Origin of the sequence: Collinsella sp. TF10-11AT, from assembly GCF_003437565.1 — a bacterium.
GTDB lineage: Bacteria > Actinomycetota > Coriobacteriia > Coriobacteriales > Coriobacteriaceae > Collinsella.
Window position 1 is genome coordinate 1 of record NZ_QSQW01000007.1, and the last position, 57,671, is coordinate 57,671.

Sequence of the window (57,671 nt, forward strand, 5' to 3'; positions counted from 1 at the left end):
GGCGATATACGCCGTGATGCGCGACCGGGTGCCCTACCGGGAGTAGCGTCGAAGGTTGACAAAACTATAGGAACACCCAATGACTAGGTGGGGGAGGCGTGCGACAATGGTGGGCGTTGTGTTGTCCGCGCTAAGGAGTTGCCATGTTGTTGTGTCCCGTTTGCCATGATCCGTTGGTGGACGACGAGCGCGGTGCTGCGTGCGCGGGCGGACATCGATTTGACCGTGCGCGCGAGGGCTATCTGTATCTGCTGCGCTCGTCCAAGAGCGGCGACTCCATGGGCGATCCCAAGTCGCAGGCGCGCAGTCGTCGCGACTTTCTTAACCGCGGCTACTACGCGCCGTTGCGCGATGCGATGGTCGAGCTGGTGCGCGAGCAGGTGTCTGGACGTGCAGCGACTGCGAATGGCCCCATGACGCTGCTCGATATTTGCTGCGGCGAGGGCTACTACACCAGTGCCATGGGTGCGGTGCCGGGCGTGGATGCTTATGGGTTCGACCTGGGCAAAGAGATGGTGCGTCTGGCCGCCAAGCGCGGCGATGCGACCTACTTCGTGGCCAACATGAAGGACATCCCCGTGGCCGATGGCACCTTCGATATGGTGACCGAGCTCTTTGCTCCCTTTAACGAGCGTGAGTTTGCTCGCGTGCTGGCACCCGAGGGGTCGCTCTATACCGTTATACCGGGTGCCCGTCATCTCTTTGGGCTCAAGGAGGTGCTCTACGACACGCCATATCTCAACGATGAGAAGCTGCCGAAGACGACCGAGCTGGAGTTGGTGGGAACGCAACGGGTGTCTGCGAACATTACGCTCCAGACGCAGGCCGACATCGAGGCGGTGTTCCAGATGACACCGTACTACTACCGCACGCGCCCCGCCGACAAAGAGCGCCTGGCAAACCTGGACACCCTTCAAACCGACATCGACTTCATCATCGCCGAGTACCGCCACTAACCTACCAAAAAGGGACAGGTTTATTTTGGCAGGTTTTATCTGGGCAAATGCAAAGGGCCGACCGCGGAGATGTGCGATCGGCCCTTTTTAGTTGCTTGGCTGCAGAGGCTATGAGAAGCGAGCGCTTACAGGCGGTCCTTGTTCTCGGCCTTGACGGCGTGCGCCTGCTGAACAAAGAACAGGTCGTACACCACGATGACAAAGGCGCCAAAGTTGATGGCGTCGCCGCCAAACGCGGGAAGCGTGAGCACGGCCTGCGCAATCGTGGCGATTGCGGCGACGATGCCGAGCTTAAACGCGCCATCCACCTGCGAAGGCTTGTTGGCGCCCTTGATGCCCGCAACACCTGCGGCAAGATCGACAAGACCCTTGATGACAAGTACGGCCGCGGCGAGCATGGCGTTCGGCCCGTACGTGGAATCGAGACTGCCTCGGGCGATGCCGACGCCGGCGATGACGAGGCTGGCGATGCCCAAAACAAAGTAAATGAGGGCAAGGATTTTGAGTGTCTTGCGAGCGTAGCTCATGGCTGGATCCTTTCGATACGAGTACGGCCGATCTGGCGTACCCCCTGTGCTGCACATATGGTGAAGCACATTGTAGTTCAACGCGGCGGCGCATGCGTCTGAAAGCGCTTTAGGCCTGCGCACCTCAACCTTTCAAAAAGGAAAGCTGGACGTAAGTCAAATCGATGGCAGCTCATGTGCGGCGCTGCGATGATGAGGATGTAACAAGGAGTTGGTCTAAGGAGGAGCCATGATGTACGGAACAGGGCAGGCGCGCGAGCCGCAATCGTTGGGAAGGCGCATGAGCGATTCTGTGATCGCTGCCGTGTGCACGGGATTGATGGCGGTGCTTTGCATTGGGATGCTGTGGGCCATGTCGCATGTGGGACAATAGCGGACGATTGGGTGCCGACACATGCGGCGCTCACGTATCCGCTTTGCTTGCTAAGGAGTACCCATGGGCGTCGTCGATCCCTTTTCTGTTGCTCGGGCCGCGGGGCTTGAGCTGATCGGGAAGCCCGAGGGCCTCACGCTCACCGACGGTGCGATGGAGTTGCGTGCCGATTTTGGCCGCATGCTTCCACGGCTCAAGCAGGGCCGACTGCAGCAAGAGCTACTGGTGAAGGCTGCGCGCACAAAAGGCATCGAGCAACCATGGGCGATTGACGCCACGGCAGGCTTTGGCGAGGATTCGCTGCTGCTGGCGGCAGCGGGCTTTACCGTCGATCTGTATGAACAGGACTGCGTGATCGCGGCGCTGCTCCAGGATGCCCTGGATCGCGCGGCAGATGATTCGGCGCTTGCGGCCGCCGTGGCGCGCATGCACTTACATGCGGGCGAGGACAGCATTGCCGGCCTTCGCCATACAGCTGAGCTGATCGGGCAGGGCGAGCTTGCCGCTCCCGACGTGGTGTATCTGGACCCCATGTTTCCCGAGCGCACCAAGAGCGCGGCGGTGAAAAAGAAGTTCCAACTCTTGCACCATTTGGAACAGCCGTGTGCCGATGAGGAGACGCTGGTTAAAGCTGCGCTTGCGGCGCGCCCGCGCAAGGTCGTTATCAAGCGGCCGGTAAAGGGACCGCTGCTTGCCGGCGTTAAGCCGAGCTATCAACTTGCGGGCAAGGCCGTTCGTTACGATATTTTGGTGCCGCCGCGCCCGTAGCTTGCGCGCGATAGCTGGCGCTCCGTCAGTGCCGTGCCGAAGTGGCGCCTATTTCCAAGGGTGCGACGTCAGGTGCCATCCGCCGCAGTATTCGCATTTGTAGCAGGCCAAACCGCGCCGTCCGCGGTTTTCGCAGTCGGCCATAACTGCCTCGGCCTCGGCGCGCGTGTCGTAACGGTTTTTGCGCTCGCACGACTTGTAGCGCCAGGCTTCATCGCGCTCGGCGTCTAGTGCGTCGCGGCGCACGTCTTCGCGTGCAAACAGGTCGCTCATATCGCCGCCCGTGGCAGCGCCTAAAAACTCGCTTTTGGCTTTTGACCAGGCGGCTCGCTTTTTGCTACCCATCTGCTTCGCGCCCTTCTCAAAACGTTGGTATCATTGCTCAATCAAAGTGATACCAATAAACGTGAGGTCGCCGCGTGATGATCAGAAAAACCCTCGATACCGACATTCCCGCCGTCATGGCTATCTATGACGCGGCCCGCGCCTTTATGCGTGCGCATGGCAACGCCACGCAGTGGCCCGAGGGCACGCCTTCTGCCGAGCAGCTGGCTGCCGATATCGCCGCCGGTGGCAGCTATGTGTGCGAAGTCGACGGTCGCGTGGTGGCGACGTTTGCCTTTTTGCCGGGCCCGGACGAGTGCTACGACGTCATCGAGGACGGCCAGTGGCGTAGCGACACTCCGTACGCCGTACTGCACCGCGTGGCGTCCGACGGCACCGTGCACGGTATCGCGGCTGCGATGTTTGCCTTTGCCAAGGAGCGCGCCGACCATCTGCGTATCGATACGCACGCGGACAACCTGCCCATGCAGGGCGCGAGCATGAAGGCGGGGTTCGAGCGCGCCGGCGTCGTGTATGTGTCGGACGGCACGCCGCGCGTCGCGTTCGATTGGCTGCGCGAGGCATAAGAGCGGGGACGCGTATCAACAATCCATGTACATGAAAATGGCCCCGGGTGGGGCCATTTTTGGTCGCTGCGCTGTTAGGGGAGGTGCCGGCTTTCGCAAGGCGCGAACCTACGAAAATCGCCGCGCGGCAACGCAGGGCGATGAGCTCGGTCGGGGGATAGGGCCCGCTTCGCCCGCCGGCTCGTAAATTGTATCATCCAGTGTGGAACGAGAATGCCTGTCGCCGTGCGCGACGGGCTTGCAATAAGAGGAGAGCCATGTCGAAGCAAGCGGTCGTTGGAATCTTGGCGCATGTCGATGCCGGCAAGACTACGCTGGCCGAGGCCATGCTGTTCAACGCAGGTCGCATTCGCAAGCGCGGCCGTGTGGACGACGGCGACTCGCACCTGGATACCAACGCTATCGAACGCGAGCGCGGCATCACGATTTTCTCGTCGCAGGCCGTGCTCGACCACGGAGATGCCAACGTCATGCTCGTGGATGCACCGGGGCATGTCGATTTTTCTGCCGAGGCGGAGCGCACGTTGCGCGCGCTCGACTACGCGATTTTGGTTGTGGGCGCCAACGATGGCGTGCAGGGACACACCGAAACCCTGTGGCGCCTGCTTGCGCGCTATGACATCCCGACGTTCGTCTTTATCAACAAAATTGATTTGGAGCATCCCGGCCGCGATGTTTTACTGGCACAACTTGGGCAGCGCCTTTCCGAGGGCTGCCTAGATGCCAGCGAACTACTGGCGGGTGGTGCCGTTCAGGAGGACGCTGCCGCGTTGGACGAGGCAGCCCTCGAGGAGTTTCTTGAGACGGGTGAGCTTTCTGTCGCAACGCTGTCGCGCATGGTTGTCGAGCGCAAGCTCTTTCCCTGCTTTGCCGGCTCGGCGCTTAAGGATCAGGGCGTGGGCGAGCTGCTGGATGGCATGTGCACGCTGATGCGTGAACAGGCGTGGGCCCCGGAGTTCGCCGCGCGTGTCTATCGTGTCAGCCGAGGCGTTCGCGGCGAGCGCTTGGCCTGGGTTAAAGTGACCGGCGGCACGCTGCGCGCAAAACAGATGATCGAGGGGTGCTCCGGTGCCGAGGTATGGGAGCAGAAAGTCGATCAGGTGCGCATCTATAACGGCGAGAAGTACGAGCTTGCCCAGGAAGTTGCCGCTGGCGGTATTTGTGCCGTGACGGGTCTTGCGCACGTTCGCCCGGGGGACGCCTTGGGCGCGGAGCCCGCGGGCGATGCGCCCGTCATTGCGCCGATCCTCACCTATACGGTGCTGCCGAACGAGCACGATGTCCATACGGTGTTCCAAGCGCTGGCTGAGCTTGCCGACGAAGATCCCATGCTCGGCGTAAGCTGGAATACGCATCTTGAGCAGATCCATTTGCAGTTGATGGGCGCCGTGCAACTCGAGGTCGTGCAGCGGGTGTTGGCCGATCGCTTTGGCCTTTCGGTTGCGTTTGAGCCCGGCGGCATTCTCTATAAGGAGACTATTTCGCGGCCGGTCGAGGGCGTGGGCCACTTTGAGCCGCTGCGCCACTATGCCGAGGTGCATCTGCGCCTGGAGCCGTTGCCGGCGGGTTCGGGTGTGCAGTTTGGCACCGTGACCTCGACCGACGAGCTCGATCTTAACTGGCAGCGTTTGGCACTCACCAACGCTATGGAGCGCGACCACCTGGGCGTGCTGACGGGCTCGCCCATCACCGATGTGCGCATTACGCTCACGGGCGGCCGCGCGCATGCCAAACACACCGAGGGCGGCGATTTTCGCCAGGCCACGTACCGCGCGATTCGCCAGGGTTTGATGCGGGCGCGCGAGGCCGGCGCGGCGGTGTTGTTGGAGCCGTGGTATCGCTTTGAGCTCGAGGTGCCGGGGGAGTGCGTGGGCCGGGCGCTCTCGGATGCCACGCGCATGAGTGCCGAGTACGAGCCGCCGACGATGGCGGGAGACCGGGCGAAGCTTGTGGGTCGCGTTCCGGCATCCGAGGTGCAAGATTATGCGCTGGAGGTGGCTGCCTACACGAGCGGTCGCGGGCATCTGTACCTGGAGTTCGCCGGTTATGCGGCTTGCCATGATGGCGAGCGCGTAATCGAGGCTGCCGCCTACGAGCCCGAGGCCGATCTGCCCAACACGCCCGACTCGGTCTTTTGCGCCCACGGCGCCGGCTACACGGTCAAATGGTACGACGCACCCGCTGCGGCGCACGTAAAGGTCGATCCCGCCACCTTCCGCCCCTGGCGAGCAGCAGACGCCGAGTTTTTCGGCCACATGTGACAAAGGGGCAGTTCCTTTGTCACATGCTATTGGTATAACTCGGTATAAGTTGGTATAACTGTTACCAGGGTTTGCCAATCCGAGGAGGCCGATATGAATCCAAATCCCTTTAAGCCCACAGCTGGTAAGCGGCCTCCGATACTCATCGGTCGCGAGTCGGTCATCGAAGATTTTGAGGAAGGGCTCGACAACGGCGCCGGAGCGCCGGGCAGGCTCATGCTCATTACGGGAAACCGCGGCTATGGCAAAACGGTTCTCCTGCGGGAGCTGCAACGTCTAGCCAGCGAGCGCGGATGGGCGGTTGTCTCCGATTCCGCTTCGCTTGGTTTGTGCGACCGCTTGGCCGACGCGCTTCGCTCGAATAAACCCGTTGTGACGTCAATGGAGTTTGGGCCGTCGTTTGGCCGGATGTCGGTCGAGGCGGCGCGGGCAAAAGGCGAGACATTGCGAGGGCTGGTCAACGAGCGTCTCAAGAAGCTCGGTCCGGGCAAGGGCGTCTTGTTTGCGATTGACGAGGCACAATCGGTGTCTATCGAGGAACTGGCGGCTCTTGCCGTCCTCTATCAGCAGGTGCTCGGAGACCAGGATGCCACGGGCTTGCCCGATAGCGACCAGCGCGGTCTTGCGCTGGCGTTCGCCGGCTTGCCCAGTATGGTTGACGATCTGCTCGAAGAGCCGAGCGTGACGTTTTTGCGGCGTGCCCAGCAGCGTACGTTGGGGGCAATATCTTTGCCCAAAGTGCGCGATTCGTATATCCAGACGGTCAAAGACGCTGGTCTTTACGTTGACGCGGAGACGGCGGACCTTGCGGCGCGCAAGAGCATGGGGCATCCCTATATGGTTCAGCTGGTGGGCTATTACATGTGGCGGTCTGCTGTCCGGCGTGGCTCGCAGGTCATTGAAGGGTGCGATGTCGAGGTTGGTCATGCGGATGCCGTCTCTGAGTTCTACGAAGCGGTTGACGCACCTCTGTATTACGGTCTGCGCAGCCCTCAGCGCCTCTTTATCGAGGCTATGGCGGTTGACGAGGACAAGCCGACGCGCACGGCGGATATCATTGAGCGCTGCGACCGTACCCAGAGCTGGGCGAGTAAATATCGCGCAAGCCTGATTCGCGAGCGCGTCATCGAGGCCGCCGGATACGGCCTTGTGCGGTTTACCGTGCCCATGCTGGGCGAGTATATCCGCGACCGCGTTTTATGGCATGAGTAGGGTGATAAAGGTGACGGAACAGAAGATGAGCCCGCAGGCTATCGAGGTGCGCGGTGCACGTGTCCACAATCTCAAGGACATCGATATCGATATTCCGCTGGGGAGGCTCGTGGGCATTGCCGGCGTGTCGGGCTCGGGCAAGAGCTCGCTGGCGCTGGGAGTTCTTTATGCCGAGGGCTCGCGCCGTTACCTGGAGGCGCTCAGCACCTATACTCGACGTCGCCTGACGCAGGCCGAGCACGCCCAGGTGGACGAGGTATTGCACGTACCGGCGGCACTCGCGTTGCATCAGCGTCCCAGTGTGCCAGGCGTGCGCTCGACCTTTGGTACCATGACCGAGCTCAACAACAGTCTGCGTTTGCTCTTTAGCCGCTGTGCCCATCACGTGTGCCCACATTGCGGGGCGCGTGTGGAGCCGAGCCTTAACGTGGCTGCGGGCCTGTCGCTCACGTGCCCCGCATGCGGCCGCGAGTTCTACGCGCCGAGTGCCGAGGACCTTGCCTTTAACAGCGGCGGTGCGTGCCCTACCTGCGGCGGCACCGGTGTCATGCGCGAGGTGGACGAAGCGAGCCTGGTGCCCGACGAGTCAAAGACCATCAACGAGGGCGCGGTGCTTCCTTGGGGCACACTCATGTGGGATCTGATGAAGCAGGTGGCTGGCGAGATGGGCGTGCGCACCGACGTGCCGTTTAACCAGCTCACGCCTCAAGAGCGCGACATCGTGTTCCACGGTCCGGCGGTTAAAAAGCACATTCTCTACGTTCCCAAAAACGGCGAGGGCGCCACGCCGCTCGATTTTACCTATTACAACGCTGCCTATACCGTCGAGAATGCGCTCGCCAAGGTTAAGGACGACAAGGGCCTCAAGCGCGTGGCGCGCTTTTTGCGCGAGGGGCCATGCCGTGACTGTGGCGGCACGCGTCTCTCCGAGGCCGCACGCCATCCCCAGGTGCGCGGTATCAATCTGGCGCAGGCCGCGGCTATGACGCTGGGTGAGGCGATTGAGTGGGTGCGCGGGGTGCCCGCATCCTTGCCGGCCGAGATGCAGCCCATGGCGACGGATATCTGCGATTCGTTTTTGAGCACGGCCCGTCGACTGGTCGATCTGGGCCTCGATTACCTTTCGCTCGACCGCGCCGGTGCCACGCTCTCCACGGGCGAGCGTCAGCGCGTGCAGCTCGCCCGCGTGGTGCGTAACCGATCGACGGGCGTGCTCTATGTGCTGGACGAGCCCTCGATTGGCTTGCATCCTGCCAATGTCGACGGCCTGGTAGGCGTGATGCGCGATTTGGTGGATGACGGCAACACCGTGGTCGTTGTCGACCACGACACGCGCGTACTGGCGGAAGCCGACTATCTGGTCGAGATGGGCCCCGTTGCCGGAGCAGGCGGCGGCAATGTGATCGCCGCGGGCGCGGTAGGCGAGGTCGAAGAATCGCAGGGCAGCCGCATCGCCCCATTTTTGCGCTCGGAGCCTGAGCGCTTGCGTCCGCAGGTGCCTGACGACGAAATGTTTGACCGGGGCCATATCCGCATGGCGACCGATGCCATCCATACCGTCAAACCGCTCGAAGTCGATATCCCGCGCGGTCGCCTTGTCGCGGTGACGGGCGTTTCGGGTTCGGGTAAGACGACGTTGGTGCTCGAGACACTCATCCCGGCACTTAAGGCGCAGGCAGCCGGCGAGCGCCTGCCAAAACACGTGCGTTGGGTCGATGCCGAGGGCATTGCACGTGCCAACCTGATAGACGCCACGCCCATCGGTGCCAACGTGCGCTCGACGGTAGCGACTTATGCCGACATCCATGATGAACTGCGTCGCGCCTTCGCCCGCACGCCCGAGGCCAAGGCAGCCGGCTACAAGGCAGGCGCATTTAGCTACAACACTGGCGCTTTGCGCTGCCCTACGTGCGATGGCACGGGCTCGATATCGCTTGACGTGCAGTTTTTGCCCGATGTCGAGATCGTCTGTCCTGCATGTCGTGGCTCGCGTTATGCGGATGCCGCCTCGCATATCCATCGCGAGGGCAAGGACGGCAGCCTGCTTACGTTGCCGCAACTTATGGATATGAGCGTGGACGAGGCACTCGATGCCACGGTAGGACTCAAGAAAGTCCAGGCGCGCCTGCAGACCTTGCGCGACCTGGGGCTGGGATACCTGACACTTGGCGAGCCCACGCCGGCGCTCTCGGGCGGCGAGGCGCAGCGCCTTAAGCTTGCGAGCGAGATGGGCCGCGTGCAGGACGATGCCGTATTCGTATTCGACGAGCCCACGATTGGCCTGCATCCGCTCGATGTTCAGGTGTTGCTGAGTGTGTTTGATGGCCTTGTTGCCAAGGGCGCCACGGTTATCGTGATCGAGCACGACCTCGACCTTATCCGTAACGCCGATTACGTGATCGACATGGGTCCGGGCGGTGGCGACGCGGGCGGGCAAATCGTCTGCACCGGTACGCCGGGCGACATCACGGCCTGCTCCAAGAGCATTACCGGTCGCTACCTATAACCGAATGTGACAAAGGGGCGGTCCCTTTGTCACATTCCCGGAAAGCCTGTCTGACGGAGGGCTTCGTAGAGGACGATGGCGGCGCTGTTGGAGAGGTTGAGTGCACTAATGCGGTAGTCGGCCGGGTCGATAAAGTTGCCGCAGATATCCTGCCGAAGGATGGCTTCGTGGCTGTCCTCGGTATGCCCCAGCGATTCCTCGTGGGCTTCCCAGACCTCGGCGTTATCGAGTGAGTCGCAATCGCGCAGCATTGGGATGCGCTCGCAGCGCTCGGACGCCGCGGCAAGCAGTGGTTCGGGAATCCCCGAGCTCTCGCTGCCAAAGACCAAGTAGTCGCCATCGCGGTAGGTGCTTTGCGCATAGGTGCGGCGTGCCTTTTTGGTCAGCAGATGCAGGCGCTCGTCGGCGGGGGAGAGGCCGTTGCGCGCAAGAAAATCCTCCCAGCCGGCATAGGTCGTCACGTCCAAGTTTTGCCAATAGCCCAGGCCGGCGCGACGCACCGTCTTGTCGTCGAGCGAAAAGCCCAGCGGCTCCACCAGATGCAGGCGGGTACCGGTGACCACGCAGGTGCGGCCGATATTGCCCGTATTGGCCGGAATTTCGGGCGCATACAGCACAATGTTGAACATAAATCTCCTTGGCTCAGAACGAAAAACCACCACGAAGGGCACCTTCGTGGTGGTTTGGCGGTTACGTAGGCGAAAAAATGCCCGCTTGGATAAACCTAGGCGCGGTGCCAGTCGGTCAGGCAGGCATCGAGGGAGGCGATGAGCGCATCCTTGTCCATGTGACGGCCGATGATGCACAGGCTCGTCATGCGGTCGCCCGTCTCGTCGTCCCAAATCTGCATGATCTCGGGGTTCTCGTCGATAATCTTCTGCTTCTCGCCCTCGGGCGCAGAATCGACAAACAGACCGTTCTCCATCAGGCGCATCTGGTGGCCGGCCTGCTCAAACATGTAGCACATGTCCGGATTGCCGGTCTGCCACAGCGGGCCCTTGACGCGGATGACCTCGTCGGGCCACTCCTGCTCAACAAAATCGGTGAACTTCTGCAGGTCAAACGGCTTGCGGCGCGAGTACACAAAGGTCTCGATGTCGTACTCGAGCACCTCGGGGTCGTCGTGCTCCTCGGGATGCTCCATGGCCTCGATCCAGGCGGCGGAGTTGTAGGCGCGCATAAAGTCGAAGCGGTCGGTGTCGAGCAGCTCCTCCATGGGGACCTCGCCGTTTTGGGCCTCGACAATCACGGCGTCCTTCTGCAGGCTGCGCACGATAGCCTTGAGCTCGGCGATCTGCTCAGGGCTCACGGTATCGGTCTTGTTGAGGATCAGCGTGGAGCAGAACTCGATCTGCTGGATGAGCAGGCTCTCGATGTCGTCCTCGTCGATATCCTCGGCCAGCAGGTCGCGACCGCCGTTGAACTCGTCGTACATGCGGGCGCAGTCGACCACAGCCACGATGTTGTCGAGTGCAAGCTTGGGCTCGCCGCCCACCTTGGCCTCGTCGCAGAAGCTCGAGATGGTGTAGGCGATGGGGATAGGCTCGCAGATACCCGAGGCCTCGATGATGATGTAGTCGAACTTGCCCGAATCGGCGATGCCCTGCAGCTGGTTGGCAAGGTCGTCCGAAAGCGTGCAGCAGATGCAGCCGTTGGTGAGCGGGATGAGGTCGTCGGTCTCGGAAAGGCCGCCGTCGGCGATGAGGCTGGCGTCGACGTTGATCTCGCCGATATCGTTGACGATCACGGCGGCGCGGATGCCGCCGTCGTTAGCGAGGATGTGGTTGAGCAGTGTGGTCTTGCCGGCACCGAGGTATCCGGTAAGCATGATGATCTTCACGGGTTTGTTGGGCATGTGCCCTCCTTTGTTAGACATGGCTTACAGTTGAATCTTATGCCAAACGCCTGCTCTTATACCCACGCGCCGGCAAATAACACAGGCTACTCCCAGGCTCCCCATACATCGGGGCAATAACCGACGGTGGCCTTTTTGCCGTTGCGCACGATGGGCTCGGCTAGAACCTGCTGGTTCTCGAGCAACTTGTCGAAGCGCTGGCTAGGGGTGAGGTGCTGGATGAGCGCGAGCGTCTCCTCGTCCTTGGCCTTGGGGTTGAGCAGCTTGTCGATGCCGCCGACCGCCTGCATCACGCTCGTGAGCTCGCCTTTGCTCATCTCCTTTTCCTTAAGGTCGATAAACTGCACCTTGATGCGGCGCTCCTTAAAATAGCGCTGGGCCTTCTTGGTATCGAAGGACTTCTTGGTGCCAAAAATCTGGATATTCATGTTCCGCCGTTCTAACGAATGAAGTTGGTGCGCTCGCGATCGGCTTCGGGGGCTTCGATGCCGGCAGCCTGTCCTGCCTCGATACAATGCAGGAGCCAAGCCATGTTCTTGCCGATGTTGCGCATGGTGGCCAGGCCCTCGGCGTCCTGGGCGGCCTCGCCCGGCATGGCACCAAAGACGTTGTTCCAGTATGTGGAGGCCACCACGGGCATCTGGTTGATAGTGAAGTATTTGTTGAGTACATCGAAGGTGGTCGACGTGCCGCCGCGACGGGCGACGGCGACCGCGGCACCCGGCTTGTGCACAAAGGCCTTGCTGCCAGCATAGAATGCGCGGTCGAGAGCCGAGAGGATGCGTCCGCTGGGATGCGCATAGTAGACGGGGGAGCCAAAGACAAAACCGTCTGCCTGCTCGGCGGCAGCGATGAGCTCGTTCACCACGTCGTCGTCAAAGGTGCAGCGACCGCCAAGCTTGCCGCACTGACCGCAGCCGATGCAGTCGCGGATGGGCTTGGCGCCCAGTTGGAATACCTCGCTGTCGATGCCCTCGGCTTTAAGTTGCTCGGCGACTTCGGCGAGCGCGCGAGCGGTGTTGCCGTTTGCCTTGGGGCTGCCATTGACCAAAAGAACCTTCATCACAAACTCCCTCTGCTGTTGGTGACTTCTGCAGAGGATTATCGCACGATGGGGGAGGCGGTGCGGGCGTGGTGCTAATCCAGTTTGGTACCTGGCACCTGCACGGCTTTCCCGAGCAACACTTTGAGCTCGTTCAAAATGGAAACGGGCTGTCGGTCGACGGTATCCAGATGAAGCGTGGCCACGCGAAGGGGCGGCTGATATTCAAATGAGCCAAAGAGCACGGGAGAGCCCAGGAACCGCTCGATTTCCTTTGCGATCGCGTCGGTCTCTTCGGGATCGAATTCGTCGAAAAGCGCCACGAACATCGGTCCGGTCGAGCGGAACAGACGACCCTTACCGCGCGAACAATCCATGAGGCAGGCGGCGCTCTCCGCCAAAACGCGGTCGCCTGCATCAAAGCCAAAGCGGGCATTGACCTGAGCGATATCGTCGATTTTAATGGCGACCAAGCCCGCCTTGCGCGCGACGCGACGCATTTCGCCAATGGCGTTGACCAGGGCGTGGATGTCGCCCAGGCCGGTCACGGAATCGGTCGTATCTGCCAAGCTGCGGTTGATAATCATGCCCACGTACATGTTGGGCTCGGTATCGGTGCCGTCCAAGCGGTAGCCCGTGCAGTCGCAAAGCACGTATGCTTCGGTGGCATCCATCACGCGATACTGCATGTAGTGGAAGTGCCACGTACCGTTTATCACCATGTCGAGCTCGGCGCGTACGTTGTCGCGGTCCTCGGGGTGAACGCGGGCAAGCCACAAGTCGAGTGAGTTGTAGGGATGCTGGGAGGGCAGGTCAAAATCGCGTACGGCATTAACCGACCATTGTGATTCGCCCGTATCGAGATTGAGGATAAACGGATAGCGCGTCTCGGAGCTCATAGAGATCGCTTGGAATACGCGGTCGTTGCACGGAAGCTGCTCGGCAATTGGGTGTGGCGGCGCGTCATTGTCTTTCGGTTGCTGCACACGATGCATAAGCTTATAGCGATACATCTTGCGATCGGCATCCATCGTCATCTGGCGACGCGTGTCGCCGGCAAGTGGATTGACGCGCGAGCAGCCAAAGCTAAAGCTAGCGATCATGGGCGCCTTGCCACCTGAGCTCGCCTCGATCAGCCCGGCACGTACCTGCTCCAAGCGCTGCTCGAGTTCAGTCTCGTTTGCAGAGAGCGAGATAAGCACAAACTCGTCTCCACCGATACGGAACAGCATCTCATCGTGCTCCATGGTTTCGGAGAGCGTGCGACAGATGCTCAGAATATAGCGATTGCCTTCGGCGTGGCCAAACCTATCATTGCAATGCTTGAGATGGTCGATGTCAATATAGGCGCAGGTGAAGGGGTCGCCTTTGCGCCAGAGCTGCTCGACGTGACGGTCGAGTCCGCCACGGTTGTCCAAGTTGGTGAGCGGATCGATATAGGCGTTGCACTCAAGCAGCTGGCGCTCTTGTTGCAGGATGGCATGCGTCTTTTGCAGTTGCTCACCAACGGCGCGTAGCTCAGCAGGCAGCACGGAAACATCGAGTTCGGCGGTCGAGACACCATTCGCAAGTCGCTGAAGATAGGCAATAATCGATTGCTCGCCCAAGCGATATGACTCGTTCATGATGAATAACCTCCTTGGGCAGAACAACGGTTTGTATCATATCCCCAATTCGGTTTGAATTGGGGATATAAGTTAGCTAATGGAGACAAATGTCCCCTTCGGCGGTGGTGTTTTGCGCGCGAGCGTATTAGTTGTTTTTGCCACCATCGAGCAATGCCTCAAAATCATTCGCCGGCATGGGGCGGTAGTAGAGGAAGCCCTGAGCGTAGCGGGCGCCCATGTGGCGTAGTATGTTTGCCTGCTCATTTGTCTCGACGCCTTCGACCACGACGGGCAGATGGAGCGACTGCGCCATCTCGAGCATCGATGACACGATCTGCGCGCTGCGGCCTTGATCGCGGTCGGTGGGCACAAAGGTGCGGTCGAGCTTGATGACGTCGACGTTGACGTTCTTGAGCATCGCGAGCGTGGACTGGCCGGTGCCAAAATCGTCCATATAGGTCGAGAAGCCGCGGGTGTGCAGGTCGGCTGTCAGTTTGTCCACGGCCTCGGACTCCCCCGTATAAGCCGTCTCGGTGATCTCGATACGCATGAGCTCGGGCGGTAGGTTGTATTGGGCGGCGAGCGCCCCCATATGTTCGGCAACGTCGCAGGCAAGGATATCCACGCGCGACACATTAAGCGAGACCGGAACCACGCAAAGTCCTCGATCGATGCGCCCGCGCAGCCACGAGGCGACACCCTGCCAAATGTACTTGTCGAGCGTCACCACAAAGCCGCTTTCCTCGAGTGCGGGGATAAACGTTGCGGGCGAAATGAGAGAGCCGTCCTTGTCAATCCAGCGGGTGAGTGCTTCGGCGCCAATGATCTCGCCGGTTTCCATATCAACCTGGGGCTGCAGGTAGTAGGTGATGCGGTCGTTTGAGAGCGCATACTGGAACTCGGTGAGGGTGCGGTGAAACGCCACCTCGCGCTTGTATTCCTCGGGGCGAAAGACGGCGATGCGATCCTTAAAATCGTTTTTGGCGCGCCGATTGGTAAACATGGCCTTGGCCTGCGCGTCGATGGTGATTTCCTCGTTGGGGTCGATGGGGCAAACGCCCATGGACGGCCAGAAACCCACGCCGTCATCATGCTTGGCCACGGCCTCGCGAACGCTGTTATAGATTTGATGGACGGTGTTGTGCTCAAAGGGGATGAGAATGCAAAAGTCGTCTTGGCCCCAATACCCTGCGACGCCCATGTCGGCATTCTCGATGTCTTTGAGGACCGTGCCCACGTCGGCGAGCGTGCGGTCGCCCTCGGCCTGTCCGTGCCATTCGTTGAACAGCCGCATGTGTCCCATGTCGACGGTGGCGATGCACCAGGCACCGTCGCGTCTTGTCTGGAGAAATGCGTTGGCGCGCCGCATAAACTCGCTGGGTCGATAGAGGCCCGTGAGCGTATCGATGCGCTCGACGATGGTGCTTTTGCGCTCTGTCTCGGGTATGGGGAGGCTGTCGTTGGGAACAAGTCCGCCGGCCGTGCGAAGGCGACGGTCGAGTTCGCCTAAAACGGCGGTCGCTTGGTTGGTTAGACGCTCGTAAAAGGCCGGGACGACAAGACAGACGGGAGTAATGGTGTCGCCCGCGATTCGAACGGGAGCGAAAACGGCTTCTTTAAGGTGATGGGTCAGTTGCTCGAATGCCTCGTGATCCAAATCGTTGCTGAGCACGACGAACTGGACGCTTCGAGAACGGTAGACGCGACTCCTGCCACGGGTGATCGACAACATGCGGCCTGCGTATTCGGCAAGCATGTTGTCGACAGCCTCGGCCCCGTAGAGCTCGTTGAGCTTTGCCGTGCCACGAATGCGCACCGCTATAAGCCCTGTCTCGCAACGATCGCGGCGGCAGGCATCGATAGCGTTGATCAGCATACGCTGCGTTCCGAGGCCCGTAGCGGCGTCGACGGTCTCGGCAAGTGAGTGGTTGACGAGCTCGCCGACATAGAGCGAGGGGTCGTGTCCGTCGCCATCGATACGAAACCCGCGAGCACGGCACAGGACGTAGTCGCCGGCGGCGTTGCGCACGCGGTACTGCATGACTCGACGGTGCTTGGAGCCGTTATAGATCTGGTCGATGTCGTTGGCGTAGGCCTCGAGGTCATCGAGATGGACGCGCGTCTTCCAGAAATCGCGGCAGCTGTCTATGTGCTCCGAAGGAAGACCGAGATCGCGCAAGGCACCTTGCGACCAAAGGGTGCGGTCCTTGTCTAAGTTCTCGATAAAGAAATAACGGCCTTCGTTGAGCATCGAAAAGGCGTCGAAAATGCGGTCGCTTATCTCGAAGTCGTCGGTGTGGACTTGCGTGATATTGCGTCGATCAAGGTGCATGGCATGACGTAGCTTGTAGTCGTACATGCGATGATCGGCATCGAGCGTCATGCGATTGGAGGCTTCGCCCAGGGCGGGGTCGGCGTGTGACACTCCGTAGCTAAATGCTCATGTACGGTAAGGAAGCAAGCAACCGAAAACAAGAGATAGACCGCCAGCACTACACTATTCCGAACCAAAGACCAAAAGATAAGCATTGTGGGAAAATCTAAACTTTTGGATTTTCCTACAATGCCAACTACGGCGGAATCCCTCCCACTCCTTATATCTTTCTGTATACATTGAATTTGTATTTAGTAAAATGCAGACAACACCACGGATCGGCTTTTGGTTGGACAATTCCAACCAAACACCACAGCAGACAGCAGAAAACATTCTGAACGCTAGGAAGCCGGTATGATTGTTACATATAAGGGGAAGAAAAATTTCTTTTAGGTACTTGCTTTCCTAAAACTGATGTGATACAATGATTTAAGTCCAGAAAAGGAGTAAAAAATATGCGGCAAGGTATTCTTAAATAAAACTATAATCAAATAGTGGGAACAAAGGATTATGATAGTCCCTTTTGTATGGGCTTAGTTTTTTGTACCCAATTTAAGAATACTTTTGCCTTATCAATTTTGACATATCCCCAAAAACAGCACTCACAAACAGGTGTATGCTGCATATGTGTATGTCCGCAAATTATCATCCCCAGTGGTAAAAGTATTTTACTGCTGGGGATTTTTATGCCCTTCGGGGCAGTAAAGGGAGGACAATCACATGAAAATAATCAATATTGGAATTCTTGCCCATGTAGACGCTGGAAAGACGACCTTGACGGAGAGCCTGCTATATGCCAGCGGAGCCATTTCAGAACCGGGGAGCGTCGAAAAAGGGACAACGAGGACGGACACCATGTTTTTGGAGCGGCAGCGTGGGATTACCATTCAAGCGGCAGTCACTTCCTTCCAGTGGCACAGATGTAAAGTTAACATTGTGGATACGCCCGGCCACATGGATTTTTTGGCGGAGGTGTACCGCTCTTTGGCTGTTTTAGATGGGGCCATCTTGGTGATCTCCGCTAAAGATGGCGTGCAGGCCCAGACCCGTATTCTGTTCCATGCCCTGCGGAAAATGAACATTCCCACCGTTATCTTTATCAACAAGATCGACCAGGCTGGCGTTGATTTGCAGAGCGTGGTTCAGTCTGTTCGGGATAAGCTCTCCGCCGATATTATCATCAAGCAGACGGTGTCGCTGTCCCCGGAAATAGTCCTGGAGGAAAATACCGACATAGAAGCATGGGATGCGGTCATCGAAAATAACGATGAATTATTGGAAAAGTATATCGCAGGAGAACCAATCAGCCGGGAAAAACTTGCGCGGGAGGAACAGCAGCGGGTTCAAGACGCCTCCCTGTTCCCGGTCTATCATGGCAGCGCCAAAAATGGCCTTGGCATTCAACCGTTGATGGATGCGGTGACAGGGCTGTTCCAACCGATTGGGGAACAGGGGGCGCCGCCCTATGCGGCAGCGTTTTCAAGGTTGAGTACACCGATTGCGGCCAGCGGCGTGTCTATCTACGGTTATACAGCGGAACGCTGCGCCTGCGGGATACGGTGGCCCTGGCCGGGAGAGAAAAGCTGAAAATCACAGAGATGCGTATTCCATCCAAAGGGGAAATTGTTCGGACAGACACCGCTTATCAGGGTGAAATTGTTATCCTTCCCAGCGACAGCGTGAGGTTAAACGATGTATTAGGGGACCAAACCCGGCTCCCTCGTAAAAGGTGGCGCGAGGACCCCCTCCCCATGCTGCGGACGACGATTGCGCCGAAAACGGCAGCGCAAAGAGAACGGCTGCTGGACGCTCTTACGCAACTTGCGGATACTGACCCGCTTTTGCGTTGCGAAGTGGATTCCATCACCCATGAGATCATTGTTTCTTTTTTGGGCCGGGTGCAGTTGGAGGTTGTTTCCGCTTTGCTGTCGGAAAAATACAAGCTTGAAACAGTGGTAAAGGAACCCTCCGTCATTTATATGGAGCGGCCGCTCAAAGCAGCCAGCCACACCATCCATATCGAGGTGCCGCCCAACCCGTTTTGGGCATCCATAGGACTGTCTGTTACACCACTCTCGCTTGGCTCCGGTGTACAATACGAGAGCCGGGTTTCGCTGGGATACTTGAACCAGAGTTTTCAAAACGCTGTCAGGGATGGTATCCGTTACGGGCTGGAGCAGGGCTTGTTCGGCTGGAACGTAACGGACTGTAAGATTTGCTTTGAATACGGGCTTTATTACAGTCCGGTCAGCACGCCGGCGGACTTCCGCTCATTGGCCCCGATTGTATTGGAACAGGCATTGAAGGAATCGGGGACGCAGCTGCTGGAACCTTATCTCTCCTTCATCCTCTATGCGCCCCGGGAATACCTTTCCAGGGCTTATCATGATGCACCGAAATACTGTGCCACCATCGAAACGGCCCAGGTAAAAAAGGATGAAGTTGTCTTTACTGGCGAGATTCCCGCCCGCTGTATACAGGCATACCGTACTGATCTGGCCTTTTACACCAACGGGCGGAGCGTATGCCTTACAGAGCTGAAAGGATATCAGGCCGCTGTCGGTCAGCCGGTCATCCAGCCCCGCCGTCCAAACAGCCGCCTGGACAAGGTGCGCCATATGTTTCAGAAGGTAATGTAAAGATACATAATCGTCAAGACGGCAACAATCAGAAGTTATGGAGGGTAACAATGGAATATAGTAAGGAAGATTTAATGGAAGCAAAAAAGCAACGAGTGGGGCATCTCGGAATCGTTATTCTTGAGCAGGACCTCTCGGCAGTGTTCCAGACGTTTGGCGAGGTCGTCCTCGGTTGCAATCGTAGATAGGATGGCAAACTCGTCGCCTCCCAGACGAAATGCCGCCTCGTCTACCTTCATATACAGCTTGAGATAGAGGCTTACCTGCAAGATATAGCGGTTACCTGCGTCATGTCCAAAGATGTCGTTGCAGTGCTTAAGGTTATCGATGTCGATAAAAGCCATGGTCACGGGCAGTTCCTGTTCCCAGATTTCCTCTAAGGAACGGGCAAAGCCGCCGCGGTTGCCAAGTCCGGTGAGCTGGTCGGTAAAGGCGGTCCTGATCAGATCCTCCTGACGCTCGAGAAGGTCACGGACGGTCTTTTCGAGCGTTTCGGTGTAATTGCTGTCAGTGTCCATGCTGTAAGCGGCTTTCTGAGGTCGGGGTGGATCGCGTCGGGCGAGCTCGTTGTGTACGCGCGTTGTTACTCACGTTTTGCGTGTATCCAGGCCCCTGCCTTGCTGCGTCATTGGGTTTATTTGTCGGCCAGTGTTCTCTGCCAATACCTGCTAAGTAAAAATAACAGTATAGGATTGTATATGGGTGTCTCTGCCGCGGGTGGCTATTATTCGCCAAACGGTAGCGCAATGATGCGATGTTTGAAGAAAATGCAACTGAGACGATATATGTTGACGGGTATACTTGTCTCGGTTTAAATCGCAGAAACGGAGATGGTCGTATGGCGCAGCCAGATACGACGCGCACGGTGGGGCTTGCGCTCGAGGGAGGTGGCTACCGCGGTATGTATACGGCGGGCGTGCTCGACGTATGGATGGAGCGCGGCTTGACCTGCGACCATATGGTGGGTGTCTCGGCGGGCGCGGCGTTTGGCTACAACTTTAAATCGCGCCAGATTGGCCGCGCCATTCGCTACAACAAGGCCTATTGCGCCGACAAGCGCTATGCGAGCGTGACGAGCTGGTTGCGAACCGGCGACATGTTCAATGCCGATTTTGCCTATCACGAGGTGCCCATCGAGCGCGATCCCATCGATTTGGAGACATATCGCGCCTGCCCCATGCGGTTTACGTGTGTGTGCACCGACCTTAAGACGGGGCGAGCCGTCTACCATGACCTGCCCTATGGTGACGAGCGCGACATCGAGTGGATCCGGGCATCGTCGGCAATTCCCGTGGCAACGCGGCCCGTTGCCATTGAGGGGCATAAGTACCTGGATGGCGGCGTTGCCGATTCCATTCCCAGCGCTTGGCTGTTTGCGCAGGGCTATGACCGCAACGTGGTGGTGCTGACGCAGCCGTCAGGCTTTGTAAAGCAGCCCAATAGCGTGATGCCTATGCTGCGTCGCGTGTATCGTCACTATCCGGCGTTTGTTGCGGCGCTTGCGCATCGGCATGAGGTCTACAATGCTACGCTCGATGACCTAGCGCGCCGCGAAGCCGCTGGCGAGATCTTTGTGGTGCGGCCGAGTGAATCGGTGAAGGTGCCGTCGCTGTGCCGCGAGCCCGACGAGCTCGAGCGCATCTATCAGATCGGCCGTCGCGATGCGCAAGTGACGTTGCCCGCACTGGAAGCGTATCTGGCGGGGTAGGGCAAACCGCCGGGTGTTCAGCGGAAAGCACATCCCGAAATTTGCACTTGGAATGGGATGCAGTTTCCGCGAGAGGACCGTAGGGGAAGCTGCATCCCATAATTCGCCCCTGGAATGGGATGCAGTTTCCCAATGGAGCCGCATATGGAAAGCGCATCCCGGAATGGAGGTCCAAACTGGGATGCGCTTTCCGCTATTGAAGGTATGACGCTGCGGGGCAACTGCTCGGCATCGGTCTATGCCTGCTGCCAGGTGTCGACGAGCTCCTTGGCTGCGGCGTGGGGGTCGTCGGCGCTGCAGACGGCGCTCACCACAAAGAAGCCATCGACGCCGGTGGCCTTGAGCTGCGGCAGGTCGGCCGTCTTGACGCCGCCGCCCACCACGATGGGCACGGGGCTTGCCGCGTGGAGTGCGGCCAGGTCCTCAAAGCTTTTGGTGATGATGGAGCCATCGGCTGCGCGTCCGCAGTCGCGCTTGGTTTCGGTCTCGTGGAGCGGGCCCACGCCTAGGTAGTCGACCAGGCTCATGTCGGCGGTCTTGACGTACTCGAGCATCTCCTCGCAGCGGGCCGAAAGACCCACAATGGCATCGGGGCCCAAAAGTTTGCGGCAGACCTCGACGGGAATATCGCTCTGGCCCACGTGCACGCCGTCGACAGCGATGCCCTGCTCGCGCGCGGCGAGCACGCAGTCAAGGCGGTCGTCGATCAGTAGGGCGACCTGACCGGTCTTGCCGGCCTGTGCGATTGCCTGCGCGGCGTCGCCGGTCAGCGCAATGATTTCACGCGCGCTTGCAACCTTGGAGCGCACCTGGATGCAGGTAAAGCCGGCGTCGAGCGCCTGCGCCACCACATCGCCCACGGGGCGCCCGAGTGTGTTTTCGGGGCCGAGTACCAGATAGGCCGAGATATCAAGGTTGTCGCGGATGCTCATCGTGCTTCCTCCTGCTTTTTGATCTGTGCTTCCATGCGCTCGAGTTTGCCGGTCATGGTGTCGGTAAATCCGGGTCGAATATCGGCTTTGAGTACGACTTCGGTTCGGATGCCCTTACTCGCCAACACAAAGGTCGCATCGCGTATGACCTGCATAACCTTGTCCCAGTCGCCCTCGATCTCAGTGAACATCGAGGTGGTGCGGTTGGGAAGGCCGCTCTCGCGAATGACGCGCACGACCTCGGCGACCTCGGCGGACAGCTCGTCGCCGGTGCCGCATGGGGCGATGGCCACAGCGACCAGGGTGTTCATGCCGGCGCTGGTTGCGGACTCGGACATGGGCTTATGCCTCCTCGAGCTCGAGCTGGTTGTCGGCGATGTCCTGGGCGGTCGCGCGGTAGAGCTCATCGATAAAGGCGACCTTAAAGCTTGCCGGGGCATCGGCGACAGCGGCGGCACGCGTGCCGGCAACGTTGTAGACCGCGGTGCCGCAGATGGCTGCCGTAAACGGATCGCCGGCGCAGGCATACACGGCCAGCACGCCGCCCTGCGAGCAGCCGCAGCCGGTGATCTTGGACATGAGCGGGCTGCCGCCATGGGACTTGGCCACGGTCGTGCCGTCGGTGATCAGGTCAACCTCGCCCGAGACAACTACGGCGCCGCCAGTGTAGCGAGCGAGCGCCACGGCGGCATCGCGGGCGGCATCAACGGTGTCGGTGGTGTCGACACCGCGGGCGCGGCTGAGGTCGGCTGCCTCACCCTCAAGGTTCCATAGGGCGGCAAGCGCGATGATCTCGGAGGCGTTGCCGCGCACGATGGCGGGCTTGTACTGCTTGAGCTCGTTTACCAACTGGGTGCGCAGACTACCGATGCCCAGGCCCACCGGGTCGAGCACCCAGGGCTTGCCGGCGTCATGCGCCGCCTTGGCTGCGCGGGGAATCGTCTGCTCGTAGATGGGGAAGAGCGTGCCCATATTGAGATAGATGGCGCCGCCGCCGGCAACGAGCGCCTCGCCCTCGTCGGGCAGGTAGACCATGGCGGCCGATCCGCCCACGGCGAGCTGTGCGTTGGCGACAAAATCAATCGTCACCGTATTGGTGATGGAGCCGGCCATCGGATTGGTGGCGCGAATCTCCTCCGCGGCCTTGACTACGTTTTGCTTGAGCTGTTCCGAATTGATCACTGCACATGCCTCCTTGGCATAGAAAAGGGGCGCTGTGCATAGACAGCGCCCCTGTAAAGGCGGCATGCTCCCTACGCCAGCATTAACTGACAGGTTCAAAGGATTGGGCCCCATGCCCTCTCAGCCTTGTGGTTTGCACCGCCGGCACTCCCGCATCGAATCTGTTGCTCCCTATACTAGCGCACCTGCCAAAAAGGGACAGGTTTATTTTGGCAGGTAACAACTGGGGCTTTGCGTTTTCCCAGATAAAACCTGCCAATATAAACCTGTCTCTTTTTGGCAGGTCGGTACAATAGACGGGATTAAGAATGACCGAGGGGGCCTTATGATTAAACTTGTGCTGACCGATATGGACGATACGCTGATTCCAGCCGGGCATGACGGCGCCAGCGACTACGCCATCGAGGGCATTCATGCCATGCAGGCGGCGGGTCTGCACTTTGGCCCGGTTTCGGGTCGCCAGCCCTCCGCGATGGGCTGGATGTTCCGCAATCGCGCCGAGTGCTTCTCGACCGGCGCGTTCTGCAACGGCCAGGTCATGTTTGTGGACGGCGAGGTGGTAGCCTCGCATGCGACCGACAACGCCGCCCTTATGCGCTTGGCTGACTACTTGGAGCAAGAGACCGACGATACGTATCTGAAGGTCTACGGCCTGGGTGATGACTTTTGGGGCAACGATGCCTATTGTGTGACGAGCGACCCCGAGCGCGTGCGCCGCGCCATGGAGTCGGGCGGCAACGCATGGCTCAAGGGCGAAGAGGCCCCGTGCCGTCCTGTCGTCGATGACGCGTCGGTGTTCAAGGCGAATATCTGGAGTGCTCGTTCGCGTGAGGAGCTCGCGGAGCTACGCGAGCGCGTTGCCGCTGAGGTGCCGGAACTCTCGCTTGTGTTTCCCAACAATCGTGTGCGCCTGTTCGACATTCTTCCAGCAGGTTGGGACAAGGGTTGCGCTGCGCTGGAGCTGGCGCGCGCTTTGGACCTGACGTCCGACGAGGTGGCCGTATTTGGCGATTCCGATAACGACCTGCCCATGATCGGTGCCGTCCCCAACTCCGTTGCAGTCGCCAATGCCAACGAGGCCGTCACGGCTGCCGCACGCTGGCATATCGGCGCTGCGGCAGACGATGCGGTTGCCGGGGCTCTGCATCAGATTGCCGCCTGCGCCGCGACGGGGGAGATGCCGTCGTTTATGCGTCAGGCAGATGCGGCGGGTTCGGGTATCGCGGACGTCTAGGGAGGCCATCATGAAGCTTCAACAGCTCAGGTATGTCGTCAAAGTTGCCGAATGCGGCAGCATCACCGAGGCCTCGCGCCGGCTCTTTGTGTCGCAGCCTTCGATTACCGCGTCGATCCGCGATCTCGAAAACGAGATGGGTGTGCACATCTTTGAGCGCACCAACAAGGGTGTCATTGTGTCCGAGGAGGGCGAGACCTTCTTGGGCTACGCGCGCCAGGTGCTCGACCAGGCGGATCTGCTCGAAGGCAAGTACAAGGGCGAGTCCGAGCAGGTGCCGCACTTTAGTGTGAGCTGCCAGCATTATTCCTTTGCCGTTAACGCGTTTGTCGATGTGATCCGTGAGTTCGATGCCGCGCGCTACGACTTTACCCTGCGCGAGGAGCAGACTCACGAGATTATCGAGGACGTCGCGCATATGAAAAGCGAATTGGGCATCCTGTATCTGTCCGAGCACAACCGCGAGGTCATCGAGCGCATGCTGGCGGCCAACGAGCTCGTGTTCGAAGGGCTCTTCTGCGCCACGCCGCATATCTTCGTCTGTGCCGACCATCCGCTGGCGGACCGCTCCAGCGTGACGCTCGAGGATCTGGAAGACTACCCGTTCCTGTCCTACGAGCAGGGCAGCTACAACTCGTTTTACTATTCCGAGGAGCTGACCTCGACGTTTGAGCGTCGCAAGAATATCCGCGTGCGCGACCGTGCGACGTTGTTCAATTTGGCCATGGGCCTCAACGGCTACACGGTATGCTCGGGCGTGATCAGCCACGAGCTCAACGGCCCCGGCATTATCTCGATTCCGCTCGACGTGGACGAGTACATGGAGATTGGCATCATCACGCGCAAGAACACGACGCTTACGCGCTACGGTCGGGCCTATATCGACGCGATTCGTCAGCATATCTAGACTGCTGCGTCCTGTACAGGTCAAATCTCTTCATGGCAGTCCCAACTGATATAGGAAGCATCTATATCAAACTGTTATAAACGTATATTTTACGATGGCTATATGAGCGCTCATACTCTGTCCCAGTAAAGCAACCAATGCAAAGGGAGATATCTATGAGCACTTCAATTCAACCGAACGCGCCGTTTCGCGCTGATATCGTCGGCAGCTTTCTTCGTCCGCAGGCCGTAAAGGATGCCCGCGCTGCCTATGCGGCAGGCACGCTTGATGCCGAGGGGCTTAAGGCCGTCGAGGATGAGGCTATTCGCGACCTGGTGGACAAGCAAAAGGCCGCCGGTCTGCAGGTGATTACCGATGGCGAGTTTCGTCGCAGTTACTGGCACCTCGACTTTATGTGGGGGCTCAACGGCATTGAACGCCGCACCTCGCGTACGGGCTATATGTTCCACGACGAGGAGACCACGGCTGACACCGCCGTGGTGACCGGCCCCATCAGCGGCGAGAACCACCCCTTCGTCGAGCACTTTAAGTTTGTCAAGGCACTCGAGGGGGAGGGCCACGTTGCACGCCAGACCATTCCGGCGCCGATCCAGACGTTCTCGGAGGTTACGCTCGACCGCTGCGATGGCCAGCAGGAGAGCCTGCGCGCTGTCTATAAGACCGATGAGGAACTTGCCGACGCCATCGCGGCGGCCTACCGCACCGTGATTGCCGACCTGTATGCCGCAGGCTGCCGCAACGTTCAATTTGATGACTGCACCTGGGGCATCTATTGCGATACCGACTTTGTGGCAAAGACTGGTATGAGCCCGGTCGACCTGCAAAAGGTGTCCGAGCTGGGCGTGGCGCTCAACAACGCCGCCATCGAGGGCAAGCCCGACGACCTGGTCATCAACACGCATGTGTGCCGTGGTAATTACCACTCCACCTATGCCTTCGAGGGCGGCTATGACCCCATCGCGCCGTACCTGTTCGCACACGAGAACGTCGATGCGTTTTACCTTGAGTTCGATACTCCGCGTGCCGGTGGCTTTGAGCCGCTCAAGTACGTTGCCCCCGGCAAGAAGGTCGTGTTGGGCCTAGTGACCACCAAGGCCGCTGAGCTTGAGGACGAGGATGCCATCGTCGAGCGTATTCACGAGGCTGCAAAGTATGTTCCGCTCGAGAACCTGTATCTGTCGCCCCAGTGCGGTTTTGCTAGTTGCGAGATTGGCAACAAGTTGACCGAGGACGAGCAATGGGCAAAGATCGCGCTGGTCAAACGCATTGCCGAGCGCGTTTGGAAGTAGCAGTAACGTTCGCAGGTGACGGCGCGTGCGAGACATGGTGCATCGCGTACAATGGTTCGGATCGTATCGTTCGGGCAGGTTATCCGATATGCCCGATCGCCCTTCCATTCGAAAGGACATCCATGTCCCAGTCTTCGACGCCCGCCGTCACCGATGCCATCTACGACGCATCGTCGCTCGGCCGTCCGCGCATGTTTTTGCTCGGCCTGCAGCATCTGTTTGCCATGTTTGGCGCCACGGTGCTGGTGCCCGTGCTCACCGGCCTCTCGGTGTCGCCAACGCTTTTGTTTGCCGGCTTGGGCACGCTGCTGTTCCACTTCCTGTCGCGTGGTAAGGTGCCGGCATTTTTGGGCTCATCGTTTGCCTTTATTGCCGGTTATGCCGCGATTGCGCCCAACGGCGAGGCCGAGCTTTTGCCCTACGCCTGCCTAGGTGTAGCCTGTGCCGGCCTGCTCTATCCGGTGCTGGCGGCCCTGTTTCGCGCGTTTGGTGCCAAGCGCGTTATGCGCTTCTTTCCGCCGGTGGTGACTGGCCCCATCGTCATTTCCATCGGCCTGATCTTGGCAAGCTCTGCCATCGCCAACTGCCAGACCAATTGGCTTGTTGCCGTTGTCGCTGTGGCGGTGATCGTCATCTGCAACATCTGGGGCCGTGGCATGGTCAAGATCGTGCCGATTCTGCTGGGCGTTGTGGTGAGCTATGCCGTTGCGACTGCGCTCGGCGAGGTTGATTTCTCGGGCGTCGCAGCCGCTCCCTGGGTTGGCTTGCCCGTCGTGTGGGATAACACCGTGTTTGCGCTCTTTGGCCCGCAGTTCGATAGCGGTCTTGCCACGACGGCCATCATCACCATTATGCCGCTGGCCTTTGCGACCATGATCGAGCATATCGGTGATATCTCGGCTATCGGCTCCACTTGCGAGCGTAACTACATCGCCGATCCTGGCCTGCATCGCACGCTGCTTGGCGACGGCCTGGCGACCATTCTCGCATCGCTCTTTGGCGCTCCAGCTAACACCACCTATGGCGAGAACACCGGTGTGCTTGCCCTAACGCGTGTGTTTGACCCGCGCGTGATTCGCATTGCCGCATGTTGTGCCATTGTGCTCTCGTTCTGCCCCAAGTTCGCGGCTGTCATTGCGGCCATGCCGGCGTGTGTGATCGGCGGCGTGTCTCTCGTGCTCTATGGCATGATCAGCGCCGTGGGCGTCCGCAACCTCATCGAGAACCAGGTCGATTTCCAGAACAACCGCAACGTGCTGGTGGCCGCCCTGGTGCTGGTGCTTTCGCTCGGCATTGCGTACAGCACTGCCGGAGCTATCGTGTTGGAGCTGGGCGGCGTGACCATTTCGCTCTCGGGCCTTGCCGTGGGTTCGCTGGTGGGCATTGTGCTCAATGCCATCCTACCGGGCAACGACTTTGAGTTTGATGTCTCCGAGCTTGAGGAGGCTGCTGAGTAGCAGCTGTGTTCAGCTAAAACAAGATATGGTGCCCATGCGTATATGCGCGTGGGCACCATATTTAATGCGTCAGTATCCAGTGGATGCCGCGGGCCATGCGCAAGTCGGTCTGGGAAAAGTGATTGCCGGGGTTGAGCTCCAGCGTCGTGGGAATACCACGTTCGCCGAGCAGCTTTTCCATTGCGCGCGTATCGTCGAGTACGTGCCGCATCATGCGGTTGGGAGTCTTGGCCTCCTTTTTACCGAGCGACAGATAGACAGCCTGCGGGCTGCTGGCAAATGGCGCCGTGCTGGCGCGATCGACAAAGTCGGGAAACCATAGCGACCCCGATGCGCTCGCGGCGCGGTCAAAGGCGTCGGTTTGCCAGAGGGACCAGAGTGCGAAGAGGCCCGCGAGCGAGTAACCGGCAATGCCGCGCCAGGTGGGCGGCTGAGGAAGCGACGACTCGACCTGGGGGATTATCTGATTCAGCAGCTCATCAAGAAAATCGGCAGCTTGGCCGCCGAAAGGTTCGGCATCGCGTACGGTCCCGTCGCATGCCCAGGGGCTCAGCTCGCGATTCCAATCGAGCCCGCCAATGGTGACAAGGGCGAATGGCGGACAGTTGAGCTCTCGGCAACACTTATAAACCTCGCTGCCGTCGCCCACGACCACAGGAAGGTAGATGACAGGCGCGCTTTCCGTATGATTCGAATAAACGGTTATCTGCTTTTGATGCGCTTCCATGACGGGCTTCTCTCGGCGTTGTGATATCGACGGCCCCCATTGTCGCACGCCGGCTCATGCAGGTTGGGCTAGACCAAAGACAATCTCGTGCATACCCTGCGGACGCATATGGAAAACGCCACCGCCGGAGGGGAGCTCGGCGGTGGCGTTGTTAAACGGTGCTGGGACTCGGAGCCTTCGCGGGAGCTGCCATGTGCGCAGAGGCGTCTAAGAGCGCTTGCGGCTCGCCATGGTGCCTGCGGCGATAGCGGCTGTTCCCGCAAGGACGGTTGCCACGATGGCCGCACCCGAGGTGTCGCCGGTTGCCGCGAGCACGCCGGTAGTCTTGGCTTTCGTGATTGAAGCCGCAACGGCCTTGGTCGGCTTTGAGCCCTCAGGCTTGGGGTTCTGCTTGGACTCCGCGGGCTTGCTTTCTGCGGGCTTGGTCTCGTCGGGCTTGGGGTCTTCCGGCTTGGCTACCTCGGGAGGTGCGATGACCATGCTCTTGGCGACAGCTTCGTTATAGGGGGAGTCGATCACAGCGTCGCCCGTGCCGATGGCTTGGCCTGCCTCGTAGATGCCGTCACGGAGCTTGCGATAGTCAATGACCTTGCCGCCTTCGGGCGTCTGGATGGCGGCGTTCTCAATCTTGATGGTGCCGATTGCCTTGCCGTCAGCGCTCATGGCACGGGCAAAGATTGCCGCTGTATCTCCTTCGGCCGTTACCTTGCTGCGGATGATCGAGATGACTGCGGGTGTGACGCCCTCGCTGGTCTGGGCGATGATGCCGATGTTCTCGCCTTGGGGCTCGGGGCTCGTCTCGCCATCTTGGTTTTCGCTGTAGGGGATGGGGCCGTCGCCGTTCTCGACATAGCGGGCTATGGCCTTGACAACGGAGTCGCTGATGTAGATGTGGCCACCCTCCTCGTTGGGTCGATCGCTTCTGGTGGAGAATGCAGCCGAAACCTCGCCTTCCGCAAACGCGTCCACGGTGGAGCCGTTCTTGACGACGATATCGTCTGGGTAGGTGAAGAGGGCAATGGCGCTACCGTATCTGCCTTTACTTGCGCGGACTGTCACGTTTGCATGATCGAGGGTGATGCCCTTGTGGGCATAGACGCCATATTCAACACCGTTTACGTTGAGGGAGGCGTTTGTGGCTGCGAGGCTGCCCTTGGCCTCGACGGCAGCGTCTTTCTCGGAGCTTGCCTTGACCTGGCTGCCGTCCGAGATGTTGATATTGCCGCCGCTCCAAAGGGCCTCACCATCAGCTGAGCTTGCCTCGACCGTCCCGCCACCCTTGATGGTGAGGTTCTTGTCGGTTCCAATACCCTTGTCCTCGGTAGTCCTGGCGGTGACGGCTCCGCTGTCGTCAATCGTGATATTACCGTTTGCCCTGATGCCATCCGATGCACCCGTGGCGTTGACGTTGCCCGAACCTTTGATAGCGAGATCACCCCCGGCATTTATGGCGTCAAACCCAGTGCTCGTGGCGTTGACGGATCCGGCTCCGTCGATGTTGATATTACCCGTGGAGAGGATAGCGTCCTCAGTAGATGTCACGCTGAGCGTGCTGCCCGCGTCGCCTTGGATATTGAGCTCGGCGTTCTCGTTAGTGCCATGAGAAACGTTGATGCCTTCGATCCATTCGGCAGTGACGATGTTGGTCCCCGAGTAATTCACGTTGAGCTTGCCTGCGGCCTGGATCTCGCCGCCGTTATAGTTGTTGAGCTTCAAGTCGTCGGCGCCGTCCCACGACCAGGTACCGGCCTCGTCGCTCGCCGCGGTGTTGTACTTGTTGCCGCCGACCTTGACCCATTCCGCTGCGAGCGAGACGCTCGGCATGAGCAGCGAGCTCACCGTGAGCGCGCACACGGCGCCCGTGACGATGCGGCGCGTCACGCGGCGCCAGCTGCCGTGCGCGAGTCCTATGCGACGGCGAACGTCGGGTTCGGCAACATGGGTTCCGGCGGTAGTGTCATTGCGCTTGGGGGTCGTGAACAAGGCTGCCATGGTTGCTCCCGTTCTCATAGGGCCTATACGGCTAGATTCAGCGTATCTGCTGGATGTTGCCGGCGGTAGTGCCGTTTGGAGGGCAAAATGTCCAAAATCCGGAAGAGGAATAAGCTGCGCACCTACGCGTTGTCGGGCATTAATCACAAAGCGCGGAGCCGCTTGTTGCGACTCCGCTCGCGTGTGCGCCATACGAGTGCAAACAGGAAACGCCACCGCCGGAGGGGAGCTTGGCGGTGGCGTTGCTAAACGGCGTGCGGACTAGGCGTATTCGGGGGTGCCGCCCCGTGCGTTAAAGATCGAGGCGTCTATGCACGCTTGCGGCTCACCACGGTGCCCGCGGCGATGGCGGCTGTTCCCGCAAGGGCGGCTGCCACGATGGCTGCGCTCGAGGCGTCGCCGGTTGCCGCGAGTTTGCCGGCGGTCTTGGCTCCCGTGGCTGCAACTGCAACGGTCTTGGTCGTCTTCGTGCCCTCGGACTTGGAACCCTCGGGCTTGGTCTCGCCTGGCTTCTCCTCGGGTTTGATCTCCTCGGGAGGCGCGATGACCGTGCTCTTGGCGACAGCGGCGTCATAGGGAGAGTGGATCGTGGCGTCGCCCGTGCCGATGGTTTGACCCGCTTCGTAGATGTCGCCGTTGCTGAGCTCTTCTTTGTTGCGATAGTCAATGACCTTGCCGCCTTCAGGCGTCAGGATGGTGGAGCCTTCGATTTCGATGGTGCCGATTGCCTTGCCGTCCGCGCTCATGGCAAGGGCGAAGATCGCCGCCGTGTCTCCTTCGGCAGTGACCTTGCTGCGGACGATCGAAATAGTCGCGGGCGTGATGCCCTCGCTGGTCTGGGCGAAGATACCGATGTTCAGACCCCTAGGCTCAGGGATGACCACGCTGCTTTGGTCGTTGCTGTAGTGGTCAGGGCTGTCGCTACCGGACTCGACATAGCGGGCTATAGCCTTGACAACGGAGTCGCTAATGTAGATGTGACCACCCGCTTCGTTGGGGTTGTAGTTTCTGGTGGAGATTGCGGTCGAGAATTGGTCTTCTGCGAACGCATCCACAGTCGAGCCGTTCTTGATGACGATGTCGTCCTCGTCGGTGAAGAGGGCGCTGGCTTCACCGCTCCCTGCACTTGCACGGACCGTCACGGTTGCGCCATCGATCGTGATGCCCTTGTAGGTATAGATGCCGTATCCAACACCATGTGCGTTAAGGGATGCGTTCGAGACCGTGAGGCTGCCTATGGCCTTAACGGCATAGTCTTCCTTAGAGTTTGCCTTGACCTGGCTACCGCCCGAGATATCGATGTTGCCACCAGACCAAATCGCCACGTCTTCGATAGAGCTGGCCTCTACCTTGCCGCCGCCCTTGATGGTGAGGGTCTCGCCAGTTTGGATACCCTCATCCCTGGTGGCCTTGGCGGTGACGTTTCCGCTGTTGTCGATCGTGATATTGCCACTCGCCCTGATGGCATCCGATTTGCCTGTGGCGTTGACGGTGCCCGAACCCTTGATGGTGATGTCTCCCTCGGCGTCAATGGCGTCAGACTTGGTGCTCGTGGCGTTGACGGTGCCGGCTCCGTCGATGTTGATGTCTCCGTCGGAGGTGATGGTGTCCCTAGACGACGTCACGCTGAGCGTGTCGGATGCACCGCCCTGGATGTTAAGCTCGGCGCTCTCAGCATTGCCATCCTCAACCGAGATGCCGTGGCCGTCGCCGTTGGTGACGGTGTTGTTTCCCGAGTAATTGACGTTGAGCTTGCCTGCGGCCTCGATTGCACCGCCGTTATAGTTGTTGAGCTTCATGTCGTCGGCACCGTCCCATGACCAGGTGCCGGCGGCGTCGCCCGCCTCAGTGCCGTAATTGTACTGGGTGCCGCCGACGTTGACCCACTCCGCCGCGAGCGAGATGCTCGGCATGAGCAGAGAGCTCACCGTAAGCGCGCATACGGCGCCTACAACGATGCGGCGCGTCACGCGGCGCCAGCTGCCGTGTGCGAGCAGCGTGCGACGGCGCACGTCGGGCTCGACAAAATGGGCTCCAGAGGTTTTGTCATTGCGCTTGGGGGTCGTGAACAAGGCGGCCATGGTTACTCCCATCCTCATAGGGCCTATGCGATTACGCCCAGCATATCTACAGAATGTGGCCGGCGGTAGTGCCGTTTGGAGGGCAAAATGTCCAAAACTTGGGAAGCAATATATCGCGCGTCCGTGCGTTGCCTGGGCTTAAAAGAAAAGCGCGGAGCCGCTCGATGCGACTCCGCGCTTTGGTGTTCTGCTTTGGCAGCTTTGCCGTTACGCTACGAAGAAGTAGACGAGGAAGGCAAGGGCCGCGACCCACATGAGCGGCTTGATCTTGGAAGCCTCTCCCTTAAAGAGCGCGACGACCACGTAGGCGATAAAGCCCAGGCCGATGCCGGCGGAGATGGAGTAGGTGAAGGGTACGCCGGCGACGATCATGAACGCCGGGAAGCCCTGCGACACGTCGGACCAGTCGATTCCGGAGGCCTCGCTCATCATGAGGTAACCGACGTAGACCAGGGCACCGCAAGTGGCGGCGCTGGAAACGATGGAGACGATGGGGGAGAAGAACGCGGCGAGGATGAACAGCACGCCGGTGGTGACGGAGGTGAGGCCTGTGCGGCCACCGTCGGCAGCGCCGGAAGTGGACTCGACGAAGGTGGTGATGGAGGAGGCGCCCATAAAGCCACCGGCAGCAGCGGCCACGGAGTCAACGACCAAGATGGGGCGGATGTCCTCGACATTGCCGTCCTCGGTCAAGAACTCGCCCTGCTTGGCGACGGCCATCGCAGTACCCATGGTGTCGAAGAAGTCGCTCATGAGCAGTGAGAAGGCAACGACGAGCAGCATCGGGTCGGTCAGGACCTTCACAATGGCCATGTTGCCGTCGGCGGTGCTGGCAAACGGGGCGCCAAAGGTCGAGAAATCGAGCGGGGCGATGAGGCCCTCGGGGGCATGGGTGACACCCAGCGGGATACCGGCGATAACGGCGACGATGATGCCGATGAGCAGCGAGCCCGGCACGTTGCGGGAGGCCAGGGCGACCGTCACGACGATGGAGATGATACCGACGATAAAGGTGGGGGAGGTGACGTCGCCCAGGCCGACGAGCGTACCGGCGCCAGCGGTGATGATGCCGGCGTCGCACAGGCCGATCATGGCGATAAACAGGCCCAGACCCACCGAGATGGCGTGGCGCAGGACCACGGGGATGGCGTCCATGATGGCCTCGCGCAGGCCGCAAAGGACGAGCAGCAAGATGACGATACCCTCGAGGAAGATAACGCTCATGGCGACGTGCCAGTCACCGCCGCACATGGTGGTGGTGATGCCCGCGATCATGGCGTTGATGCCCAGGCCTGAAGCGCAGGCGAGCGGGCGGTTTGCGAAGATGCCCATGCAGATGGTCATGATGCCGGCGCCCAGGCAGGTGGCGCAGGCGAGCGCTCCCGCATCAATGCCAGCGCCCGAGAGCACTGCGGGGTTGACGGCGATGATGTAGGCCATCGCCAGGAATGTTGTCAGTCCAGCGCGAAGTTCGGTCCCGATTGTGGACTTGCGCTCACTGACGTGAAAAAGTTCGTCCATGCATACCCTTTCCTTGTTCGGCCCCGAGTTTAGGCCGATTGACACGAACTCATTTACTATATCGCCTTTACAACCTTGCTGTTCCTCGCATGTTGATGTTCGGCGCTTTGTAACAGACGGACGGTATTTATCGCATGAAAATGTGTGGGTACCGTATACTTAAGCGGTTACAACGACCCCTATGGAGGAACGTATGATTAAAGAGCTTTGCCACGACGAGGCTATCCTGTCCCAGCGTTGCGAGGTTGCGACCGTCGAGGACGAGTCGGTTGCTCAGGACCTGATCGATACCATCAAGTCGCTCGATGATGCCGGCTGCTTGGCCGCCAACCAGATCGGCGTTACCAAGAAGGTCTGCGTCTACCTGGACGACGCCGGCGAGCCCCACGTGCTCTACAACCCCCGTCTGGTGTTTGGCCTGGGCGCCAGCAAGATGGAGGAGAGCTGCCTGACGCACGAGGAGGTCACCAAGTCCACGCGCTATATCAAGTGCAAGGTTGCCTTTGACCAGATCGTCGATGGCAAGATGCGCGAGCGCAAGCAGGACTTTGTGGGCTTCGAGGCGCAGATGGTCCAGCATATGATCGACCACTGTCTTGGAAAGTTGGTCTAAGGGGACCAAAGCACCGCACTTCGTCTCTTTTGGTCCGGGCGTGACATTGTTGTCATGTCCGGGCTTTTGTGTTTAGCGCCTTTTTGTTTGGTGACAATAACCTTAGCAGGACCGTAAAGCTAGGAGGCGCTATGTGCACGAGCATTCGATTTACCGATAATTCTGGCCACATGTATCTGGGCCGCAACCTCGACTGGAGCTTTGACTACGGCCAACAGGTTCGCGTGATGCCGCGCGGGTTCCACATTCCGTATTCGTTTATCGACGATGCGTCGGCGGCACACGCGGTAATCGGCATGTGCATCGATTACAAGAACTATCCCATGTTTTTCGACTGTGGTAACGATGCGGGTCTGGCTGTGGCGGGGCTCAACTTTCCCGGCTATGCCGAGTATGCCGAGGGCCCTGTCGACGGCAAGAACAATATCGCGGCCTATGAGTTTCCCCTGTGGGTGGCAGCGACGTTCTCGACGGTCGATGAGGTCGAGGCCGCGCTGCGCGACACGGTGATTGTCGCCAAATCTGCCGGAGAGGGGCTGGGCGTGTCGCTGCTCCATTGGATTATCGGCGACAGCCAGCGCAGCATCGTGGTCGAGATGATGGCTGACGGCCTGCATGTATACGACGATCCGGTCGACACCCTTGCCAACCAGCCGACCTTCCCGTGGCACATGGAAAACCTGCGCACCTATATCACCGCCACAAGCGATTTTCCGCAGACGGCGACATGGCGTGGCGCCGAGCTTAAGCCCTATGGAGCCGGTGCCGGCATGCGCGGCATTCCGGGCGATTGCTATTCGCCGAGCCGTTTTGTAAAGGCGGCGTACCTCAATGCCAATTACCCGCAAAAGGAGAGCGAGACCGAAAACGTCGTTCGCATGTTCCGCTCGCTCGAGGGCGTGGTGATGATTGAGGGGGCGTCCAGGATGGGCGATGGCAAGTTCGAGAAGACTATCTATACCGGATGCTTTAGCGCGCGCACGGGCAATTATTACTACGCGATGTATGGGGATCCGTCGATTCGTTACGTGAGCCTGATGGATGCCGAGGGCGCGAGCCCCGATAGGCTCGTGGTTCCCGAGCCGCGTCGTTCGTAGCCCATAGCTTTACTGCAATGCAAAATGGCCCTGCATCTCCCGTGAGGTGCAGGGCCACTGCGACCTGGGCTTTATCCCGCATGCGCCCCGAGAAAATGTCCCTTAAGCGCGCGCTGCCTGGGCGATACCAGCCTTGGTGCTTGCGCGTTTGCCGGCGAGTTCGCAAAAGACCGCGCCGCCGATGATGAGCGCGGCGCCCATCAGGCGGACCGGCGTTATGCCTTCGCTCAAAAGGATGGCGGAGAACACAACGGCCGAAAGCGGCTCGAGGTAGCCGACAACCGCGACGGTCTGCACGGGCAGCCTGGCGACGGCGCTAAAGTAAAGCAGGCAGCCGACGCCGGTGTTGACGACGCCGAGCATAGCGACGGCACGCCAATCGATGCTTGCGGCGATACCGGGGGAAAAGAACGAGGGGGCGCCTTGGGTGACGAGCGTGAGGACCAGCGCGGTCACAAAGGCGGCGCTCACCTGGAGTGCAGAGTTCTCGAGGCCTTCGATGTGTGGCGCGCCTTTGCTGGCGATGACCATCAACGCGTAGCAGAAGGCCGAGGCAATGCCACAGACGATGCCCGCAATGGGCATGTTGCCGCCGAGATCCTGCGCTGCAACGAGAAAAGCGCCGCAGGCGACGGCGATAAAGCCGGCGATTTTGCCCCCGGTCAGTTTTTCGCCAAAGATAAACGGCGAGAGGGCCATGACGATGATGGGGCCGCAGTAGTACAGCAGCGAGGATACGCCGACGCCGATCGTCTGATAGGCGCGGAACAGAAAAATCCAGCTGGCGCCCAACGCAGCTCCCGAGAGGATCAAGGCCACAGCTTCGCGAGGGCGGGATGGCGCCTGCAGTTTATGGCGTTGGGTGATGGCGAGGATGGTGACAAGCGAGAAGGCTCCCAGAAAGGTGCGCAGCAGCACGATATCGGAGCTCGGCAGCGCGATGGCCGCGGCAATGATGCCGTTGGAGCCAAACAACAACAATGCTGCTAAATACGTAATCAGTCCGTTGTTCATGCGCAGCCGCCCCTTTCATATCCCTGCATGTTCACTATGGGTGAGGTTGCCTTAGAAGAAAAGCGAATATAATGCATGGATAACATGACAAAACATCATGCAAAGGCGGAGGCGTGTCGTGGAAACGAATATTCAAAAGATGCAGGTGCTGCTCGAGACAGTGCGCGCCGGAAGCTTTACGCGCGCCGCCGAGCGCCTGAGCTATTCGCAATCGGGCGTGAGCCGCATGGTGGCCGACCTCGAGGCCGACTGGGGCTTTAAGGTGCTCGACCGCAGCCGCGAGGGCGTGACGCTTTCTGCCGACGGGCGGCAGGTCATGCCGGCTGTCGAGGCGCTCTGCGAGGAATTCATTCGCTTGCAGCGGCGTGTGGATGAGATGCGTGGGCTCATGCGTGGCAAAATCTGCATCGGTACGTTTTCGAGCGTGGCGACCCACGTACTGCCGCCGGTGATTGCGCGTTTTCGCGCCGATTATCCAGACGTCGATTACGAGTTGCTGATGGGCGACTATTCAGAGATTGAACAATGGGTGGCGCAGGGCCGCTGCGATCTGGGCTTTATCCCGCATGAGCCCCGAGAAAATGGCATGACATCGCGATCTTTGGTGCGCGACGAGTTGATGGCGGTGGTGCCGACAGACTCTCTGCTTGCTAGTGAGGGGGCCGTTTCACTTGCCGATTTGGCCAACGAGCAGTTTATTCTGCTGGAACGCGGCACCGATGACGAGATTACGCCGCTGTTCCGTCGGGCGGGGCTGACGGTGCGCTCAAAACTGTCGACCTGGGATGACTATGCGATTATGGCCATGATCGAGGACGGCTTGGGCGTGAGCATCCTTCCGGAGCTCATCTTGCGGCGCTGCCAGTTCAATGTCGCCATTCGTCCGCTCGAGGGACGTCCCCATCGGCAGATTAACGCCATATATCGAACGGCCGACGTTTCGCTTGCTGCTGCTCGATTCCTTGAATACCTCTAAACGCGTGCACGTTATTGTCCGCTTTGGGCAAATCTCGGAGTTCGGTACGTTTTCTTATGAAATTGAACTTTCGAATTAGGTACGGCGCTATACTGCTTGCTAAATTGAACCTTGGTTCAATTCGTGTCCTATAAATTGAACTTTGCCAGCAAGGAGGTTCCTGTGGCCCAAGAGACGTTTAGCGATCGCCTGCGACAGACTATGTCCGATCGCGACGTTCGCCAGTCGGACGTGATCCGCGCATCGGAGATGCTCGGCAAAAAACTCGGCAAGAGTCAGATGAGCCAATATGTGAGCGGCAAGACGATCCCGCGGCGTGATGTGGCAGAGCTGCTCGCCCGTATTTTGGAGGTCGATGTTACCTGGCTGCTCGCCGGTGACGCCGATCGAGGCGAGACGTCCTCGTCCCATAACGTTGCCAAATCCGAACCTAGTCCTTCAGCTCAAATTCCAAGGAGCACCACCATGCGTACTTTTTCTAAATCCACCAAGCTCGATAACGTCCTGTATGACGTGCGCGGTCCCGTCGTCGACGAGGCTGCCCGTATGGAGGACGAGGGCGAGCGCATCCTCAAGCTCAATATCGGTAATCCGGCGCCCTTTGGTTTCCGCACGCCCGATGAGGTCATTAAGGACATGCGCCAGCAGCTGCCCGACTGCGAAGGCTATTCCAACTCGCGCGGCCTGTTCTCCGCGCGCAAGGCGATCATGCAGTACTCGCAGATCAAGGGCCTGCCCAATGTTCAGATGGAGCACATCTACACGGGCAACGGCGTGTCCGAGCTCATCCAGCTTTCGATGAACGCGCTGCTCGATAACGGTGACGAGATTCTGATTCCCAGCCCCGATTATCCGCTGTGGACGGCGTGCGCAACCCTTGCCGGTGGACATCCCGTGCACTATCTGTGCGACGAGCAGGCCGATTGGTATCCCGACCTGGCCGATATGGAGTCCAAGATCACGAGCGCGACCAAAGCCCTCGTCATCATCAACCCCAACAACCCCACGGGTTCCGTCTATCCGCGCGAGGTGCTCGAGGGTATCGTCGAGGTTGCACGCAGGCATCAGCTGATGATCTTTGCTGATGAGATCTACGACCGCCTGTGCATGGACGGCTACGAGCACGTCTCCATTGCATCACTCGCCCCCGACCTGCCCTGCGTCACCTTTAGCGGCCTTTCCAAGTCGCATATGATCGCGGGCTATCGTATTGGCTGGATGGTGCTTTCGGGCAACCAGCGCTGCATGAGCGACTTTATTATGGGCATCAACATGCTCTCGAACATGCGCCTGTGCTCCAACGTGCCGGCTCAGTCAATCGTCCAGACGGCGCTCGGCGGACACCAGTCGGTCAACGACTACATCCGTCCTGGCGGTCGTGTGTATGAGCAGCGCAACTTTGTGTACGAGGCGCTCAGCAAGATCGATGGCATCTCGGTGGTCAAGCCCCGCGCGGCGTTCTATATCTTCCCCAAGATGGATGTCAAGAAATTCAACATCACAGATGACGAGCAGTTCGCCCTCGACCTGCTGCACGAGAAGAAGATCCTGATCACCCGCGGCGGCGGCTTTAACTGGGCCGAGCCCGACCACTTCCGCATCGTGTACCTGCCGCGTATGGAAGTGCTCAAAGAGTCGCTCGAGGACCTCGCCGACTTCTTCGATCATTACCGTCAAGCGTAGGGGATTGGATATCTTCCGCTGCGAGGGTTGAGACGTCGCAGGATAGGCATACGACAGCGAGCGAGCCGCATTTGCGCCAAGGTGACGTGAAGCGAAAGGGCGCTGACCTTTTGGTCGCGCCCTTGAAGCTGAACGTCAGATTGGCGTGAATGCGGCTCGCGCAGCGTCAAGTGGTCCGCCGTTCGGTAGAACGGCGGAACTATATAACAATTCCGCAACAGTGGTCGATTTCGTGTTGGATGATCTCGGCGGTGTAGCCCGAGAAGTTTTTGATGCGGTGGACGAAGTTCTCGTCCAAATACTCCACCTTAATGCGACGGTAGCGGGTACAGGGGCGCTCGCCGATCAACGAGAGGCATCCTTCGCTCGTCTGATAGGCATTGACCTGCTCAAGAATTTGAGGGTTGTACATCAGCAGCGTCCTGTTGCCGTCCTTTACGCAGATGATGCGCTTGCGCACGCCGATCATGTTGGCGGCGAGCCCCACGCACTCGTGCTCATGCTCAAGGAGCGTATCCAGGAGGTCCTGCCCGGTCGCGGCATCGTCGGGTCCCGCGTCTTCGGAAGGCAGACGCAAAAAGAACTCGGATTTCATGATGGGCTTAATCATGGCGGGCTCCTCATGTCTCATGCTTTCGTGGACTTTCAATAATAGCGCGGAAGGAAAGCAGCGCGTCCGCGTTACGATCTTTCGACGTTGGACCATGTTGCCAGATTCGTCGTGTTGCGGCATTTGGCGTAAGTCTAGGGCTCATTCTCGCCCTGGACGGTTCCTCCGGGGCGATGCGACGGTCGTTCCAAGAGGAAGGAAATGCATGGGGAACAAATCTCAGCAACAAGTTAGGGCAACGCCATCGGGCACTTCGGCGTTTCTCGTCGTCATGTATATCGCAGCCTTTGTTGCCGCGTTTAACGAGAACATCATTAACGTGGCGCTGCACGACATTATGGCGGCCTTTTCGGTGAGTGCCACCACGGCGCAGTGGCTTGTTTCGGGCTACATGATCGTGACGTCGATCTTTACGGCCATCATGGCCTTTCTGTCCGGACGCTTTTCGACGCGCAAGCTGCTGTTCTTTGCATGCGGCTGCATGGTCGCCGGCGAAGTCCTGTGCCTGGTCGCCCCGTCGTTTGTCGTTTTGCTGCCAAGTCGCATTTTGCAGGCTGCGGGATCGGGCATCTTGTTTCCGCTCATGATGAATGTGGTGCTATCTTGCGCTCCGCGCGAGAAGCTCGGTCTGTATCTGAGCTTGGGCGGTGCCTGCATTACGCTGGGGCCGGCGTTTGGACCTGTGATCAGTGGTCTTATGTGCACGTTGTTTGGCTGGAGGGCGGTGTTCCTAGTGCCGCTGGTGGGCGGTGTTGTGGTCGCTGCGGCGGGTGCAAAGCTCGTTCGAAATGTCGGAGAGCGCCTGGATGTTTCGCTCGATATCCTGTCGGTTATTTTGCTCGCCGCCGGCATTACGGCGTTCGTGTATTCCGTAGGCGAGTTCTCGGCCAATGTGATGGCCGGCATCGTGACGCTTTTCGCCGCGGTTGTGCTGCTCGGCCTGTTTGCGGCCCGTCAGCTCAAGCTCGTCCATCCGGTGCTCAACGTGCGTCCCATGACGAGCGTTCGTTTTTGGCCTGCCTGTCTGCTTGTGGTGGTGTCGATGATGACGACGTTCTCGATGAGCGTTTTGTTGCCGCTCTATTTTGAGGGCGCATACGGCATGACCGCGCTTGTCGCGGGCCTGCTCATTTTGCCGGCAATTGCCTGCAACGCCGTGACCTCGATTGTGGGCGGACGCGTGATGGATGCCCATGGCGCATGGCCGCTGCTACCGGTCGGCTTTGCCCTGATTGCCGTGGGGCAGACTGCCATCTCGATGACGGCGGCAAGCATGAACATCGGCGTCGTCGTGGCGCTGACCGTTGTGGTGTATGCCGGAGTCGGTTTGGTGCTGAGCCCCTCGCAAACGGCCGGCTTGGAGACGCTGCCCGCCGCTGAGCATCCTCACGGAACGGCATTGCTCAACACGTGGAACATGATTGCCGCATCGTTTGGCCCGTCGCTGTTTATCGGCCTGCTCTCGAGTTCTGCGGCGGCTGCCGGTGCTGCCGGCGTGGCGACGGACGTTGCCCAGGCGATTGGATTTGCAGCCGCCGTGCGCATGGCGGCCGTGATTGCCCTGGTTGGCTTCGCGGTGTCGGTTGTGTACGCTCGCCGCGAGTCGCACATGTCGCATTAATGTGTGCACATAGATTCTGCAGCTAGATTAGCGGACGACACCATAAACTAATGGACGTTTTGCCGAGAGGCATGAATGTTTAAAGCGCAAAGAGTGCGCGACGGGCCCCGCGAATGGGGCGATGATGCCCGAGAGGGCCAAGAAGGAGTCTCATGTCCGAGAACGAAGAGATCATGAACGAGACCGAGAACGAGACCATGGCTGCCGAGGTCGAGGCAGTCGAGACCGTGGAGACCGAAGCTGCCGAGGTTGAGGCTGCTGACGAGGTTTCCGCCGAGGAGGAGGCCGAGGTTGTCGAGGCCGCCGTTGATTACGATGACGAAGAGCTGATGGACAAGATGCAGAAGGCCGCCCGCCTGCTGCGTAGCCGTCGCTTTGCTATTTCCAAGGAGGAGGAGGCCAAGGCCGAGCGCATGGCGAACATCGAGCGCGCCATCAAGCTGCTTGACCTCAAGCCCAAGATGGAGCAGAAGGAGATGTCCGACCTGCTGGGCATGCGCCTTCGTGAGCTCGATGGCCTGATGGCCGAGGCCGAGGCTGCCGATCTGGTCGGCCGCATCGACGACGCCGAGGGCGATATGCGCAAGATCGTCGTCTTCGCTGCCGAGGATGCCGCCGAGGGCCTGGTCGAGCTTGCCAACAAGAAGGAGAAGCTCCTGCCCGAGCTTTCTTACGAGGAGGCCACCGAGCTGATGGCTGCCCTCGATAAGGTTATCGCTCCGCTCGTCGCCATGGGCCTGGACGAGGACCGCGGTCCTCGCGGTGGCCGTGACGATCGCGGTGGCCGTGGCGGCGACCGTGGTGGCCGCGGTGGCTTTGGCGATCGCGGTGGCCGCGGCGGTGACCGTGGCGGTCGCGGTGGCGATCGTGGCGGCCGTGGCGGCTTTGGTGACCGTGGCGGCGACCGTGGCGGTCGCGGCGGCTTTGGCGGCAACCGTGGTGGCTATGGCGACCGCGGTGGCAACCGTGGCGGCTTCGGCGGCAACCGTGGTAACGACCGCGGCGGTCGCGGCGGCGATCGCGGCGGCCGCAACGGTGGCGGCTTCCGCGGCAACCGCTTCTAGTTGGGTTACGCGGGTTTACCAACCCGCGTAACTAGTTGACGCTGCAAACCCGCCAGAGCGGCAATCTGCCTTTCAACTTCGGCGGCATGACCAGAAGGTCAATGCCGCCTTGTTTCAAGGCACCTTGCTCGCTCTGGCGGGTTTTCGCTGTCGGTACCAAGACATCGGCGTTGCCTTAATCCAAGCCTGCCAAAAAGTAGTCATTGGGGACGTTCTTAAACGACTACATAGCACGAGAGTGGATAATCTCCCGGTTTGAGCCTGCATTCAAGCTCAAAGTGGGAGATTATCCACTCTCATTTGTTGTGTGTGCGAAAATCCACGCTCGTTTCTATTCCGCCTACATTTGTAGGAACAGTTCGTGGAGGCGGGTGTCTTCATCGAGTTCGGGGTGGAAGGTTACGCCGAGCTGGTTGCCCTGGCGGGCGGCGACGATGCGGCCATCGACGTTAGCCAAAGTCTGGGCATTGCCGTGCACTTCGACGATGCGGGGCGCACGGATAAACGTCAGCGGCACTTCACCGTCGATGCCGGCTACCTGCCCCTTGGCTCGAAAGCTGCCGAGTTGCCTGCCGTAGGCATTGCGCTCAACGAGCACATCCATGGTTGCCAAGCGCGGCGTCCCCTTATCGTCGTGGGCGGCAAGATCGCGCGCTAATAGAATCAAGCCGGCGCAGGTGCCCAGGACGGGCATGCCCTCAACAATGCGGGTGCGAAGCTCATCGAGCATACCAAGCTCGGCAAGTAACTTGCCCTGAACGGTGGACTCGCCGCCGGGGAGGACCAGGCGGTCAAAGTTCTGCTGCAAATCGGCCGCCTGCCTCAGCTCAATACAACGTGCGCCCAGCTCGGATAGCCTTGCCTCGTGCTCGGCAAAAGCGCCTTGGACCGCCAGCACGGCGACCGTCTGGTCTGCGTAATCGCTCATGTGCGATCCTTTCTGCTGGACTAGCGTCCGCGCTCCTCCATGATGATCTCGATCTCGTCGGCGTTGATGCCCACCATGGCCTCGCCCAGGTCCTCAGAAAGTTCGGCAATGAGTTTGGCGTCGGTGAAGTTTGCCACGGCCTTAACGATGGAGGCGGCGCGCTTGGCGGGGTCGCCGCTCTTAAAGATGCCCGAGCCGACAAAGACACCCTCGGCGCCCAGCTGCATCATCAGCGCGGCGTCGGCGGGGGTCGCTACGCCGCCGGCGGCAAAGTTCACGACGGGGAGCTTGCCCGTGGCATGGACCTCGCGGACCAGCTCGACCGGCACCTGCAGCTGCTTGGCTGCCTCAAAGAGCTCGTCGTCACGCAGGGCAACTACGTCGCGGATCTGCTTTTGGATCTTGCGCATGTGGCGCACAGCCTGGACGACGTCGCCCGTGCCCGGCTCGCCCTTGGTGCGAATCATCGTGGCGCCTTCGGCAACACGGCGCAGCGCCTCGCCCAGATCACGGGCGCCGCAGACAAACGGCACGTCAAACTGGGTCTTGTCGATATGATAGACGTCGTCGGCGGGGGAGAGAACCTCGGACTCATCGATGTAGTCGATCTCGATGGCCTGCAGGATCTGCGCCTCGACGATGTGACCGATGCGGCACTTGGCCATGACGGGGATGGAGACGGCCTCCTGGATGCCCTTGATCATCTTGGGGTCGCTCATGCGCGACACGCCGCCGGCGGCGCGGATGTCGGCCGGGATGCGCTCGAGAGCCATGACGGCGCAGGCGCCTGCCTCCTCGGCGATGCGTGCCTGCTCGGGCGTGGTGACGTCCATGATGACGCCGCCCTTGAGCATCTGCGCGAGCTCGCGATTGAGTTTGACGCGATCGGCCTTGCTGGTCTGTTCTGCCATGGTTGCTCCCTTGGTTGGCATGTACATTGCTTGACGGAACATCCTATCGGGGAGCTGGGTATGGCGAAATACTCAGTTTTCGAGATAATAACAAGGTCAGAATAATACCAGATTGAACGGTTCGATATGGTCAGGTGATAAACTCATGTTTGACTACAATTTGGAAAAACGCGGCGAAGCATCGCTCTATGAGTATATTTACCAGCAAATTCGAGATGATATCGTTGCTGGACGTATTGCGGCGGGGGAACATCTTCCGTCTAAGCGCGCCTTTGCCAGCCATCTGGGAATCAGTGTCATTACCATCGAGAATGCATATAGCCAGCTACTTGCCGAGGGCTATATTTGCTCAATGCCGCGTCGTGGCTACTACGCTTGCGAGCTTCCGGATGCACCGGTTTTGGCTTCGGCTGCGGAGGGCATCGACCGAGATGCCGTCTCTGCGGGCCCCAGTGCGCGTGATGTCAACGGACAGGTCGAGCGATTCGATGCGCTTTCTCCTTCCGCTTTGGAGGCGGCGCGGCTTTGGCAAAGCGCGCTGCGGGCGACGCTGGCATCTGAAGATGAACGCGAAATCTTTTCGACTGCGCCGGCACAGGGCACCGCTCGGCTACGACGCGCAATCGCTCGCCATCTGCGCGGGACACGGGGCATGAATGTTAATCCCGACAACATCGTCATCGGTGCGGGCGCCCAGCTGCTCGATACCATGTTGGTTCAGTTGCTTGGAGCCGACAAGGTGTATGCCGTTGAAGATCCGGGCTATTTGCGCCTGACGCGCATCTATCAGGCTATGGGCTGCGAAGTTCGACATATCCCGTTGGATGATGAGGGCGTGGACTTGAGCGTTCTGCAGAAAGCCGGGGCCGATGTCCTTCACCTGATGCCGTCCCATCAGTATCCGACCGGCCTTGTGACGAGCATTGCGCGTCGCTATGCGCTGCTGAGCTGGGCCGCCGAGCGACCAGGTCGGTATCTCATCGAAGATGACTTTGATTGTGAGTTTCGCCTTGCCGGCAAGCCGATTCCCGCGCTCGCGTCGATCGATGCCGCCCAGTCGGTTATCTACACCAACACGTTTTCGAAGAGCCTGTCATCGGCGTTGCGTCTAGCGTACATGGTGTTGCCCGATGAGCTAATGGAGCGGTTTAGGCACAACCTTGGTTTTTACGCCTCGTCGGTGAGCTCTGTTGACCAGGTCGCTTTGGCTCGTTTGCTGGAATCGGGTGATTACGAGCGACATGTGAACCGCGTACGCGTTCGTGCTCGCGAGGCGCGTGATGGCCTGGCGACGCTTGTACGGAAAACGTTTCCGGCAGGGGAAGTCTCGATCGAGCATGCAGACGCGGGCCTTTACTGTATCGTGGTTGCGGAGCGTGGAATGGGCGGAAGCACTTTTGCACGGGCCCTCACGCGCTCGAGCATCCCTTTTATCGATATCGGTGACTGTTTTTGGTGTGCCGATGGCGCATCTGTCCCTGAAAACTCAACTCAAATTCTTGTTCAGTATGACGATCTGAGTCCAAAAGTACTAACTACCTTGGAATTGCAGCTAATGGGGGGCGCTCTGCAACCTAAGTGAGTAGACTTTTAGCACTTTGGCGACCAGGCAGTTTTGTAACAAGCTATCTACCTGCGGTTTTGAAAAGCAGGATGACCGGCCTGATCGGGATGTTCAAAAAAGTCTACTCACTTGCCGCGCAAAGCTCCTGCATGAGAAAAAATGGGGTTTTCAACAGGGCTTCGTCCAGCTCTTGGCAAGCTTTTGGCCAGTTGGGGAGGGCTGTTGAAAACTCGGCAGTCCGTTCGGCGCCATTTTTGGTGCGTTCGCGCCAATGCGTGACTGACTGGGTTGAAATTCGTGTTTTCCTGTGCCTATGAAGGATCTACTTTGTGACATATCAGCTTTTAGGTACTGGCGTTTGCCTCCTCAAGTCCGCGCTTTGTGTCCGCCGCTTCCACGACCGGAAGAAGACCGGCAGCGATATGATCTCGCCCGCAACCCGACGGCTGCGGTCGCGCTCGGTTTTCCGTTGTATACATTGGTTCGGTCGAGAAACAAACGGACTTGTCCTGCCAGCATTAGGCAGCGGCTGTTTCTTGGTGAGCTTCCCGGGGAATCCGTGCTGGAAACGGAGCATGGGGTTTTGATTACGTCTCCTCTACTGACGGCATTCATCATGTTGCGGCATCTGACGGATCTTCAGCTTCTTTTGGTATTGGCGGAGATGTGTGGCTTGTTTGCGGTGTGTGCCCTGCCGGCGGCACTTGAGGCGGAGCTTTCGCGTGCAATTGATTCGGGCGCGATTTCGACAACGTTCGGTTGGGTGCGCTGCCCGTCCGAGGACGGCGCCGCTTCAAATTTATGGCGTCGAGACGCTTTGGTTTTGGGCGGAGACCTTGACCGTTTTTTTTCAGATGTTTGCGGGATGCGTTACGGCAATAGATTTATAGCGGTATCGCAACTCGTTCCATTGGGCGCCGCGTCGCCTTTTGAGGTCGAGGCGTATTTGCTACTTGCACTGCCGCGATCCCTGGGAGGCGAAGGTTTTTGCGGCATAGAGCTTAATGTTGAAGTGATGCTAAGCACAAGTGCTCGAGCGATTGTGGGAAAGTCCCGTGTATATATCGACCTACTTTTGTCTTCGCCGGACGGCAGGCGACAGGTGGCCATTGAATGTCAGGGAAAGGCCTCACACGGACGCGCAGGAGATGGCTTGCGTGACGCTGACCGCATGACGGCCCTTCAGGCCATGGGCTACGATGTGCTTCTCCTGACACACAGACAGATATCCGATGGGGATAGATTCCGCGCGATCGTTAAGGCCGTATGCAGGATGCTCGATGCTGAATATCGTGATAAAAGCTCAGATGAGCAAAGGGCTGAGACATTACTCCGGTCTGAACTATTCGTTGACTGGACAAAATTGGGAGTAATCGACGGAAAGATGCCCGTTAGACGCAAAACAGCTCGATCGTGGACGGCTGCGGTTCTAAGTGAGTAGGCTTTTGACACTTTGGCGACCAGGCCGTTTTGAAACAAGTCATTTACCTGCGACTTCATAAAGCAATACGGATGGTCTGCTCGGCAAGTTTCGAAAAGTCTACTCACTTAGTTTTTGACGAGAGACCGATGCCGAAGATAGCTCTATTTCAGGGCGTTAACGAGTCCTCGAGACACAAAAAGGCCCGAACCAATACGGTCCGGGCCTCATCGAGCTAGAGGTTATGTCTCAAGCGGTTGGCTTAGCCAAAGTAGCGCTTCAGCAGGCCGGCGAAAGCCTTGCCGTGGCGGGCCTCGTCGCGAGCCATCTCGTGCACGGTGTCATGGATGGCATCGAGGCCGGCGGCCTTGGCGCGCTTAGCGAGATCGGTCTTGCCAGCGGTGGCGCCGTTCTCGGCCTCAACGCGCATCTCGAGGTTCTTCTTGGTGGAGTCGGTCACGACCTCGCCCAGAAGCTCAGCGAACTTGGCGGCGTGCTCGGCCTCCTCGTGGGCAGCCTTCTCCCAGTACAGGCCGATCTCGGGATAGCCCTCGCGATGAGCGACGCGAGCCATGGCCAAGTACATACCGACCTCGGAGCACTCGCCCTCAAAGTTGGCGCGCAGGTCGGCAACGATGTCCTCGGAGACGCCCTCCATCTTGGCGACGCCCACGACGTGCTCGGCAGCCCACTCGAGCTGGCCCTCCTCCTGCTTCAGGAAACGAGAACCGGGAACGCCGCACTGGGGGCACTTGAAGTCCTCGGGCAGCTGGTCGCCGTCGAACTCTTCCACATAACCGCAAACGGGGCAAACAAACTTCATGATTCGATCCTTTCGATCGATGGCGATTGTGCGCTCGTCCGGTCCCGTAAGGGCCCTCTCCGGACGTGCGTCTTGACGAGTTCTATTATCCATAAATGCGACCGAATGTGAAGCCTATTAGGAATGATTTTTAATAAAATAATTTTGGGCATGTGAAGATGTTGATTGATTAACGATTGCCAGGCCGCTCGAGACCTCCGCTGAGTACAATCGGTCGAGCAAATGTTGACCTATCAACAAATGAAGGAGTTTCCTTTATGCATCTAGCCCGTCGTGCCTGGTGCCGAACATATCAGACGGTTTTTCGCATCGCATTGCCGATCCTGCCCTATACCGAGCCGCGCATTTTGGAGCATGCCGAGGACGTGCCCGCGGTGCTTCAAAAGCGCTCGATACAGCGGGTTCTTATCGTGACGGATCCCGGTATTGCCCGTCTGGGGCTCACGGCGCCGCTCGAGACGGCGCTCGCGTCCAAGGGAATTGGCGTTACGGTCTATGCCGAAACGCGTGCGAACCCCACGGTCTCAAACGTGGAGGAAGCGGCGTCCCTGTATCGCGAGAGCGCCTGTCAGGCCATTATCGGCTTTGGCGGCGGCTCGGCCATGGACTGTGCCAAGGGCGTGGGCGCACGCATCGCACAGCCAAACAAGCCCATCAACAAGATGCGCGGCCTGTTGCGCGTCCACCGTCTCCTGCCGCTGCTCATCGCCGTTCCCACCACGGCAGGTACGGGTAGCGAGGTCACGCTCGCAGCGGTCATTACCGATGACGAGACGCACTACAAGTACCCCATTAACGACTTTGTGCTGATCCCGCGCTTTGCGGTACACGACCCCGAGTTTACACGTGGCCTGCCCGCCTCCATTACGGGGCAGACGGGCATGGATGCTCTGACGCATGCCGTCGAGGCCTTTATCGGGCGCAGCACCACGCCCTACACGCGCAAGATGGCGCGTCAGGCGGTGCAGCTCATCCGCGACAATTTGCTCGAGGCCTATGAGCATGGCGACGACATGCGCGCTCGTCGCAATATGCTTTCGGCGGCGTATAAAGCGGGTGTTGCATTTACCCGCTCCTATGTCGGATATGTGCATGCCATCGCGCATAGTCTGGGCGGCCGATACGGAATTCCGCACGGCTTGGCCAACGCCATCATCCTGCCGCACATGCTTCGCGCTTATGGTGACGCCGCCGCCCCCACGCTTGCCGATCTTGCTCGCATGGCCGGTATCGCGCCGGCTAACGCGCAGGACAGTCTTGCGGCCGAGGCCTTTATCGATTGGGTCGACCGCATGAATGCCGCCTTGGGCATTCCCAAATATGTGACGGGCATTCGCCGCTCCGATATTCCGCAAATGGCGGCCCATGCCGATGCCGAGGCCAATCCGCTATACCCCGTTCCACTTTTGATGGACCGTTTGGAGCTCGAGCGTATGTACGAGGTCGTCGCGGGTGGTATGTTTGAGGATGAGAACTAGGAGGGCCCATGAACACCGAGGAAATCGCGCGCATTGTCGGCGAACAGCGCGCCTACTTTAAGACGCGCGCCACGTTTGATGTCGATGCTCGACGTCGCGCCCTCGTGCGCCTGCGCGAGGCGGTGCGAGCACACGAGACCGATATTGCCCATGCGCTCAAGACCGATTTGGGAAAGTCGCATGACGAGGCCTATATGTGTGAGATCGGCACCTCGCTTTCCGAGATTCGTCATCAGATTGCGCATGTGGCTCGATGGAGCCGTCCGCGCCTGCGCTCCTGCGACCTCGCCAATGCTATTAGCGTGTGCAAGACGCAAGCCGTGCCCTATGGCGTCACGCTCGTCATGGCTCCATGGAACTATCCGTTTTTGTTGACGCTCGAGCCGCTCGCCGGCGCGCTCGCTGCGGGTAACACCGTGGTCATCAAGCCGAGTGCCTATGCGCCGGCTTCGAGCGCGGTGCTCAAGCAAATCTGCGAAGAGACGTTTGATCCGCGCCTGGTGACGGTTATCGAGGGCGGGCGCGCCGAGAACGAAGCGCTGCTCGATGAGTGCTGGGACAAGATCTTCTTTACCGGCAGCGTTCCGGTCGGCAAACTCGTCATGGAGCGGGCAAGTAAAAACCTGACGCCCGTGACGCTTGAGCTGGGCGGAAAGAGTCCCGGCATTGTGGATGCGACGGCAAACTTGAAGGTCGCGGCACGGCGCATCGCCTTTGGTAAATGGCTCAACGTGGGCCAGACCTGTGTAGCGCCCGATTATCTGCTGGTCGACGTGCACGTGCACGATGAGTTGTTGGGCCTCATCAAGGAGGAGGTCCGCCGCATGTTTGGCGAGCATCCGCTCGACAACGAGGATTACGGCCACATCGTCAACGCCAAGCATTTTGCGCGCGTGCGCGGGCTGATCGATCCCGACAAGGTTGTGCTGGGAGGCACGGCGCGCGAGTCGTCGCTCAAGATTGAGCCGACGATCCTAGACGGCGTGTCCCCCGATGACGCCGTGATGCAGGAAGAAATCTTCGGTCCCATCTTGCCGGTGCTGACGTTTGAGAGCTTAGACGAGGCCGAGACGTTTATTACGGATCGTCCGACACCGCTGGCCTTATATATCTTTAGCCAGGACCGCGCAGTTCAGGAGCGCTTTGTGCGCCATGTGCCCTTTGGCGGCGGCTGCGTCAACGACACGATCATGCATCTGGCTACGAGCCATATGGGCTTTGGCGGCATGGGCGCGAGCGGTATGGGGCAGTACCATGGACGCGAGAGCTTCGATACGTTTAGCCACAAGAAGAGCATCGTGAACAAGGCAACGTGGTTGGACGTGCCATTCCGCTATGCTCCTTACGCAAGCTGGAAGCACAAGTTCGTGCGCATGTTTGTGCATTAGAATCAGATAAGGATGAATTTATGTCCGCACGGGCCCGTAAGCTTCTCAGTAAGGTTAAGTGCCGGTTTATTCGGTCGTTAGAGGAGTTGCCATGTACGAGCCTTCACGTGTTCTTTTGTCGTTTCATATTGCAGGATTTCAGTATGCCGATGGCGCCTTGGTCTTGGGCGATCTTAAAGCGGGCGTTAAACTGACGCTGTGTGCCGAGCACGATAATCCCCATGATCCCGAGGCGGTTGCGATCTATTACGGCAACACCAAGCTTGGCTATGTTCCGGGAAACGAGGTCGGCCCGCTGTCCTTGATGATGTATTACGGCCACGAGGATGTGTTTGAGGCCCGCGTACAACAGGTTGCCCCCGAGCGCAGCCCGTGGCATCAGATGCGCGTTGGCCTCTATGTGGTGGATGCTCGCTAGTCGGCAATGGAGGCTGCCATGTTTGTTGACGATGATCTGTTCGATCTGACGGATGACCCGTTTGAGTGGGATATGCTACTTGATGACGATGAGTTGGAGCAGGACCGCAAAAAGCAAAAGGATAAGAACACCCCGGGAAAAGATTCGAATAAAAAGGACAAGCGCCGCCGCGGACTGTTCGGCGGGCTCTTTGGATAACCGCCGCATCGCTACGTCTGTATACTTAGCACGAGTTGAACGCGTTGCGAAATGAGGGCATAGACGATGATGTGGTTTACCGCCGACCTGCACCTGGGCGATACGAATATCTTGCACGACATGGATCGGCCGTTTGATTCGGTCGAGGAGATGAACCGCAAGGTCATCGATGCCATCAATGAGTGCGTGGCTGTGGACGACCGCCTCTATATCTTGGGAGACTTTACCTACCGTTTGCCCCTGGCAGAGGCGGTGCGCCTGCGCGAGCGTATCGAATGCAAGAATGTGACGCTCATCCGTGGTAACCATGACGGCGACTGGGAAGATCCCGACGTACCGCAGATTTGGGAAGACGTGCGCGATTACCTGGAGATTGCTCCCGGCTATGCCAAGGGGCATCGTCTGGTTATGAGCCACTACCCCATGCTCAGCTGGAATGGTAAGGCGCGTGGCGCCATCATGCTACACGGGCATATCCACAGCAGAGGAGACCGCACCAACGCTCGCAACCGCGATCGCGAGCGCCCCATTTACCGCTACGATGTGGGCCTCGACGCCAACAACTACAAGCCCGTAAGCCGAGACCAGATCCTGAATTTCTTTGGACTGTAGCTCGCAAACCGCCACGAAGGGGACAGGCACCTTTGTGGTGGTTCTGGCGCCGTACTCATTCTGGTAGCGGCGACTTATTTGTCCGCGCGGCGCGGTAGAGTGAAGGCGGTTGAAGTTTGCGTCCATCGAGGAGCTGCTATGAACGAGATTAAGTGCCCGCATTGCGGCGAAGTTTTTAAGGTCGATGCGTCCGGCTATGCGGATATCGTCAAACAAGTGCGCAATGCCGAGTTTTCGCGCGATCTGGATGAGCGTGTGAGGGCAGTCCAGCGCGAGGGCGAGCAGGCGCTGGAGCTTGAGCGCTCGCGTTCGACGGCTGCCTTGCAAGAGGCAGAGTCTCAGCGCAACGCTCAGCTTGCCGAGCAGAAGAACACTGCGGAGCAGAAGCTGGCACAAGAGGTTGCCAAGCGCGACGCTGAGCTTGCCGAGCTGCGCGCCAAGCTCGAAGGCGCTGCCGCAGAGCGCGAGAGTGCAAGTCAGCGCGCGGCGGTTGAGGCCCGCGCCGATGCTCAAAAGGAGAATGCCGAGCTTCAGCGCGAGATCGACAATTTGCGTGCGCAGCTGGAGCGCAAAGATGACGAAGCCAAGCTCGTCGAGTCGGCGACGCGCAATGCCGCTCAAAACGATTTAGCTGCACGTGATGCTCAGATTGCTGAGCTGCAGGCCAGACTTGCCGCGGCGGACAAGGCCCAGGAGATGGCGCTTGCCGCCGCTGCGGCCGAGTCGCAGCGTGAGCTCGATGCCGCTCGCAGCGAGGCCGAGCGCGCGCTTGCTGACTATCGCGTGAAGGTGCAAGAGAAGTTTTCTGCCGCAAAGGCACAGTCCGAGCAAGAGGCCGAGGGTCTGCGTGCCCAGTTGCGCGAGCAGGAACTGATGGCAAAAATGAACCTGTCAGAGGCGGTCGCCGCGGCGGAGCGAGAGCGCGATGAGGCACGTGCCAAGCTGACGAGCGAGTTGGCGGTGCGCGATTCTCGTGAGGAGCAAGCCAAGGCGGCACACGAGCTCGAGCTTGCGCAGGCCAAGCGCGCGAGCGATGACCTGATTCGCTACAAGGATGAAGAGATTGAGCGCCTTAAGGACATGAAGGTCCGCCTGTCCACCAAGATGGTGGGCGAGTCGCTCGAGCAGCACTGCGAGACCGAGTTCAACCGTCTGCGCATGACGGCGTTTCCCAACGCGTACTTCGAGAAAGATAACGATGCGTCCGAGGGTACCAAGGGCGACTTTATCTTCCGCGAGTGCGACGCGAGCGGTAACGAGGTCATTTCGATTATGTTCGAGATGAAAAACGAGAACGACGAGACCACGACCAAGCATAAAAACGAGGACTTCTTTAAGAAACTCGACCACGATCGCCGCCAAAAAGGCTGTGAGTACGCGGTGCTCTGCACGCTACTCGAGCCCGAGAGCGAGCTCTATAACGCAGGGATAGTCGACGTGAGCTATCGCTACGAGAAGATGTACGTGATTCGCCCACAGTTTTTCATTCCCATGATTACGCTTCTTCGCAACGCCGCCATGGGTTCGCTGCGCTATAAGCAGGAGCTAGCGGAGTACAAACAGCAGAATATCGACGTTACGAACTTCGAAGCCAAGATGGAAAAGTTCAAGAATGATTTCGGCCGCAACTACGAGATTGCGAGTCGCAAGTTCCAAACAGCAATCGATGAGATCGACAAGACGATTAGCCATCTGCAGAAAACCAAGGAGGCGTTGCTGTCCTCCGAGAACAACCTGCGCCTAGCCAACAAGAAAGCCGACGATCTTACCATTCGCAAGCTCACGTGGGGCAACAAGACCATGAAGGCGGCGTTTGACGAGGCGCGCGGGGCTGCGTCAGAGACAAACGATGAGCCAGCCGAGGCGGATTCGTATGAGATCGAGGATGCCGAGTAAGGTATAGCGGATAGTGCAAAAGCGGGGCCGCTGGCGAAATTGCCAACGGCCCCGTTTCGTTTCGGTATGTTCGGCTAGTCCTCGAGCAGGTCCTCGATAAAGCCGACACGGTAGTTTTTGAAAATGACCTCGCCACCGTCTTGCGTGGCGTCTAGATCGACATCGCCCATAATGCCAAAGTCGTGGTCGCCATCCTCGTCGGCAAAAATCTGGTGCACGTGCCATACGTGCGCGGTCTTCTCGTCGGACTCGTCGATGGAAAACATCGCGGCGCTGCGGGCATCTCCGTCGGTGAGGATTTCCTCGTGCTGCTCGTGGTAAGCGTCGAGTGCTTTTTGCCAGCGGATCTCGCTCATGCCCCAGTCGTCGTCGAGCTCGCCCAGGTCGCGAACGTGCTCGCGGGCGGCAAGGGTCACGCGACGGAAGAGCGCGTTGCGCACCAACAGCGTGCAGCCGCGACGGTCCGCCACGACCTCGTCGATGCCCTGCGGCGGCGCAGCATCGAGTGCAGCGGGGTTGCCGGCGTTCTCCCACTCGTCCACCAGGCTCGAGTCGACCGAGCGCACCACAAAGCCGAGCCACGAAATGATGTCACGCAGGCGCTCGTCGCGCTTCTCGATGGGTACGGTGCGGTCGAGAGAACGGTAAGCCTCTGCCAGGTAGCGCAGCAAAATGCCCTCGGAGCGGGCGATGCCGAGCTTTTGAATGTAGCCCTTAAAATCGCTCGCGCTTTCCAGCATATCGCGCAGGACGCTCTTGGGAGAGAGCTGGTAGTCGTTTGCCCAGGGTACTTCCTGGCAGTACTTGTCAAAAGCGGCGTCGAGCAAGTCCTCGAGCGGCTTTTCGTAGGTGACGTCCTGGATGCGCTCCAGGCGTTCCTCATATTCGACGCCGTCAGCCTTCATTTCTGCCATCGCGCGGTCGCGCGCGGCGCGCTCCTGTGCGCGCAATATCTGCTTGGGATCCTCGAGCGTTGACTCGACCATCGAGATCAGATCCATGGTATAGGTCTCACTCTCGGGGTCGAGCAGCTCCAGCGCGGCAAGCAAAAACGGCGAGAGCGGCTGGTCGAGCGCAAAGTCCTCGGGCAGGTCGACCGTCAGCGCGTAGTCGATGTCCGGCGCGGCATCAGCCGGAGCGTCGGGTGCGGGCGGTACCTCGGTGCGCACGACGACGCCGGAGTCGATGAGCGTGGCGAAGATTTCGTCGGCGCGAACCTCGAGCTTGGCCTTTTCTTCGGGGGTCTGCAGGCTTGTCTCGATGAGGTCGTGCACGCGGGCGCGAGCGTCACCGCCCTGCTCGACCACGCTAATCACCATGGAGTGTGTGATGCGAAGGCGCGGCTTGAGCGTCTCGGGCTGCGTCTCGATCAGGCGCTCAAAGGTCTGCTTGTTCCAGGTGACAAAGCCCTCGGGGGCCTTCTTCTTTTTAATCTTGCGGAGCTTTTTGGGATCGTCGCCCGCCTTGGCCATAAGCTTGGCATTCTCGATCTCGTGCTCGGGTGCCTCGGCGATCACCATGCCCTCGGTATCGAAGCCCGAGCGACCGGCGCGACCAGCGATCTGATGAAACTCACGGGCGCGCAGGCGACGCATCTTGTAGCCGTCGAACTTGGTGAGCGCGGTGAGCACCACGGTATGGATGGGTACGTTGATGCCGACGCCGAGCGTATCGGTACCGCAGATGACGGGCAGCAGGCCCTGCTGCGCCAAGCGCTCGACCAGCAGGCGATAGCGCGGCAACATGCCAGCATGGTGCACGCCGACGCCGCAGCCGAGCAAACGCTTGAGGATCTTGCCGAAGGCCGTCGAGAAGCTCGTGCCTTTGGCGGCTTCCTTAATAGCCTCGCGCTGCTCCTTGCTGGCGATGCCAAAATTGGCGAGGGATTGCGCCGTCGCAAGTGCGGCGTCCTGGCTAAAGTGCACGATGTAGAGCGGGGCCTCGCCACGGCGCATGGCGAGCTCGACGGTGCCCTCAAGCGAGGTCGTCACGTAGTCGTAGCTCAGCGGCACGGGGCGTGGGGCATCGACGACCAAGTCGCAGGTAGCGCCGGTGTGTTCCTCGAGTGAGGTGGCGATGGCAGTGACATCGCCGAGCGTGGCACTCATGAGCATAAACTGCGTATGGGGCAGGGTGAGCAGCGGCACCTGCCAGGCCCAGCCGCGGTCGGGGTCGGCAAAGTAGTGGAACTCGTCCATGGCCACGCAGCCCACGTCGGCGTCCTCGCCCTCGCGGAGCGCATCGTTGGCAAGGATTTCGGCCGTGCAGCAGATGACGGGTGCCTTGGTGTTGATATGCGTGTCGCCGGTGATCATGCCGACGTTATCGCGGCCGAGCACCTGTACCAGATCGAAGAACTTTTCGCTGACCAGAGCCTTGATAGGAGCCGTATAGTAGCAGCGCTTGCCCTGTGCCATGCCCATAAAGAGCATGCCCAGCGCAACAAGTGACTTACCCGAGCCGGTCGGCGTGCCTAAGATGACGTGATCGCCGGCGGCCAGGTCCATGAGGGCCTCTTCTTGGTGATCCCACAGCTCGATGCCGCGGTCGCTCGTCCATTCAAAGAAGCGTTCGAAGGCTTGATCGGGCGTGAGCCATGGTTCGGGCTCGCTGCCGTCCTCGGGCTCCCACCAGGTGGGGGAGAGCGCACCGAGTGAGCCGAATTCGGCTTCGGTTCCCGTGCCGCCCGAGAATGAACTGGCGGCTCCGGCGCCGGAGACGGTGCTGGCGGCGATATCTGTCGTGGTCTGTGCCATGTGTTTGCTTTCTCTCGCGATTGTCCGCCAACTATTATGGCGTAGCGGCGGCGCGGGGTGCCAGCGCGAAAGAAAATGCAGGAAATGGGCGTCCTGCTCAGCCGTTTGGTGCGGCCGCGAGCTAAGTGAGTAGACTTTTTGCGATTTCGCCAGCACATGGCTTTTGCGTAAGGGATTTACCTGCGGTTTTACTTGTTCCTATGCGGGTTGTGCTTGGCTATTGCTAAAAAGTCTACTCACTTAGGCTTGAGGGTCGTTCGTCGGTGCCTATTTGCGCTTGCTCGCTGGCGACGTGACTGTCAAAAGCCCCTATGACTCCTGCGGAAGGCGCTTTTTGCCTTTGCGGGTGCGGTTTCTAAAGTTCTCGACGGCCTCTTCCATGCCCAGAGGTACATAGGTGAGCTCATCGAGGTTTTCGGGCAGGTAGCAGGCAAGGCTTTGCTCCTGCGCGCGGCCCGCCGCGAGCTGTTCATTGCTGGGCTGCGCGCCGGGTGTGGCGCAAATGCCATAGACGACGGCACCCATCTCGCGCGTGCGGCA

At 59.5% G+C, this 57,671-nt stretch carries 49 protein-coding genes, 1 pseudogene and 1 riboswitch (1 of these 51 running past the window's edge); of the genes and pseudogenes, 27 read left to right on the forward strand and 23 right to left on the reverse strand.

What is annotated here, in order from left to right; genetic code table 11:
* Positions 1 to 143: 143 nt before the first annotated feature.
* Positions 144 to 956 carry a putative RNA methyltransferase gene (locus tag DXC99_RS05985; RefSeq protein ID WP_117629600.1) on the forward strand — a complete coding sequence of 271 codons (813 nt, stop codon included), beginning with the start codon at positions 144 to 146 and terminating at the stop codon, positions 954 to 956.
* Between the two features lie 125 nt (positions 957 to 1,081).
* Here the strand turns inward: DXC99_RS05985 and DXC99_RS05990 are convergent, their stop codons facing one another.
* Complete coding sequence (locus tag DXC99_RS05990) at positions 1,082 to 1,483, reverse strand: hypothetical protein (RefSeq protein ID WP_117629601.1); 402 nt, start codon at positions 1,481 to 1,483, stop codon at positions 1,082 to 1,084.
* A gap of 229 nt (positions 1,484 to 1,712) precedes the next feature.
* Between DXC99_RS05990 and DXC99_RS10365 the strand changes: the two genes are divergently transcribed.
* Positions 1,713 to 1,856 (forward strand): hypothetical protein, encoded by a 144-nt coding sequence (locus DXC99_RS10365; protein WP_158549061.1) that lies wholly within the window; start codon positions 1,713 to 1,715, stop codon positions 1,854 to 1,856.
* Between the two features lie 63 nt (positions 1,857 to 1,919).
* Positions 1,920 to 2,624 (forward strand): class I SAM-dependent methyltransferase, encoded by a 705-nt coding sequence (locus DXC99_RS05995; protein WP_117629602.1) that lies wholly within the window; start codon positions 1,920 to 1,922, stop codon positions 2,622 to 2,624.
* A 48-nt stretch (positions 2,625 to 2,672) separates the two neighbouring features.
* On the opposite strand, the gene DXC99_RS06000 is transcribed toward DXC99_RS05995, so the two are convergent.
* Positions 2,673 to 2,969, reverse strand: a complete 297-nt coding sequence (locus DXC99_RS06000; RefSeq protein ID WP_117629603.1) for a hypothetical protein — start codon at positions 2,967 to 2,969, stop codon at positions 2,673 to 2,675.
* A 77-nt stretch (positions 2,970 to 3,046) separates the two neighbouring features.
* Between DXC99_RS06000 and DXC99_RS06005 the strand changes: the two genes are divergently transcribed.
* From DXC99_RS06005 to DXC99_RS06020, 4 genes are all read left to right on the forward strand, one after another.
* Positions 3,047 to 3,535 carry an N-acetyltransferase gene (locus tag DXC99_RS06005; RefSeq protein ID WP_117629604.1) on the forward strand — a complete coding sequence of 163 codons (489 nt, stop codon included), beginning with the start codon at positions 3,047 to 3,049 and terminating at the stop codon, positions 3,533 to 3,535.
* 257 nt (positions 3,536 to 3,792) lie between these two features.
* A complete protein-coding gene (locus DXC99_RS06010) occupies positions 3,793 to 5,796 on the forward strand; it encodes a translation factor GTPase family protein (RefSeq protein ID WP_117629605.1) in 2,004 nt (667 codons plus the stop codon).
* Between the two features lie 93 nt (positions 5,797 to 5,889).
* Positions 5,890 to 7,008: an AAA family ATPase gene (locus DXC99_RS06015; protein WP_117629606.1), complete on the forward strand. Its 1,119-nt coding sequence runs from the start codon at positions 5,890 to 5,892 to the stop codon at positions 7,006 to 7,008.
* Between the two features lie 10 nt (positions 7,009 to 7,018).
* On the forward strand, positions 7,019 to 9,514 hold the full coding sequence (locus DXC99_RS06020) for an excinuclease ABC subunit UvrA (RefSeq protein ID WP_233505681.1): 2,496 nt from the start codon (positions 7,019 to 7,021) through the stop codon (positions 9,512 to 9,514).
* Positions 9,515 to 9,543: 29 nt separating this feature from the next.
* Here the strand turns inward: DXC99_RS06020 and DXC99_RS06025 are convergent, their stop codons facing one another.
* The 6 genes from DXC99_RS06025 to DXC99_RS06050 all read right to left on the reverse strand — a co-directional run bounded on the left by DXC99_RS06025 (position 9,544) and on the right by DXC99_RS06050 (position 16,443).
* Entirely contained in the window at positions 9,544 to 10,143 is a 600-nt protein-coding gene (locus tag DXC99_RS06025; RefSeq protein ID WP_117629608.1) for a tRNA (cytidine(34)-2'-O)-methyltransferase, read from the reverse strand.
* A 95-nt stretch (positions 10,144 to 10,238) separates the two neighbouring features.
* Positions 10,239 to 11,369 (reverse strand): GTP-binding protein, encoded by a 1,131-nt coding sequence (locus tag DXC99_RS06030; protein ID WP_055286648.1) that lies wholly within the window; start codon positions 11,367 to 11,369, stop codon positions 10,239 to 10,241.
* 86 nt (positions 11,370 to 11,455) lie between these two features.
* Positions 11,456 to 11,797, reverse strand: coding sequence for an arsenate reductase family protein (locus DXC99_RS06035; protein WP_022093957.1), 342 nt, complete (start codon positions 11,795 to 11,797; stop codon positions 11,456 to 11,458).
* Between the two features lie 11 nt (positions 11,798 to 11,808).
* Positions 11,809 to 12,432, reverse strand: a complete 624-nt coding sequence (locus tag DXC99_RS06040) for a flavodoxin family protein (protein ID WP_089572906.1) — start codon at positions 12,430 to 12,432, stop codon at positions 11,809 to 11,811.
* Between the two features lie 74 nt (positions 12,433 to 12,506).
* Positions 12,507 to 14,036: a diguanylate cyclase domain-containing protein gene (locus tag DXC99_RS06045; protein ID WP_089572908.1), complete on the reverse strand. Its 1,530-nt coding sequence runs from the start codon at positions 14,034 to 14,036 to the stop codon at positions 12,507 to 12,509.
* Between the two features lie 127 nt (positions 14,037 to 14,163).
* Positions 14,164 to 16,443, reverse strand: a complete 2,280-nt coding sequence (locus DXC99_RS06050) for an EAL domain-containing protein (RefSeq protein ID WP_117629609.1) — start codon at positions 16,441 to 16,443, stop codon at positions 14,164 to 14,166.
* Between the two features lie 669 nt (positions 16,444 to 17,112).
* Between DXC99_RS06050 and tet(W) the strand changes: the two are divergent.
* A pseudogene (gene tet(W) / locus DXC99_RS06060) lies at positions 17,113 to 19,031 on the forward strand (tetracycline resistance ribosomal protection protein Tet(W)).
* A 71-nt stretch (positions 19,032 to 19,102) separates the two neighbouring features.
* Here the strand turns inward: tet(W) and DXC99_RS06065 are convergent.
* The gene (locus DXC99_RS06065; RefSeq protein WP_117629610.1) at positions 19,103 to 19,549 is read right to left on the reverse strand and encodes a GGDEF domain-containing protein; all 447 of its coding nucleotides are present in this window, start codon (positions 19,547 to 19,549) and stop codon (positions 19,103 to 19,105) included.
* Positions 19,550 to 19,869: 320 nt separating this feature from the next.
* Between DXC99_RS06065 and DXC99_RS06070 the strand changes: the two genes are divergently transcribed.
* Positions 19,870 to 20,739, forward strand: a complete 870-nt coding sequence (locus tag DXC99_RS06070) for a patatin family protein (protein ID WP_117629611.1) — start codon at positions 19,870 to 19,872, stop codon at positions 20,737 to 20,739.
* Between the two features lie 236 nt (positions 20,740 to 20,975).
* On the opposite strand, the gene DXC99_RS06075 is transcribed toward DXC99_RS06070, so the two are convergent.
* From DXC99_RS06075 to thiM, 3 genes are read right to left on the reverse strand one after another with little or no spacing between them, the layout of a single operon-like run.
* On the reverse strand, positions 20,976 to 21,671 hold the full coding sequence (locus DXC99_RS06075) for a thiamine phosphate synthase (protein WP_117629612.1): 696 nt from the start codon (positions 21,669 to 21,671) through the stop codon (positions 20,976 to 20,978).
* Positions 21,668 to 22,009 (reverse strand): thiamine-binding protein, encoded by a 342-nt coding sequence (locus DXC99_RS06080; protein ID WP_233505682.1) that lies wholly within the window; start codon positions 22,007 to 22,009, stop codon positions 21,668 to 21,670. The genes DXC99_RS06075 and DXC99_RS06080 overlap by 4 nt, the downstream gene beginning before the upstream one ends.
* Positions 22,010 to 22,013: 4 nt before the next feature.
* A complete protein-coding gene (gene thiM, locus DXC99_RS06085) occupies positions 22,014 to 22,853 on the reverse strand; it encodes a hydroxyethylthiazole kinase (RefSeq protein WP_117629613.1) in 840 nt (279 codons plus the stop codon).
* Positions 22,854 to 22,904: 51 nt separating this feature from the next.
* A riboswitch (TPP riboswitch) is annotated at positions 22,905 to 23,015 on the reverse strand.
* Between the two features lie 163 nt (positions 23,016 to 23,178).
* Between thiM and DXC99_RS06090 the strand changes: the two genes are divergently transcribed.
* From DXC99_RS06090 to DXC99_RS06105, 4 genes are all read left to right on the forward strand, one after another.
* Positions 23,179 to 24,087, forward strand: a complete 909-nt coding sequence (locus DXC99_RS06090; RefSeq protein WP_117629614.1) for an HAD-IIB family hydrolase — start codon at positions 23,179 to 23,181, stop codon at positions 24,085 to 24,087.
* A 10-nt stretch (positions 24,088 to 24,097) separates the two neighbouring features.
* The gene (locus DXC99_RS06095) at positions 24,098 to 24,994 is read left to right on the forward strand and encodes a LysR family transcriptional regulator (RefSeq protein WP_117629615.1); all 897 of its coding nucleotides are present in this window, start codon (positions 24,098 to 24,100) and stop codon (positions 24,992 to 24,994) included.
* Between the two features lie 155 nt (positions 24,995 to 25,149).
* Positions 25,150 to 26,283, forward strand: coding sequence for a 5-methyltetrahydropteroyltriglutamate--homocysteine S-methyltransferase (locus tag DXC99_RS06100; protein ID WP_233505683.1), 1,134 nt, complete (start codon positions 25,150 to 25,152; stop codon positions 26,281 to 26,283).
* A 122-nt stretch (positions 26,284 to 26,405) separates the two neighbouring features.
* On the forward strand, positions 26,406 to 27,740 hold the full coding sequence (locus tag DXC99_RS06105) for a uracil-xanthine permease family protein (protein ID WP_117629617.1): 1,335 nt from the start codon (positions 26,406 to 26,408) through the stop codon (positions 27,738 to 27,740).
* Between the two features lie 61 nt (positions 27,741 to 27,801).
* Here DXC99_RS06105 and DXC99_RS06110 read toward each other — a convergent pair whose 3' ends face one another.
* From DXC99_RS06110 to DXC99_RS06125, 4 genes are all read right to left on the reverse strand, one after another.
* A complete protein-coding gene (locus DXC99_RS06110; protein ID WP_117629618.1) occupies positions 27,802 to 28,467 on the reverse strand; it encodes an alpha/beta hydrolase in 666 nt (221 codons plus the stop codon).
* A gap of 207 nt (positions 28,468 to 28,674) precedes the next feature.
* On the reverse strand, positions 28,675 to 30,459 hold the full coding sequence (locus tag DXC99_RS06115; protein ID WP_158551665.1) for a carbohydrate-binding domain-containing protein: 1,785 nt from the start codon (positions 30,457 to 30,459) through the stop codon (positions 28,675 to 28,677).
* Between the two features lie 308 nt (positions 30,460 to 30,767).
* Positions 30,768 to 32,540: a carbohydrate-binding domain-containing protein gene (locus DXC99_RS06120; RefSeq protein ID WP_158551666.1), complete on the reverse strand. Its 1,773-nt coding sequence runs from the start codon at positions 32,538 to 32,540 to the stop codon at positions 30,768 to 30,770.
* 207 nt (positions 32,541 to 32,747) lie between these two features.
* Entirely contained in the window at positions 32,748 to 34,061 is a 1,314-nt protein-coding gene (locus tag DXC99_RS06125; protein ID WP_117629621.1) for an NCS2 family permease, read from the reverse strand.
* A 193-nt stretch (positions 34,062 to 34,254) separates the two neighbouring features.
* On the opposite strand from DXC99_RS06125, the gene DXC99_RS06130 reads away from it, so the two are divergent.
* Complete coding sequence (locus tag DXC99_RS06130) at positions 34,255 to 34,674, forward strand: peptide deformylase (protein WP_117563534.1); 420 nt, start codon at positions 34,255 to 34,257, stop codon at positions 34,672 to 34,674.
* A gap of 131 nt (positions 34,675 to 34,805) precedes the next feature.
* The gene (bsh, locus tag DXC99_RS06135; RefSeq protein WP_117629622.1) at positions 34,806 to 35,771 is read left to right on the forward strand and encodes a choloylglycine hydrolase; all 966 of its coding nucleotides are present in this window, start codon (positions 34,806 to 34,808) and stop codon (positions 35,769 to 35,771) included.
* 102 nt (positions 35,772 to 35,873) lie between these two features.
* Here bsh and DXC99_RS06140 read toward each other — a convergent pair whose 3' ends face one another.
* A complete protein-coding gene (locus tag DXC99_RS06140) occupies positions 35,874 to 36,785 on the reverse strand; it encodes a DMT family transporter (RefSeq protein ID WP_117629623.1) in 912 nt (303 codons plus the stop codon).
* Between the two features lie 118 nt (positions 36,786 to 36,903).
* On the opposite strand from DXC99_RS06140, the gene DXC99_RS06145 reads away from it, so the two are divergent.
* Both DXC99_RS06145 and DXC99_RS06150 read left to right on the forward strand, forming a co-directional pair.
* Positions 36,904 to 37,761: a LysR family transcriptional regulator gene (locus DXC99_RS06145; RefSeq protein ID WP_233505684.1), complete on the forward strand. Its 858-nt coding sequence runs from the start codon at positions 36,904 to 36,906 to the stop codon at positions 37,759 to 37,761.
* A gap of 201 nt (positions 37,762 to 37,962) precedes the next feature.
* Positions 37,963 to 39,444 carry an aminotransferase class I/II-fold pyridoxal phosphate-dependent enzyme gene (locus DXC99_RS06150; protein WP_117629664.1) on the forward strand — a complete coding sequence of 494 codons (1,482 nt, stop codon included), beginning with the start codon at positions 37,963 to 37,965 and terminating at the stop codon, positions 39,442 to 39,444.
* A gap of 199 nt (positions 39,445 to 39,643) precedes the next feature.
* Here DXC99_RS06150 and DXC99_RS06155 read toward each other — a convergent pair whose 3' ends face one another.
* Positions 39,644 to 40,054 (reverse strand): peptide deformylase, encoded by a 411-nt coding sequence (locus DXC99_RS06155; RefSeq protein WP_117629625.1) that lies wholly within the window; start codon positions 40,052 to 40,054, stop codon positions 39,644 to 39,646.
* Between the two features lie 205 nt (positions 40,055 to 40,259).
* Between DXC99_RS06155 and DXC99_RS06160 the strand changes: the two genes are divergently transcribed.
* A complete protein-coding gene (locus tag DXC99_RS06160; RefSeq protein ID WP_117629626.1) occupies positions 40,260 to 41,675 on the forward strand; it encodes an MFS transporter in 1,416 nt (471 codons plus the stop codon).
* 152 nt (positions 41,676 to 41,827) lie between these two features.
* Positions 41,828 to 42,739, forward strand: coding sequence for a hypothetical protein (locus tag DXC99_RS10415; RefSeq protein WP_035137032.1), 912 nt, complete (start codon positions 41,828 to 41,830; stop codon positions 42,737 to 42,739).
* A 340-nt stretch (positions 42,740 to 43,079) separates the two neighbouring features.
* On the opposite strand, the gene pdxT is transcribed toward DXC99_RS10415, so the two are convergent.
* Positions 43,080 to 43,667, reverse strand: coding sequence for a pyridoxal 5'-phosphate synthase glutaminase subunit PdxT (pdxT, locus tag DXC99_RS06170; RefSeq protein WP_117629627.1), 588 nt, complete (start codon positions 43,665 to 43,667; stop codon positions 43,080 to 43,082).
* Between the two features lie 20 nt (positions 43,668 to 43,687).
* Positions 43,688 to 44,578, reverse strand: a complete 891-nt coding sequence (pdxS, locus tag DXC99_RS06175) for a pyridoxal 5'-phosphate synthase lyase subunit PdxS (RefSeq protein WP_117629628.1) — start codon at positions 44,576 to 44,578, stop codon at positions 43,688 to 43,690.
* A 145-nt stretch (positions 44,579 to 44,723) separates the two neighbouring features.
* On the opposite strand from pdxS, the gene DXC99_RS06180 reads away from it, so the two are divergent.
* Both DXC99_RS06180 and DXC99_RS06185 read left to right on the forward strand, forming a co-directional pair.
* On the forward strand, positions 44,724 to 46,160 hold the full coding sequence (locus tag DXC99_RS06180; protein WP_117629629.1) for a PLP-dependent aminotransferase family protein: 1,437 nt from the start codon (positions 44,724 to 44,726) through the stop codon (positions 46,158 to 46,160).
* A gap of 541 nt (positions 46,161 to 46,701) precedes the next feature.
* Entirely contained in the window at positions 46,702 to 47,583 is an 882-nt protein-coding gene (locus DXC99_RS06185) for a hypothetical protein (RefSeq protein WP_117637840.1), read from the forward strand.
* Positions 47,584 to 47,824: 241 nt separating this feature from the next.
* Here the strand turns inward: DXC99_RS06185 and DXC99_RS06190 are convergent, their stop codons facing one another.
* Positions 47,825 to 48,388 carry a ferritin family protein gene (locus DXC99_RS06190; protein ID WP_070097113.1) on the reverse strand — a complete coding sequence of 188 codons (564 nt, stop codon included), beginning with the start codon at positions 48,386 to 48,388 and terminating at the stop codon, positions 47,825 to 47,827.
* Between the two features lie 254 nt (positions 48,389 to 48,642).
* Between DXC99_RS06190 and DXC99_RS06195 the strand changes: the two genes are divergently transcribed.
* The 6 genes from DXC99_RS06195 (at position 48,643) to DXC99_RS06220 (ending at position 54,375) form a co-directional block, all read left to right on the forward strand.
* Entirely contained in the window at positions 48,643 to 49,863 is a 1,221-nt protein-coding gene (locus DXC99_RS06195; RefSeq protein WP_117629631.1) for an iron-containing alcohol dehydrogenase, read from the forward strand.
* A gap of 8 nt (positions 49,864 to 49,871) precedes the next feature.
* Positions 49,872 to 51,251: an aldehyde dehydrogenase gene (locus DXC99_RS06200; protein ID WP_117629632.1), complete on the forward strand. Its 1,380-nt coding sequence runs from the start codon at positions 49,872 to 49,874 to the stop codon at positions 51,249 to 51,251.
* 91 nt (positions 51,252 to 51,342) lie between these two features.
* Positions 51,343 to 51,669, forward strand: a complete 327-nt coding sequence (locus DXC99_RS06205; protein WP_117629633.1) for an HIRAN domain-containing protein — start codon at positions 51,343 to 51,345, stop codon at positions 51,667 to 51,669.
* A gap of 18 nt (positions 51,670 to 51,687) precedes the next feature.
* Complete coding sequence (locus DXC99_RS06210; protein ID WP_117629634.1) at positions 51,688 to 51,867, forward strand: hypothetical protein; 180 nt, start codon at positions 51,688 to 51,690, stop codon at positions 51,865 to 51,867.
* Positions 51,868 to 51,933: 66 nt separating this feature from the next.
* Positions 51,934 to 52,479, forward strand: a complete 546-nt coding sequence (locus DXC99_RS06215) for a metallophosphoesterase (protein ID WP_117629635.1) — start codon at positions 51,934 to 51,936, stop codon at positions 52,477 to 52,479.
* A 138-nt stretch (positions 52,480 to 52,617) separates the two neighbouring features.
* Positions 52,618 to 54,375: a DUF2130 domain-containing protein gene (locus DXC99_RS06220; RefSeq protein WP_117629636.1), complete on the forward strand. Its 1,758-nt coding sequence runs from the start codon at positions 52,618 to 52,620 to the stop codon at positions 54,373 to 54,375.
* A 74-nt stretch (positions 54,376 to 54,449) separates the two neighbouring features.
* On the opposite strand, the gene DXC99_RS06225 is transcribed toward DXC99_RS06220, so the two are convergent.
* Together DXC99_RS06225 and DXC99_RS06230 are read right to left on the reverse strand one after the other, a co-directional pair.
* Entirely contained in the window at positions 54,450 to 57,131 is a 2,682-nt protein-coding gene (locus tag DXC99_RS06225) for an RNA helicase (RefSeq protein ID WP_117629637.1), read from the reverse strand.
* 309 nt (positions 57,132 to 57,440) lie between these two features.
* A protein-coding gene (locus DXC99_RS06230; RefSeq protein WP_117629638.1) for a tRNA (guanosine(46)-N(7))-methyltransferase TrmB crosses the window boundary here: on the reverse strand, positions 57,441 to 57,671 show its 3' end. It continues 609 nt past the right edge of the window; 231 of the gene's 840 nt are visible here — the last part of the coding sequence; the start codon falls outside the window, past its right edge; it ends in the stop codon at positions 57,441 to 57,443.

Bases quoted from the DNA above. Each gene is read 5' to 3' on its own strand.
- DXC99_RS05985 (WP_117629600.1), top strand. From the start codon at position 144: ATGTTGTTGTGTCCCGTTTGCCATGATCCGTTGGTGGACGACGAGCGC.
- DXC99_RS05990 (WP_117629601.1), bottom strand. From the start codon at position 1,483: ATGAGCTACGCTCGCAAGACACTCAAAATCCTTGCCCTCATTTACTTT.
- DXC99_RS10365 (WP_158549061.1), top strand. From the start codon at position 1,713: ATGATGTACGGAACAGGGCAGGCGCGCGAGCCGCAATCGTTGGGAAGG.
- DXC99_RS05995 (WP_117629602.1), top strand. From the start codon at position 1,920: ATGGGCGTCGTCGATCCCTTTTCTGTTGCTCGGGCCGCGGGGCTTGAG.
- DXC99_RS06000 (WP_117629603.1), bottom strand. From the start codon at position 2,969: ATGGGTAGCAAAAAGCGAGCCGCCTGGTCAAAAGCCAAAAGCGAGTTT.
- DXC99_RS06005 (WP_117629604.1), top strand. From the start codon at position 3,047: ATGATCAGAAAAACCCTCGATACCGACATTCCCGCCGTCATGGCTATC.
- DXC99_RS06010 (WP_117629605.1), top strand. From the start codon at position 3,793: ATGTCGAAGCAAGCGGTCGTTGGAATCTTGGCGCATGTCGATGCCGGC.
- DXC99_RS06015 (WP_117629606.1), top strand. From the start codon at position 5,890: ATGAATCCAAATCCCTTTAAGCCCACAGCTGGTAAGCGGCCTCCGATA.
- DXC99_RS06025 (WP_117629608.1), bottom strand. From the start codon at position 10,143: ATGTTCAACATTGTGCTGTATGCGCCCGAAATTCCGGCCAATACGGGC.
- DXC99_RS06030 (WP_055286648.1), bottom strand. From the start codon at position 11,369: ATGCCCAACAAACCCGTGAAGATCATCATGCTTACCGGATACCTCGGT.
- DXC99_RS06035 (WP_022093957.1), bottom strand. From the start codon at position 11,797: ATGAATATCCAGATTTTTGGCACCAAGAAGTCCTTCGATACCAAGAAG.
- DXC99_RS06040 (WP_089572906.1), bottom strand. From the start codon at position 12,432: ATGAAGGTTCTTTTGGTCAATGGCAGCCCCAAGGCAAACGGCAACACC.
- DXC99_RS06045 (WP_089572908.1), bottom strand. From the start codon at position 14,036: ATGAACGAGTCATATCGCTTGGGCGAGCAATCGATTATTGCCTATCTT.
- DXC99_RS06065 (WP_117629610.1), bottom strand. From the start codon at position 19,549: ATGGACACTGACAGCAATTACACCGAAACGCTCGAAAAGACCGTCCGT.
- DXC99_RS06070 (WP_117629611.1), top strand. From the start codon at position 19,870: ATGGCGCAGCCAGATACGACGCGCACGGTGGGGCTTGCGCTCGAGGGA.
- DXC99_RS06075 (WP_117629612.1), bottom strand. From the start codon at position 21,671: ATGAGCATCCGCGACAACCTTGATATCTCGGCCTATCTGGTACTCGGC.
- DXC99_RS06080 (WP_233505682.1), bottom strand. From the start codon at position 22,009: ATGTCCGAGTCCGCAACCAGCGCCGGCATGAACACCCTGGTCGCTGTG.
- DXC99_RS06090 (WP_117629614.1), top strand. From the start codon at position 23,179: ATGATTAAACTTGTGCTGACCGATATGGACGATACGCTGATTCCAGCC.
- DXC99_RS06095 (WP_117629615.1), top strand. From the start codon at position 24,098: ATGAAGCTTCAACAGCTCAGGTATGTCGTCAAAGTTGCCGAATGCGGC.
- DXC99_RS06100 (WP_233505683.1), top strand. From the start codon at position 25,150: ATGAGCACTTCAATTCAACCGAACGCGCCGTTTCGCGCTGATATCGTC.
- DXC99_RS06105 (WP_117629617.1), top strand. From the start codon at position 26,406: ATGTCCCAGTCTTCGACGCCCGCCGTCACCGATGCCATCTACGACGCA.
- DXC99_RS06110 (WP_117629618.1), bottom strand. From the start codon at position 28,467: ATGGAAGCGCATCAAAAGCAGATAACCGTTTATTCGAATCATACGGAA.
- DXC99_RS06115 (WP_158551665.1), bottom strand. From the start codon at position 30,459: ATGGCAGCCTTGTTCACGACCCCCAAGCGCAATGACACTACCGCCGGA.
- DXC99_RS06120 (WP_158551666.1), bottom strand. From the start codon at position 32,540: ATGGCCGCCTTGTTCACGACCCCCAAGCGCAATGACAAAACCTCTGGA.
- DXC99_RS06125 (WP_117629621.1), bottom strand. From the start codon at position 34,061: ATGGACGAACTTTTTCACGTCAGTGAGCGCAAGTCCACAATCGGGACC.
- DXC99_RS06130 (WP_117563534.1), top strand. From the start codon at position 34,255: ATGATTAAAGAGCTTTGCCACGACGAGGCTATCCTGTCCCAGCGTTGC.
- bsh (WP_117629622.1), top strand. From the start codon at position 34,806: ATGTGCACGAGCATTCGATTTACCGATAATTCTGGCCACATGTATCTG.
- DXC99_RS06140 (WP_117629623.1), bottom strand. From the start codon at position 36,785: ATGAACAACGGACTGATTACGTATTTAGCAGCATTGTTGTTGTTTGGC.
- DXC99_RS06150 (WP_117629664.1), top strand. From the start codon at position 37,963: ATGTCCGATCGCGACGTTCGCCAGTCGGACGTGATCCGCGCATCGGAG.
- DXC99_RS06155 (WP_117629625.1), bottom strand. From the start codon at position 40,054: ATGATTAAGCCCATCATGAAATCCGAGTTCTTTTTGCGTCTGCCTTCC.
- DXC99_RS06160 (WP_117629626.1), top strand. From the start codon at position 40,260: ATGGGGAACAAATCTCAGCAACAAGTTAGGGCAACGCCATCGGGCACT.
- DXC99_RS10415 (WP_035137032.1), top strand. From the start codon at position 41,828: ATGTCCGAGAACGAAGAGATCATGAACGAGACCGAGAACGAGACCATG.
- pdxT (WP_117629627.1), bottom strand. From the start codon at position 43,667: ATGAGCGATTACGCAGACCAGACGGTCGCCGTGCTGGCGGTCCAAGGC.
- pdxS (WP_117629628.1), bottom strand. From the start codon at position 44,578: ATGGCAGAACAGACCAGCAAGGCCGATCGCGTCAAACTCAATCGCGAG.
- DXC99_RS06180 (WP_117629629.1), top strand. From the start codon at position 44,724: ATGTTTGACTACAATTTGGAAAAACGCGGCGAAGCATCGCTCTATGAG.
- DXC99_RS06195 (WP_117629631.1), top strand. From the start codon at position 48,643: ATGCATCTAGCCCGTCGTGCCTGGTGCCGAACATATCAGACGGTTTTT.
- DXC99_RS06200 (WP_117629632.1), top strand. From the start codon at position 49,872: ATGAACACCGAGGAAATCGCGCGCATTGTCGGCGAACAGCGCGCCTAC.
- DXC99_RS06205 (WP_117629633.1), top strand. From the start codon at position 51,343: ATGTACGAGCCTTCACGTGTTCTTTTGTCGTTTCATATTGCAGGATTT.
- DXC99_RS06210 (WP_117629634.1), top strand. From the start codon at position 51,688: ATGTTTGTTGACGATGATCTGTTCGATCTGACGGATGACCCGTTTGAG.
- DXC99_RS06215 (WP_117629635.1), top strand. From the start codon at position 51,934: ATGATGTGGTTTACCGCCGACCTGCACCTGGGCGATACGAATATCTTG.
- DXC99_RS06220 (WP_117629636.1), top strand. From the start codon at position 52,618: ATGAACGAGATTAAGTGCCCGCATTGCGGCGAAGTTTTTAAGGTCGAT.
- DXC99_RS06225 (WP_117629637.1), bottom strand. From the start codon at position 57,131: ATGGCACAGACCACGACAGATATCGCCGCCAGCACCGTCTCCGGCGCC.